Consider the following 55,417-nt stretch of genomic DNA (forward strand, 5'->3'; position numbering starts at 1 on the left):
GCGACGTCGGTCGTGGTCGCCGGCGCCGGTTGGCTGAGATCGCGCGGATCGGCGATCTGGGCCGCGATATTGGACGCCGTCGCACAACCGAAATTGTCATAGGACGTATTCGATGCGGTTTTCGCCAGATTTTCCCAGTGCTGACCGCAGTCATAGGTGCGGGCTCGGTAATAGACCAGGTTGACCGTGATGATGTCGGCAGGCTGTTCCTGCGTGCTGACCTGGCTCAGATTACCAGTGTCGACGTCACGGTTGATGAGATAGCTGCCGACCATGCGGCCGGCGGCGACGGCGCCCGGATCGCCGCTGGTGACGATCTGGACATTGACCGGTTCGCCGCTGATCCAGCTGGCGTGGCTGGCGACCTGGTCCAGCGCGAGGCGCTGATTGTCGGACAGGCCGTTGGGATTGATACGCAGATTGATCGGCCGGTTCATGGTCTGGGCCGTAAGGGCGAATTGCTCAGTCGGCAGGATCGGCGCGGGCTTGACGACCGCCTGGGTGCCGGTTGTGGCGCAGGCGGTAAGCGCACCGCCGAGGAGGGCGAGGGCCAGCAGGGCTGCGGATTTATGTGACAAAGAATGGGTCATGACGCTTCCTATTCGATCACGTAGCCGACGGGGGCGGCGTAGGGGGGCGGCGGAGCGCCCGGGGCGCTGTCGCCACTGGCATCGGCCTTGATGACCTTGTTGAGACGGCCCATGAAGACGGCCGACATGTCGTCCGCTGCCTGCAGGTTGTCGGCCGGGGTCTGCATCTGGTCGGGCGAGGTCGGGTCGACAATATAGGGCGTGACGATGACGACCATTTCGGTCTCGTCATTAAGGAAGTCGCGCGAACGGAACAGGGCGCCCAGGACAGGCAGGCTGGTCAGGCCGGGCATGCTGTCGATCGACGATTTGTATTTCGATTGCAGGAGGCCGGCGATCATCAAGGACGATCCGGACTGCATTTCGACGCTGGTTTCGGCGCGGCGAACCGTCAGGCCGGGAATGCTGAGCGTACCGACGGAGAGGGCGCCGACATTGGTCAGTTCCGATACTTCGGTCGAAATCTTCAATGATATGCGACCCGACGACATGACGATCGGGGTGAAGCCGAGACCGACGCCGAAGGGCTTGAACTCGACCGTGATACGGCCGGTGGTGTCTTGTCCGATCGGCACGGGGAATTCGCCGCCGGCCAGGAACTTGGCCGATTCGCCCGACACGGCGGTCAGGTTGGGTTCGGCCAGGGTGCGCGCCAGGCCGACGCGTTCAAAGGCCTGGAGATTATAGTTGAGGTCCGTGCCGTATTTTAGCGTGCCGGAGTTGGTCACGGTCGTCCCGCCGGATGTCGACGTGGTCGTCCCGTTGTAGATGGCCGTGCCGGCTTGCGAGCCGCCGAGATTGGCCGCGCCGAGGTAGGAACCGTTGGTGCCGTAGGAATTGCCGCGACCGAAGGTATAGGACCGCGTACCGTTATTATAGGTGATGCTGGATGACAGGCCCAACTGCTTGATCGTCGAGCGATTGACTTCGACGATTCGCACTTTCAGAGTCACCTGATCCTTGCCGGCAATGCCCATCAGGTTGAGCACGTCTTCCGGCTTGGCGGCGAACGAGGCGGCGAGGCGTGTGATCTGGTCGGCTTCGGCGTCGTTACGCGCCATGCCTGACAGGATGACGTGGCCGTTGAGGCTTTGGACCTGGACGTGGCTGCCCGGGAACAGGCGTTGCACCGTGTCCGTCAGCTCGTCGGTCGGGGTATCGACGCGGATGCTGAGATTGAGGATTTGGCGGCCCATGGCGTCGAAGAAGATGGCGTCCGATTGTCCGCCGTCGACACCCAGCACGAAGATGCGGCGCGGCGTGCGCAGCACGGCGTCGGCAACCGCCGGATTGGAAACGAAGACATCCGAGGCATCGACCGGCAGGTCGATAACGGCCGACCGGCCCTTGGGCAGGTTGAGAACCTGAACCTTGACGTTCGAGGTCTGGGTCTGCACCTGCATGCCGGAGTCCGGCAGCGATGACGAACTGGTGCAATGGCTGGCGCACATCGGACGGTAGGGCACCGGCTCGGCGGACGCCGTGCCGGGCAGGAAGGCCGGTCCGGCGAGAAGCGCTGTTAAGGTTAACAGCGCGGCGCCTGCGGCGAGATGAGATTTAAAGGGCTGAGAGCTCATCGTGATACCATCACCTCTGAAGCTTGACCGTTACGGAAAACACGAACCGACGTATCGCCGGCGCCGGTGGGGGAGGCATTGACGACGCCCGAAGGTCCGGATGCGTCGGCGTAGGAACGTAGCATCAGGGACAGGGTGCCCGATGCCTTGGCGAGCGTGACGGCCTGGCCGTCTTCTGGCGAGACTTCGAGGGTCGCCGTGGCGCCGATGACGCTTTGCTTGTCCTTGTCCGTCGATACCGCCTGGTCGATGGCGAGAACGCGGATGTTGCGCAGCACGGGCTGGACCGAATCGATGGTGCCGCCGGCGCCGCCGGTACGTTGGGTTTGGTGGGTGACCAGGATGTCGACATGGTCGCCGGGCAGGATGAAGCCGCCGGCAGTGTTGTCGACACTGACCGGGACGGCCAGGGCGCGCATGCCGGGCTGAAGCATGACGGCCATGAAGCCACCTTCGTCGGCGCGGACGATCTTGGCGTCGATGATCGGCTCGTTAGCCAGGATGTCTTCGCGGGCGACGCCGCCGACATAGGCTTCCTTGGAGGCCGAGGGCATGATCTTGTCGGTCACCGCCTGGGCGATGCCGTTGGCGGGTTTGGTGACCGCGGCCGGCACGGCGGGAGCGCCCTCGGCGCCGGCAGGGGCGCCACCGGCCGGAGGGGTTGCGCCATCGGTGATATAGGAAGGGTTGAGCGAATTGACCGGCCAATCCTGCCAGCCCAGGTCGTCCTCGCCGATTCGGGTGCCGGCCTTGATTTCACGTGTGGCAATCAAGACGCGAGCCGTCGGCACGACGGGAGCGGCAGCCTGGATCGACGCCTTGGCGTCATTACCGCTGTGACCGGAGATCATGCCGCGTACCAGAAAAGCCAACAGGATAGCGGCCAAGGCCGCGACTCCCATTACGACGTATCGTGACGTCTTCATGCACCCAATTCCCTTGAAAAGATCTGTACAGCGCTTCTGTGCGGCCAAATCAGTTGGATTCGTAATGGGGGAATCTTGGCTTAAGGTTAGTTAACGTTCGCCTAAGGAAACCCCTCCCTGAGTTAATTTCGCAAATTTGCGTAGTTTTTTTTGAGGCGGTGGCATTTGGGTTGCCCATACTCCCCGCCCGTTTTCACCGGGCCGGTCATGCCGCCCACGCCGTCAGCTGCGGCCAGATATCGCCCTGGACGATGGCGAAGAGGCCACCGACACAAATGGCGATTCCATAAGGAATATCGCCCTTGGGTTCCAGATGCTGCTGCAGCCACGGCGGCGCCTTGTGGGCATACAACCAGAAGGCCTTGCGCACCGCCAGCAGGCCAAGAGTCAGAACCCCGCCCGCGAGGGCCGTGTAGATAAGCAGGGCGAAGAAGCCCGTCTTGTCGAACCACAAGGCTGCCGCGGCGATCAGCTTGGCGTCCCCGCCGCCCATGAAACGCAGGGCGTAACAGATCATGCCCAATACCAGGCCGGCGGCCGCCAGACCGATATGCCAGCCCCAGTCGACGAGGCTCAAATGCACCAGGCAGCCGACCGGTACGAAGGCCGCAGCCAGGATCATGTTCAGCCGGTTGGGGATGGTCATGGTCATGGCGTCCGTCCATGACGCCCATAACAGGCAGACAGGATAGACGAGGGCGAACGCGATAGTGATGAAGGGGATTTGCACGAACCGTACCTGACGTGAAGCTTTTGGGGATGGAGCTTTTTTCCATTCTTATCCGTTACCGCTTAAAAAGTGCTTACAGGTGTTGCTCAAAACAAAGGCCGCGGACAGTGAAACTGTCCGCGGCCACGTCGATCCCGCCGAATCGTGTTCGTCTGGTCTTAGGTGTTGGCGGCGGTCAGCTTGTCCGAAACCTTCTTGAAGGTGTCGCTGAGGCTGCCCGAAAGGGTGCCGAGGATGGCGATCAGGGCGACGGCGATCAAGGCGGCGATAAGGCCGTATTCGATGGCTGTGGCGCCGGATTCATTGGAGGCGAATTGGGTAAGGAATTTCTTCATGGATTGGGTCCTCAGAAATAAGCGGCGGTTTGCCGGATGAAACACTACGATTTCAAATCTACCTTAAGTGCGTAAAGGTCTTGCAAATAAATACAATGAATAAAAGATTTATTTTATCTTCATAAATTGTGTCATTCATGAAATATGTGTGCGTATTGTATTTCACTGTGAAAATTTATAATTGAAAAAGGCCGCGGAACATGTCCGCGGCCTCAAGATGTACTGCTATTTAGTTTCAGTATATTTTATTTAGACTTATATTTAGGTGTTGGCGGCGGTCAGCTTGTCCGAAACCTTCTTGAAGGTGTTGGACAGCGAGCCCGACAGCGTGCCGAGGATCGAGATAAGGGCGACAGCGATCAGGGCGGCGATCAGGCCGTATTCGATGGCCGTGGCGCCGGATTCATCGGAAGCGAATTGGTTGAAGAACTTGGTCATGTAGGTGGTCCTTTGGAACAGGTGATTGGGAAGGAAAGTCGTTAAGCGTCAAGTACAGAAAAGCTGGAGGTGTGTCGGAGCGGAGGGAGCATACGGGTCAGGAGCCCGTATCCACTTTGACGACGGCATTGCGGATCTTGTTGAACATGTCTGACATGCTCTCCCCGTAATTACCGATAGCGGCTACGCAGCCCAGGAATACCAGTGCGGCGATAAGACCGTATTCGATCGCGGTCGCCCCCCTGTCGTCCTGAAGAAATCTGCGTAACATGATGAGTTGCCTGAAAATCTGGAGGCCGAAGGCCTGAAATTCAGGGCCGCGAAGGTTTTCGCGGCCCTGCTTAGGCGTCTTAGGTGTTGGCGGCGGTCAGCTTGTCCGAGACCTTCTTGAAGGTGTTGGACAGCGAGCCCGACAGCGTGCCGAGGATCGAGATAAGAGCGACGGCGATCAGGGCGGCAATCAGACCATATTCAATGGCCGTGGCGCCGGATTCGTCGGAAGCGAATTGATTGAAGAACTTCGTCATGTGGTTTTCTCCTGGGTTTAAGTTAAGCAAGTGATCCATTTAATGTATCGGGTCCCGGATTAAACGGCTCATTTGCTCCCGAACACAGGATGCAGATTAGGAGAGTTTGATTAAAGCGAAGTAAACATATAAGAAAAAGCCATATTTTTCTATAGTTAAAACATGTTTACTGTAAATATCAATTAACCTTAATTCAAATTAATTACGTTTAGCATTGAATTAATGTCGAAAAATATCTGTTAATATTGCGTTTAGCAAATTTAAACATTTGTTATTTAGGTTCTTTCCTAACCGGGCAATCATCCATCGCCCGTTAGGATGACATATTGGACGCCGCCGACCGGCGCCGGATAGCCGCAACCCACAGGATTATGAGCCTCAAGATGATCAATTTCACGAAACTCACGCTGATGGCCGCGCTGGTATCGGTCATGGGCCTGTCCGCCGCAGCCGCCGATGCCGGCCAGAGCGTCATCGTCGCCAAGAACCACACCCTGCGCATCACCCTGGCAGGCGCAGCCGGTTCGGTCATTGTTGGCAATCCTGACATCGCCGATGTCAGCGTCGTCGATTCGCACACCATCTATATCGTCGGCAAGGGCTTCGGCTCCAGCGGCGTGTCGATCACCGGCCGCGACGGCCGCACATTGTTCGACGGTCAGGTCACGGTGACTTCGGCCCAGGTCGGCGCCATCACGGTCTATAAGGGGCTGAAGCCGTCCACCATGGTGTGCTCGAACATCTGTCTGTCGGACGACACGGCCACGGCCCAGGCGTCACCGTCCAGCGGAGTCTCCCTGACGCCGGCCGCGGACGCGGCTCCCGCGGCGCCTGCCGCTATGATGGTACAGTAGACTATATACATAGTCGTCTCCCCGGTACTCGCTTAGCAGGCGTAAATTTACCAGTCACTTTAACGGACTATTGACGCCCGGTGTGTAAGGATGAGCGCAATTCTTTGACGAAGGGCGCAAGCGCACATGTCGGCGAAATCTGGATCTACCCCGCTGAAAGCCGGTTGGCGGCTATTCGCGCGCCATAATAAGGGTGCCGCCGCGGTCGAATTCGCCCTGGTCGCAGCGCCTTTGGTCTTCCTCATCTGCTCTTGTATCGAACTGGCCCTCGTGGTCGTTTTGTCGGTGACGCTGGATAACGCGACCGACCAGGCCGCGCGTCAGATCCGCACCGGCGTTACGACGTCCAGCAATTCGACGGTCGACACTTTCCGACAGAAAATCTGCGACAATATGGGCTGGCTGTCCGGCAGTTGCATGGGCAGCCTCAAGGTGGACGTTCAGACCTACACGAATTTCAGCGACGTCGCGAAGACCGATTTGATCGTTAACGGCAAGTTCGACACGACCAACTTCAAATACACCATCGGTACCGGCTCCAAGATCCAGCTGGTGCGCGCCTATTATGAATGGCCGCTGTTCTCGCCTTTCCTGACCGCCGGTCTGGCGTCGCTGAGCAATAACGACGCCGTCATCTCCTCGAAGGTCGTCTTCAGAAACGAGCCGTTCTAATGTTAAGACGTCTGGCCAGTCTTGTGACGCTGAAAGCCTTTTTCAAGGATAAGCGCGGCGTATCCGCCATCGAATTCGCCTTTGTAGCGCCGATCCTTATCACGGCCTATCTCGGGCTTGCCGAACTGACCCTGGGCATGATGGCATCGCGCCGCACATCCCACCTGGCCGCCACTGTCGGCGATCTGGCGGCGCAGTCCGAGACCTTGAGCGATGCCAATATCAGCGATCTGTTCGCCATCGGCAACAGCATGATGCAGCCGTTCAGCACGTCGGGCACGGTGTTGAAAATCCGCCTGAGCAGCGTCAAGATGGACACGGACAACAAGGCCAAGGTCATCTGGAGTTCCGGTCAGAACGAGTCCGGCTACGCGGCGGGTTATGTCGTCAACGCGATCACGACCGACCAGATCGCGGTCGGGGAAAGCCTGATCATGACTCAGGTCGAATATGCCTATGATTCGCCATTGGCCAATTTCCTGCCGGGCAATACCAAGTTTACCGACACCTTCTATCATCATCCGCGTAATGGCGCGGCCGTGACCAAGAGCTAAGGTTACGGGGTCTGGGGCCTGAGGCCCCAAATGCCTTCTCTTGATCTATCTTTTCCCTCCGCCTTTTAGGCGAAGGGAAAAGAAAGATTAGGAAAGACTTGGGGCCGCGGGCCCCAAACCCCGTAACAATACAGCCTTGATCAAGGACAGCTTGGTCTCCGTTTCCACGCGCTCCGCAACAGGTTCGCTGTCGGCGACAATCCCGCCCCCGGCGGCCGCACGGAAATGCCAGCGCCCGCCATCATCCAACTCAAGCGCCAAGGTCCGGATCAGGACGTTCGAATCCATGCCCCCGCCGGCATCGACATAGAACAACGACCCGCAATAGGGGCCGCGCGCCGCTTCCATCTCGGTGATCACCTTCATCGCCTGGACCTTGGGCGCACCGCTGATTGAGCCGGGCGGAAATGTCGCCAGCAATACATCGGCCGCGCATCTGCCCGCCGCCAGTCGTCCCGTCACCGTCGAGACGAGATGATGGACATTGGGGTAGGACTCCAACACGTGCAACGCCGTCACCTGGACGCTTCCGACCTCGGCCACCTTCGACAGGTCATGGCGCATCAAATCGACGATCATCAGGTTCTCGGCGCGATCCTTGGCGCTGGCCAGCAACTCGACACCCAGGGCCGCATCCTCGTCAGGCGTCCGACCGCGCGGCCGCGTCCCCTTGATCGGCCGGGTCTCCATCATGTCGCCGTTAAGGCGGATAAAGCGCTCCGGACTGTTCGACACCACGGCGCGATCATCAAAGCGCATAAAACCGCCAAATGGCGCCGGTCCGCGTCCATGCAGGGCCGCCATCAGGTCGCCGGGCGTTACATCCGCCCGCAATCGTCCCGTCCAGCCACGCGCCAGATTGGCCTGGAACAGATCGCCGGCGTGGATCTGCCGGACCAGGGCGGCTACCTTGTCCTCATGCACGCCATCCGGCGTCTCCACGTCGATCGCCCCGTCCGCCAGCCCGCCCATAACCGGCGCCGACACCGGGGTCTGTTCATAAAGTGTCACCAGTCGGTCCAGCGCAGCCTGGGCCGCGGCCTCACTGTCGCCTCGGCCAATGGCGACCAAACGCCGGGCTGCATGATCGAAAGCCAACACCGCCGGGAAACGCATCACAACCAGTTCGGGCCACACCTTGCGGCCCTCGATGCGAAACGGCCGACGCTTCATGTTCTCCAGCCGCAGGCCCAGCTCGAACGACGCCATGCCGATCAGACCACCCGAAAACGGCGGTAAGTCATCGCGCCGCTCATCGCCGACGAACGCTGTCGCCGCGCGCAAAAACGTCCCGGGATCTTGCGCATCGTTATGGTCCAGAACCGCTAGGGCATCCGGTTCGGCCATCAAATAGCTGTAACGCCCCAGTACGCCACCATCCGACAACAGGCCGGCCGCGCGGCGGCGATCGGCCCAGCCGGCAAGGCGCGTGCTTACCGCCTCCCAGAGCAGGTCACGGACGGCCACACGATTCAGTGATCCCGAAAAGGGCAACATTCACAGCAACTTGATTTCGATTGCACGGGTAAAGGAGTAGAGTGATATCAGGATTTGGACAGGACCTTCAAGGCGCGAGCTGCGCCTTCCGGAAATGTCCAGAGCCTATGGATGGAGGTCCATTGATCGTACCTAGAGCGGATTGCCTGCAAATTCAGATTTGCGTCGCAACCCGCTCTATTTTTATGTGTTGTCGGTGACGGGCCTTACCTAAACGGCGGCTCATCGAAGGCGCGCAGCTTGCGCGAATGCAGGCGCGAACCGAACTCCCGCAAAATACCCACCGTCTCGATACCGATCTGGATGTGTTCGGCGATCGCCCGCTCATAGAAGTGATTGGCCTGGCCCGGCAGTTTCAGCTCGCCATGCAAAGGCTTGTCCGAGACGCACAACAAGGTGCCGTAAGGCACGCGGAAACGATAGCCCTGGGCCGCCAGGGTCGCCGACTCCATGTCGATGGCGACGGCGCGCGACAGCGAAAAGCGCCGGGCGCTCAAACTATAGCGCAGTTCCCAGTTCCGATCGTCGGTGGTGACCAGGGTCCCTGTGCGCAGGCGCTTCTTCAACTCGTCGCCGTCTTGACCGGTGATCTTGATCGCCGCGGCCTGGAAGGCCAATTGGACTTCGGCGATGGCCGGGATGGGGATTTCGACCGGCAGGACATCGTCCATGACGTGATCGTCGCGCAGATAGGCGTGGGCCAGGACATAGTCGCCGATGCTTTGGCTGGGGCGCAACCCGCCACAATGGCCGATCATCAGCCAGGCGTGCGGCCGCATGACAGCCAGGTGGTCGCAAATATTCTTGGCATTGGACGGGCCGACGCCGATATTGACCAGTGAAATCCCCTGGCGACCCTTGGCCAGCAGGTGATAGGCCGGCATCTGGTGCTTGCGCCACGGCGAATTGGCGATCAGTTCCTCGGCGTTCGGCGTGTCCTTGGTGACGGTGAAGTTGCCACAGCATGACAGGGCGTAATAGGGACTGTCGGGCAACCGAAGTTGCTCCAGGGCGTAGGCGACGAAGACATCGACATAGCGATTATAGTTCGTCATCAGGATATAGCCCTGGGTATGCTCCGCCGGCGTGCCGGTATAGTGCTTCAGGCGTGCCAGCGAGAAATCGGTGCGCAAACCGTCGAAGAGGGCCAGCGGATGGTGCCCGAAAGAGTCGATGAACTCGATGCCGTCGGCGACTTCATTGCCGATCAAGGCCAGCTCGGTCGCGGGAAAATGCCGTGACAGATCCATGGCGGAAACGCTGTTGAGGTCGAGGCCGGCGCCATCGAGCACATAAGGATAGGGGATTTCCTGGTCCGACAACGATACCGAACATTCGGCATTGTAGTCGCGGATCAGCAGGGACAGCTGCTCTTCGATATAGTCGCCGAAGATGTCGGGGCGCGTCACCGAGCTGGAATAGACGCCGGGACGCGAAAAACGGGCATAGGCGCGATTGACTTGCGGATGTCGGTTATTGAGGATCAGGGCCTCGTCCTCGGGATCCAGCACGCCTTTCCACACCACAGTCAGCTTGGGGTAACAATAACGGCCGGCTTCACGCAAGGATCGTGACGGCTTGACCTTCGTTTCAAGATAGGCGTGGAGGTCGTCCTGCAGCGCCTTGACGGCCTTGTCGTGGATGTCTCTCAATTGAGCGACGATATCCGATGCGGAATGGAACGTCGCATCCTTCTTTTTGTCTTTTTTCATGGCCATGTCTATCATGGCCACCCGTTGTTCGCCAAGGGCGCGACCATCACTTTTTGTGGCTTTTCTTGTCCCTTGTCCTTGTCCACGCGGGAACACGGACAGTTTTCTGATGATCCGATCAGAGGATATGAGCGTCAAATGCTCTTTATGAGTTTTTTATATTGTCGACGGGAAATTGACCTGTTACCCCTTGCATTATGCTGGCGGCACTAACGTCGCGGCTCTATTGGGGGAAATCTCATGAAGACCATATTGATCGCTGCGGCGGCTGCCGCAGCCATGCTTACCTTGTCGGGTTGCGCTACGGTGACACGCGGCACCCACGATGCCTTCGTCATTCAGACCGATCCGAGCGGTGCGTCCGTCACCACTTCGAACGGCTTTACCTGTGATGCCACGCCGTGTTCGATCCGCATGCTGCGCAAGTCCGAGTTCGACGTCACCATCACCAAGCCCGGTTATAAGACCTGGACGGGTCATGTCACCAATCACGTCGGTAAGGGTGGCGGCGGTGCCATGGCCGGCAATATTCTGGTCGGCGGCATTATCGGCGCCGCGGTTGACGGCAGCAATGGCTCGATGCTCGATCTGGTGCCCAACCCACTGGTCGTGCACCTGGAAAAGGACGACGGCTCGGCACCGGCCGCCGCTCAGTAACGCTTACCGGGGCTCGGCCATCGGTCTGAGCCCCAAAACCTGCATCAGGTGGGCGTCCGTGCCCGGTTGCGGGTTCGGCGTCGTCAGCAAGGTATCGCCGATAAAGATCGAATTGGCGCCGCTGAGGAAACATAGGGCCTGCAATTCTTCGCTCATCTCATTGCGGCCGGCCGACAAACGCACCATCGACTTCGGACAGACGATCCGTGCCACCGCAATCGTGCGGACGAATTCCAAACCGCTGATCCCGCCTTCGCTCAGGACCTTGTCGCCCAGAGGCGTGCCGGCAATAGCGACCAGATTGTTGACCGGAATACTGTCGGGATGGGCCGGCATGGTGGCCAGCTGATGCAGGAACGACGCGCGATCGGTGCGGCTCTCGCCCATGCCGACAATCCCGCCGCAGCACGTCTTCATGCCGACATTGCTGACCGCCTGCAAGGTATCGAGGCGCTCCTGGTAGGTCCGCGTCGTCACCACGCTGTCGTAATATTCCGGCGAGGTGTCGAGGTTGTGGTTGTAATAGTCGAGCCCGGCGTCCTTCAGGCTTTGCGCCTGGGCCGGCGTCAGCATGCCGAGCGTCGCGCAGGTTTCCAGCCCCAACGCCTTAACCCCGCCGATCATCTCGGCCAGGGCCGGGACGTCGCGGTCCTTCAGATCGCGCCACGCCGCGCCCATGCAGAAGCGCTGGGCACCGCCATCCTTGGCCGCCTTCGCTGCCGACAGCACGGCCTCGACCTGCATCAGGCGCGAGGCTTTCAGGCCTGTATCGAAATGTGCCGATTGGCTGCAATAGCCGCAGTTTTCGGCGCAGCCGCCGGTCTTGACCGACAACAGTTGCGACAACTGGACTTCGGACGGATTGAAAGTCTGGCGATGGATCGTCGCGGCCCGGAAGACCAGTTCCATGAACGGCAGGTCGAACAGGGCCGTGATCTCGTCAAGCGTCCAATCATGGCGGACCGGTGAAAAAGCGTGTGTATCAGCCATGAGCCGTCTCCGTAAGATAAGGTCCTATCTCACGACGCGTGGTATCAAGGCAAGACCGCTTAGCCGATCCCCGGCAGGAAAGCTTGCCCCGCCACCGCCTGCTGCCAGGCGAAAAAGGTCAAGGCCATCCCGCCGGCCATGGCCAGCCCCAGAATCAGCCACCGCAAGCGGAGGCCCAGCGGCGCCAAAACGGCCGCCAGAATCGGCAGAGCCTGCTCGAAATGCATACCGAAGAAATGCGCTACCCGAAGATCCCCGCCGCCGCGATTCCAGCCGAAAATCGGAAAATGGCCACTATTCATCCCCACGGCGTGGCTATGTTGGGCCGCCATATAGCCGCCCAGGCCACCGCCCAGGACAAAGGTCAGCAACAGGCCGGCGACCACGGCGAAACGATAGTCCGGCCGCAACCCGTCCACCGGATGGCGGGCTATCTCCCAGGCCAGCGGCAAGGTCGTTGCCACCAGCAAGACGGCGCCGATCCCCATCAGGGCGTACATGATGATGGTGAAGATCGACACGGTGCTGAAATGCGAGGCCGCGGCATGGGCGGCCTGCCAGGTGATCCAGCCGTTCTCGAAGGTGCCGAAAATCACCGTCGCCCACACGACATAACGTGGGCCGAAGCCCTTACGCCGCTCCGGACGGACATAGCCGAAAAACCACGCCGAGGTCAGGGCGAATACACCGACTGACAGGCAAAATTTGGCGGGCTTGATCCAGACATCGACGCCGTCGAACTGGCGCAGATCAATGGTCTGCATGAAAAGCATGGTGGCCGCGGCGGCGAGCATGAGGAGGCCATAGACCGTCAGCACAGGCTGGCGGCCATAAAGGCTGCGTAACGGGTTCATGGTGATTAGTCCGTCTGTTTTGCGCGGGTCATCAGGCGCACGAGGTTGTAAAGCAGATAGCCGGCCGGTCCGAACAGGAAGGTCAGGATCAGGCAGGGCACGATCAGGAACGCATTGACGCCGCGCCGCGTGCCGTCCTCGACGATCCACGTGCCGACGAACAGGTCGAAGGCGAGATAATGCAGCCACCCTGCCGTCAGCGTATAGTCGTTGGCAAACAGAGCGCGGACCTGGGTAATTGACGAAAAGCCGCCGTCCTTGAAGGCATCAGCCCCCATGACCAGCAGCGCGATATAGGCCAGGCCGAAGATAATCGGGATGACAAAACGCGTGGCAACGATGATCTGTGGCCGTGCCCCGGTAACGAACAGCGCCACCACTAGGCCAAGCCAACCGGCCATGGCCAGCATATTGCCGCAGGAGAAAAGCAGGGTCGCCATTTGAACCTCCGTAAGGCTTGCATCGGCGCATCTAAACAATGTATAGATTGAAAATGACCGATGATCTAAACACTGTCAAGTTAAATGTGAAGAGTACCCAGGCGAAGCGCTATCACCATGGCGATCTGCGCGACGCCCTGATGGCCGCCGGCGAAGATGTCCTGCGTGAACGCGGAGTCGCCGGCTTTTCGTTACGCGAGGCGGCGCGGCGGGCAGGCGTGTCGCCGGCAGCCCCAGCCCATCATTTCGGCGATGCCCGCGGCCTGCTGACCGCCATCGCTACACTGGCCTTTAACAGCCTTTCACAGGCGCTGATCGCCGCCAATCAAGCCGGTGGCGATAACCGCCGAGCGTGCATATTGGCCCAGGGCCACGCCTATGTCCGCTACGCCATGACGCAACCGGCGCGTTTCGACCTGATGTGGCAGCATGATTTGCTGAACGCCGACGATCCCGATTTCCGGGCGGCCGGCTTTCAGGCCTTTTCCCTGCTCCACGAGCTGGTCACCGGCCTGGCGCTCACCCCGGCTGATATGCAGGACAAGCTGCCGTCCGATCCGCGCGTTATCGCTACCTGGTCGGTGGTGCACGGTTTCGCCGGCCTGGCGCGGCAAGGCGGCTTCGATCCCGACACGCCGGGCCTGCTCGACGGCGTTTTAACCAGTCTGCAAATTTAGCTTAAGCCTCAGGCGCGATCAGATAATCGGCCGGCACAGCATCGGTCAGCCACACACCATTGTCGGCGACAAAGAACTTGAAGCCCGCCGTATGCATGCGCCCGGCCTCGACGCGGAAGATGAATGGCTTGCCGTGGCGCTGGCCGACCTTGATGGCGGTGTCTTCATCGCGCGACAGATGGACCTGTTGCCGGCTTTGCGGCTTCAAGCCTTCTGCCAGAATAGCTTCGGCGAAGCGGGTAGCCGTGCCGTGGAAAAGGACATCCGGCGGCGTCACGGGTTTAAGCGCGAGGTCGACCTCGACCGAATGGCCTTGGGCGGCACGTACGCGCAGACCATCCTCGGAAACGGTAAAGCGTTTCTTGTCGCTGTTGGCGGCCACACTCAACACGTCGTCGGCCGTAAACACTTCGCCCGCCGCATGACCCTTGGCGACCAGCTCGGCGATATCGACCCAGCCGTTTTCGCCCAAGGTCAGGCCGATCGCGTCCGGCTTGTGGCGCAGGACGTAACTGAAGAACTTGCTGAGGGCTATCGGATCGCGTGACATGCGGTGTCTTTAATCATTTGGCATTCTCATGTAAATCGCGCCGGGCCATCCAGATTCATATAAAGATATCTTTATATGTTTATTGCATCCGTAACGACATATCGCTATAAGCCGCCCATAACCTCTCTTTGGCGGAATGCACATCATGGCCGACTACATCGTAAAAGACCTCTCCCTGGCCGCCTGGGGCCGCAAGGAAATCGACATCGCCGAGGGCGAAATGCCGGGCCTGATGGCGACCCGCGCCGAGTTCGGCAAGGACAAGCCGCTGAAAGGCGCCCGCATCGCCGGCTCGCTGCACATGACCATCCAGACCGCCGTCCTGATTGAGACCCTGCAGGCCCTGGGCGCCGAAGTGCGCTGGGCGTCGTGCAACATCTTCTCGACCCAGGACCACGCCGCCGCGGCCATCGCCGAAAAGGGCACTCCGGTCTTTGCCATCAAGGGCGAAACTCTGGAAGAATACTGGGACTATGCCCACAAGATCTTCGAATGGCACGATGGCGGTTATCCCAACCTGATCCTCGATGACGGCGGCGACGCCACGCTTCTCTGCGTCCTCGGCCCCAAGGCCGAAAAGGACCTGTCCCTGCTGGCCAACCCGTCGAACGAGGAAGAAGAAGCCCTGTTCAAGGTGATGAAGCGCTATATCGCCGAGAAGCCGGGCTTCTATTCGGCCATTCGCGACGCCATCAAGGGCGTCTCCGAAGAAACCACGACCGGTGTCCACCGCCTCTACGCCATGGCGCAAAAGGGCGACCTGCCTTTCCCCGCCATCAACGTCAATGACAGCGTCACAAAATCGAAGTTCGACAACCTCTATGGCTGCCGCGAAAGCCTGGTCGACGCCATCCGCCGCGCCACCGACGTCATGCTGGCCGGCAAGGTCGCCGTCGTCCTCGGTTATGGCGACGTCGGCAAGGGTTCGGCTGCTTCGCTTCGCAATGGTGGCGCCCGCGTCATCGTCACCGAAGTCGACCCGATCTGCGCCCTCCAGGCTGCCATGGAAGGCTACGAAGTCCGCACCGTCGAAGAGGTCGCGCCGTCTGCCGACATCTTCGTCACCTGCACGGGCAATAAGGACGTCCTGCGCCTCGAACACATGCGCGAGATGAAGCACAACGCCATCGTCTGCAATATCGGCCACTTCGATTCCGAGATCCAGGTCGCGGCCCTGCGCAATTACAAGTGGGACGAAATTAAGCCGCAAGTCCATCACGTCGAATTCCCCGATGGCAAGAAGATCATCGTCCTGTCGGAAGGCCGCCTGGTCAATCTCGGCAACGCCACCGGCCACCCGTCCTTCGTCATGTCAGCCTCCTTCACCAACCAGACCCTGGCCCAACTGGAACTGTGGACCAATGCCGCCAAGTACGAGCACAAGGTCTATACCCTGCCCAAGCACCTCGACGAAAAGGTTGCCATGTTGCACCTGGCCAAGCTTGGCGCCAAGCTGACGGTCCTCAACGCCGAACAGGCCGACTATATCGGCGTATCGGTCGACGGTCCGTTCAAGCCGGACCACTATCGCTATTAATCATTGCAAAGTCCTTTGCTGCGCTCAGTGGCTTTGCGATGTAAAGGTTAAGGCTGTTAAGAAGGCGGCGTCTCGCAGGGGGTGCCGCCTTTTTTCTCCTCCGTCATCGACCGGTTCTTGGGGCGTCGCGATGTTATTTCCCTCACAACAACCTTGCCGTTTCGGCAGCTGGCTGCTCAGCTAGGGCTTTCCAAACAACGCTCACCTCCTTATAAGCCCCCACCATGACCATAGCCTATACCCAAGCCTTCGACGCCTATGTCGTCGCCGCCCTGTTCGACGCCCTCGATGACCCGGTCGTCGCCCTGGCGGACGGCCGTGTCCATTTCCCCGACGCCGATAAGACCTTCGACGCCCACCCGGGTGCCGGCATCCTGGCTGCGGTCCTGCATCCGACCGGCCTCGGCATCATCACCGGCGGCGATGACGGCCGTGTCGTCTGGACATCCAAGGACGCCGGCCCGATCGAGCTGGCCGCCCACAAGGGCGCCTGGATCGACGTTTTGGCCGCGGCGCCCGAAGGCCAGGTCATCGCCTATGTCATCTCCAAAAAAGTCTATGTCCGCGACCTGCTGAAAAAGACCGAGAGCGTCTTTACTCACGACCATTCGGTGTCGGACGTCTGTTTCGATCCCTCCGGCCGCAAGCTCTACTGCGCCACCTATAACGGCGTCGTCGCTTGGTTCTCGCGCATCGCCCAGCAAAAACCGACCAAGCTGTTCTGGGCCGGTTCACACACCAAAATCGCCATGGCGCCGTCGGGCGACTTCGTCATCACCGCCATGCAGGAAAACGCCCTGCACGGTTGGCGGCTGAAGGACAGCAAGGACATGCGCATGGGCGGTTATCCCGCCAAGATCAAGTCGCTCGACTTCTTCGCCAAGGGCAAGCTGCTCGCCACCTCCGGCGCCAATGGTGCGGTGGTGTGGCCCTTCCTGCGCGCCAACGGTCCGATGGGCGAGGACGCTTCCGAGATCAATCCGCTCGAAGGCAGCCTGGTCAGCGTCGTCGCCGGCGCCGCCGAGGAAACCCTGCTGACGGCCGGCACCGAAGACGGCCAGGTTTGGCTGGCCGAGCTGCAGTCGACCAATGTCGAATGGATCAAGCGCGAAAAAGGCGCGGCCATCACAGCGCTCGCTGTCTCCGGCGAGGCCAATCGCATTCTGTTTGGCGATGAAGACGGGACCGTGTATATCTTCGAGAGTGAAGCAGAGGCGTAGGGCTGTGGGGGCCGGCTGATGAGTGACAAAGACGACGAGTTACCGGCAACGCCGTCCGACGACGATGCGCTCGCGCCCGAACTCATCTACGATTCCCAACCAGTCGCCACCGCCACCATAGTCCCGCCAAAGCGCAAATTCCGCCCGCTGCGTTTCCTTGGCCTGTGCATCGCCGGCTTCTTCGCCTTTTCCATCCTGTCGGTCTGTATCCACCGTTTCGTGCCGGTGCCGATCACCATCCTGATGATCGAGCGCGCCATCCAGGGCAAGGGCCTCGACCACCGTTGGGTCGGCGCCAAGGACATCAGCGACAATCTGAAAGTCGCCGTCATCGCTTCCGAGGATGCAAAGTTCTGCATCCACCACGGTTTCGACGTCGAAGCGATCAAAAAAGCCCAGAAATACAACGCCACCCACAAACGGACGCGCGGTGCTTCGACCATCTCGCAACAAACCGCCAAGAACGTCTTCCTGTGGCCAGACCGTTCGTGGGTGCGCAAGGGTTTCGAGGTCTATTACACCTTCCTGATCGAGCACCTGTGGCCTAAGGAACGGATCATGACGGTCTATCTCAACAGCATCGAATGGGCGCCCGGCGTCTATGGCGCTGAGGCCGCATCCCAGCACTGGTTCCACCATTCGGCCAAGACGCTCACCAAGGCCGAAGCCGCCAAGCTGGCCGCCATCCTGCCCAACCCCATCAAGATGAAGGCCAGCGGCGGCAGCCGCTATGTCTCCAGCCGCTCCGGCCATATCCAGGCGGCGGCACGTGCCGTCGACTATCAGGGCATCGATACCTGCGCGGTGGATTAAGATGGATGTGGGCGCCCATTCCGCTGCGGAAGAGGCTATCGCCAATCTCGTCATCGGCATAGGCGCGGTAGCCTTCGGCTATTTGGAACTTACCCGCTCGCGAAGTCGCCAAAAGGCCAGGTTCGCTCGAAAATTCGGCTTGCCACAGGAGGAGGTCGACGCGCTTTTCCGGCCTGTCGAAGGCAATGTTTATCGCGCCTTCGGGAGTTGGCAAGGCGCGGCTATTATTCTCATTGGTGTCAGCCGTTTGTCGGCCTTGCTGTTCGGGCGAATTGATCATGGTTTCAGCGCCTATGTCATGCTGTTTGCCATGGCCAATATTTTCGTCGCGGCGGGATTATCGCTTATCTTCACCGGACGCGCTCTGTATTACACCCGGCGCTTGATGTGGCAGAACTACGCCTCTCCGCGCGATCCGCCAAAACGCTTTGATGGCCATGATTCCTGGTGGGCAACACTCAACATCCTATGGACGCGGCTTTTCGGCGTGACTTTCCTCGGCATCGTTCTCGGCATAATATACCTTGTTAGTAAGTCCTGGTTTGACAAGATTTTGCAGGTGTTCTCATGAAGCCTTTCCTTTTTGCCGCAGCCTTTTTGGTAGCCGGTTCTGCCCACGCCCAAGCCCTGCCGACCGATCTCGCCAAGGCGGTTCACGATTACGACCAGGCCCAAATCCATGGCGATGAGGCCGAGCTCAATCGCTTGCTGGCCGACGATTACGTCCTGGTCAACAGTTCCGGCGCCATGGAAACCAAGCAACAATTCATCGCTGAATCCGTCGGGCCCGGCAACAAGCTCGATCCCTTCACCGTCGAACAGCCGATCGAAAAGGTCTGGGACAATGGCGCCGTCATGGGCGGTGTGGCGACGGTCAGTGGCCTCAGCGGCGGTACACCGTTCAAGGTGACGCTACGCTTTTCCGACATCTGGGCCAAGCGTAACGGCACCTGGCAGGTCATCTATACCCACGCCTCGCGGCAACCGGGATAATCAAAAAAAGGGGGGAACTATGCATAATCTCACAACACTCGCGCAGCAAATGGGGCCGTTCATTCTGATCCCCATCTTGTTTTTTGTGGTCGGCATCGGCGCCGCGTGCAACATCATCTGGGGCCTGCTGAGAGGCGGCCCCAGGGCCTTGACCTTGCCCGGAGCTCCCTACCTTTACGACCGCGTTTATTATTGCCTTCAACTGGTAGCGTTTCTGGGCTGGGCAGGCGCCTTGCTGGCCTTTGTGCCGCTGACGGCGGATAGGGATGACGGCTCCGGCTTCATGATCGGCTGGGGTGTCGGAGCCATTGGCATAGCGGCTCTGTTCCTGACCCGGGCCACCATGATGATCAAAGCAATGAAATACCGGGCCGAACACGGTTTCTGGTTGTCGCGGTTCTTCAACCGCATGCAGGCGGTACAGTTCGAGCGCCAGCCGGCCTGGATGCGTCAATTCATCGCCGTCATCTTTCTCATTGCCGGCACGGGTATATTAATTTTCAATATCCCGCACCTGCCGACCGCACTGGCGCAAATGCAGGCCGGCGCCACGACGATCGTCCATCTTGTAACCAATCCTTGACGGTTCGCCTTAAATAGCCTTCCCTCTCTCCATTAACCTTTGGGAGGGTTGTTATGAAACGTCTGCTTATGTCGGCCGCCTGTGCCGCCCTGTTGTGCGGTTGCGCCACGACCACCACGGCGCCGCCGGTTGCGATTGTCGAACCACCGGTTCCGGCTGTCGAACCGCCCGCGCCACCGATTAACGTGCAAGGTCCGACCGCGGCCGATGCCAAGGCCTATGTCGACGACGCCGAAAAGACCCTGGCCGCCTTGAGCGAATACGACAACCGCGTGCAGTGGGTGCGCGCCACCTTTATCAACTACGACACCGAGTGGCTGCAAACCAAGGCCGACGCGGCCCTGACCGAAACCACGGTCAAGCTGGCCATGGGAGCGGCCAAATTCAACGATGTCGATGCCGACCCGGTCACTCGCCGCAAGCTCAACCTACTGCGTTTGTCCCAGGTTCTGCCGGCGGCCGACGAGCCCGGCGCCGCCGAAGCTCTGGCGACCGTATCGACCCGTTTGGACTCCACCTATTCGACCGGCAAATTCACCTACAAGGGCAAGACCTACAATCTCGACGATGCCTCGAACGTCATGGCCACCAGCCGCGACCCTGTCGAGCTGCGCGCCATGTGGGAAGGCTGGATGTCGGTCGCCGCCCCGATGAAGGACGATTACGCCAAGCTGGCGACGCTCAGCAATGCTGGCGCCCAAGGCCTGGGTTTCAAGGACACCGGAGCGTTGTGGCGGTCGAATTACGATATGGATCCGGACGCCTTTGCTGCCGAAACCGACAAGCTGTGGACCCAGGTCGCGCCCTTCTACAAGAACCTGCACTGCTATGTCCGCCGCAAGCTCAATGAGAAATATGGCGACAGCGTCCAGCCCAAGTTCGGTGCGATCCGCGCCGATTTGCTCGGCAATATGTGGGCCCAGGACTGGTCGAACATCTACGACGTCGTGGCGCCGAAGACGATCCACAGCAGCTATAGCTTGGACAAGGTGTTGGTGGCCAAGAAGTACGACCCGGTGAAGATGGTTCACACCGGTGAGAACTTCTATACCTCGCTGGGTTTCGCGCCCTTGCCGCAGACCTTCTGGGAGCGGTCGCAGATCACCCGTCCGCGCGACCGCGAAGTGGTGTGCCATGCCTCCGCCTGGGACCTCGACAATGCCAGTGATATCCGCATCAAGACCTGTTTGCAGGTCAATGGCGAGGATTTCTACACCATCCACCACGAACTGGGTCACAACTTCTATCAGCGCGCCTATGCCGATCAGCCGTACCTTTTCAAGAACGGCGCCAATGACGGTTTCCACGAGGCGATCGGCGATTTCGTCGGCTTGTCGTCGGTGACGCCGACCTATCTCAACCAGATCGGCGCCTTGGACAAGATCCCGGGCGACAGTGAGGACATTCCGTATCTGCTGAAAATGGCTTTGCAGAAGGTGGCCTTCCTGCCGTTCGGGCTGGAGATCGATCGTTGGCGTTGGGAGGTGTTCTCGGGCCAGATCACCGAGGCGCAGTATAATGAGCGTTGGTGGCAGTTGGTGAACAAGTATCAGGGGATTTCGGCGCCGGGCGTGCGGCCGTCGAACGCTTTCGATCCGGGCGCCAAATATCATGTGGCGGCGTCCGTGCCCTATACGCGCTATTTCCTGGCCGATATCCTCCAGTTCCAGTTCCAGCGCGCGGCGTGCCAGCAGATGGGCTGGCAGGGTCCTTTGTCGCGTTGTTCGGTTTATGGCGAGCGGGCGGTCGGCGACAAGCTGAACCAGATGCTGGCGCTTGGGCAATCCCAGCCTTGGCCGGATACTTTGCAGGTCTTCACCGGTCAACGTGACATGGATGCGACGGCGATCATCGATTATTTCGCGCCGTTGAACACGTGGTTGGAGGAGCAGAATCAAGGGCAGCAGTGCGGTTGGGACAGCTCGATCTAACAAATGGGGTGTGGGGTCCTTGACCCCACATCTTCTCTTGCTTCCTTCTTTGACCTGGCCCGGAGGGCCAAGGATCAAAGAAGGAAATAGGTAAGTCATGGGGCCAGGGGCCCCACACCCCATAAGTTGGAGCGAACATTCCACCATGCCGTCACGCGACTTCGAATTTATCTCCGACGGCGGCTCATTTCAGGGACCCGGTGAGCTTTGGCCGGTGTTCGCGGCTATGGCCGTCGGCCTGGTAATAGTGTTCTGGCTTGTCCGTGGCCGAAATCCGGGAGCTGCTGTCGCCGTTCTCATTGTGGGCGCTGTTCTCCTACCGGCCATCAAATTCGCTGAAGACATCCTCGGCTTTCACCACGATTTCTCAGTCGCAGACTTGCTCGATGGCGCCAAGGGACTGGCCATTGTGATCAATGTCATGTGGCTGCCCCTGGCGCTCGCGGCTTTTGGCTTGGGCTATGTTTTCCGCAAGAAGCCCGCGCCCCTTTGCGAGACGATCTGCGAACTCTAACCCCACGCCCCATAGGTTGGAGATCGGTTCACTGCAGTTCGGCGCATCTCGCCGTCGACACCACGCAAGCGCCGACCTTCCAGATACCTTCACAAACTGCCGGCAGCCAATGCCAGGTATCCCACGCGGATCTGACAACCAGGAATCCGAAACACAAAAGCAGGAAGCCGATGCTTGCCCAGTAAAACCCCGGCGCAGTGTTCCTTTCGATCAGGAAGCCGCCCCTCAACGCCAGCTTTCCGCCCTTCAGGCTTCTGAGTAGCATGAAGAGGCCTATGCAGGCCCCCACCATAACAATCAACGACATCTTCTCCCCCCTTTGGCCGTCTACGAACTCTAACCCCACTTATGGGGCGTGGGACTGGGCGTCCCCGGTCGCGACCCCACATCTTGCGTCTTCTTCCCTTGTCCTTGGCCCTTCGGGCCAGGTCAAAGAAGGAAAACAGGAAAGGCATGGGGCCACAGGCCCCAAACCCCATAGGTTAAGCGAGCTTGATCTCGCGGATGCGCTGCATCAAAAACTCATGCGCCGTAATCGGCTCCGGAAACTGATCCGGACGCTCGGCCGTGACGCAGTTCGGCAAGGTCCTGATCACGTACGGCGATTCAAAATGCAGGAAGAACGGCGTCGAATAACGCGGATAATCCTTGCGCGCCTCTGCCGGATTGATCACCCGATGCTGGGTCGACGGCAAAACCCCATTGGTCAACCGCGACAACATATCCCCGATATTGCACACGATACAGTCGGCCGGCGGCGTGATCGGCAACCACTGCCCGTCACGATCCAGCAATTGCAAACCCGGCTCTTCGGCCCCCAACAATAACGTAATGACATTGATGTCGCCATGCGCCCCGGCCCGTACGCTCTCACCCGGCTGGTTCACCGGCGGATAATGCAATAAGCGCAAGACACTGTTGCCGTCCTTGACGATCGGCGTGAAAAACTCCTTGTCGAGTCCCAGATACACCGCGATCGCCCGCAGCACCTTCTTACCCAAATTATCCAGCGCCACATACAACTCATAGGTCGCGGCATGGAAATCCGCCACCTCGGCCGGCCAGATATTGTCGCCCATGTGATCGCGGAACGGATGGCCCTCCGGCAAGTCCCGCCCGACATGGTAAAACTCTTTCAAATCATGCGCCGTATAACCCTTGGCCGTCTCGACTCCGAACGGCGTATAGCCGCGCGCCCCGCCGGTCCCCGCCTTGTGATACTTCCGCTTGACCTCCTCAGGCAGCGCAAAGAAAGCCTTGGTCGCCGCATCGACACGCGCCAGCAGGGCCGGGTCGATGCCGTGGTTACCCAACACCGCAAAACCGTAACGCTCGAACGCCGCCCCCAGGCGCGCCGAGAAAGCGTCGAAATCGCTGTCGTAAAGCGCCATCGGGACGGGCGGTATGGCGGACGTGACCGGAGCGGTGTCGGGCATGTAGAAAAACCTGATGAGATGATCAATATTTCAGCGGTAAATCTTAAAGGGTGAGGCCCTGGCAAGCAAGAGCACAGTTCGCCACACAGGCCTCAACAACGCGTGACAACCAAAAATGACACACCCGGTTTAATGTACACAGGGTGGGATGATTTATACAAAGAAGTCGGCTATTAACCCTTTAAACAGAAACGCAGCCGTAACAGGGGGCGTCGCACAGTTACAGTTTGAGGTTAAGAGTTGTTTTCGAGGGCTGGTCTTGGTCTGCGGATCGTCAAGGGCGCGTGCATAAGCGCGGCCGTTGCCCTGCTGTGTCTGGGTGTGACCGCCTCGCTGCACGAACCCTCGAAAGCCGCCCCGGCGCCGTCCTCCTCCAATGACGCCCTGGGCGATATCGACCCTGGCCTGCAACCCGTCAACTCCACCAAGGCACTGAAGACCGCCGAACAATCGGTCGTACGCGTCCTCGTCGTCTATCGCGGCTATGGCGGGCAACCGCTCGATACGGTCGGCATGGGCTCCGGCTTCGTCGTCGCCCCCAACTATATCGTCACCAACTATCACGTCGTCGAAGTCCCGCCCGAAGCCTCGAGCGCCGATATCTATATCGTGCCGCAGAAAGATTCCGGCGCCAATTACCAACCAGTCACCCTGGTCAAGCCGTGGGTCGAAGGCGACCTCGCCCTGCTCCAGGCCAAGGGCCTGAAAATCCCGCCGCTGAAGCTGTTCCTGACGCCGTACAAGAATGAGCGCATCGTGACGATGGGCTATCCCGACGTCACCGACCACCTGCTGAACCGCAGCGGCACCGCCCTGCTGGAACCGACCGACGCCTATGTCACCCAAGGCTCGATCGCCCTGATCGCCGGCACCAGCCCCGACGGCAGCCGTGTCGACACCCTGTTCCATACTGCGCCGATCAATCACGGCAATTCCGGCGGACCGTTGCTGAATGAGTGCGGCCAGGTCGTTGGCGTCAACACCTGGACAGCACCATCGACCATGTCGGCCGGCGGCGACCTCGATATCTCGGCCGGGCAATTCGTCGCCACCCACGTTTCGGCGCTCAACACTTTCCTGGCCTCGGCCAATGTTACCCCGATCGTGGTCAATAGCGCCTGCTACGCCAAGAGCGAAGACGAAATCGTCAAGGACGATGCCCTAACACGTGCGCTCACCGCCGCTGCCGATGCCCAGGAACAGCGCCTCGTCGAACAAAAAAAGGCTGAAAGCGATCGCGCCAGCATGGAACGCCTGCAACTGGGCGCCATGGTCATTCTCTCGCTCCTGGTCCTGATCCTGATCGGCCTGATCGTGCGCCGCGAAATGCGCCACCGCGCCGAAATCCACCATAAGGAAAAGGACGCCCCGACGGCCTTCGATACGCCGGTCAAGCCTGATAAGGTGGCGCCGGTCAAACCTGCCAAGGTCGAAAAGCCGAAGGTCGAGCGGATAAAAGGCCCGGCGCCGAAACATCCGATCCCATGGGGCTGGATCCTGCTCGCCTTCATCATCGTCGTCGCCGTCATCGGCTTCCTGATCAAGGATCACGACATTTATAAGCGTCTGCGCCCTGCCAAGGCTGTGGTACCGGCCGCCAGCACGGCCGTGCTGCACATGACCTGCGAAATCGACAAGGCCGCCTCGGCCATGCCTGAGACCGCGGCCGGGCCCATCGATGTCGATTTCGACGGCACCCATGCCTGCGTCAACGGCCGCACACCCTACGAACGCCAAAGCGACGGCACCCTGGTTCGCTTCGACGTAAGCGCGACCGACCCGGTGGCGACGCGCATGGAATTTTCCGCCGACGGCCTGACCTTCAGACGCGCCAATTACCGGCTCGATCCCGCCTTGCACCAATCCTATCTGGCGCAAAAAACCGCGCTCGGTTCCTTCCGCTGCTCTGCCCGCGACGATCAGGGCGCGGTCAACGCCCTGGGTGAAAATCTTGCCAAGGTCCGCGTCCTGTCGCAATCCGTCCTGACCATGGCGCCCGAAACCCAGACGACCTGGCGCTGCCACCGCTCATTGGGCTGACCTTCCGCAATCTTAACCTGGCGCATTGAGCGCCCGCGCCACGTTTGACGCGTAGCCAAGGCCACGCCAGAGTCGTGGGATGTGGCCGCCCGGCGACTGAGGGCGAGAAAAGAACGGGACTATCGCTTCGGCGATGGTCCCGTGAACCTTTGCCCATCTTTGACCTTCATCCTGTGTTCAGTTACAGAGGTCTAAGAGTACGAGTATCGGTGCGGCGGCTACCTGACTCAAAACGTGAATCAGAACAGTGCCTTATCGAAATCTAACAATATCCGGTACAATTCGGATGGAAGTTCTTGCAACACGTATGTCATCGTGAGTCGCTAAGGCTTCTGTCCGGCCAAACAAACCCTCCAACCCGTGCCGGGTGCAGATTGACAAAAAAGGAACAACGCGATGCGTAAGATTTTCGGCGGTAAAACTCTTCTCGTGATGACTGGTGCGGCTTTCATCCTCACCGGTTGCGATACCATCGACACCAGCAACGGTCTCAAGACCCACTCCAACACCAAGACGGGCGCCCTGATCGGCGCGGGGGTCGGCGCTGTCGTCGGCGGTCTGTCGAACAAGAAGGGCAATCAAGCCCGCAAGAACGCCGTCCTCGGCGCGGGTATCGGTGCCCTGGCCGGCGCCGGCGTCGGCGCCTATATGGACCGCCAAAACAAGGACCTGCGCGCCAAGCTTGAAGGCCGCGGCGTCTATGTCACCCAATCGGGCGACAACATCATCCTCAACATGCCGGGCGATGTCACCTTCCAATCGGCCAGCGCCGACCTGTCCTCGGGCTTCATGCCGGTTCTCAATGACGTTGCCGTCATCCTGAACCAGTATCCGTCGACCTATATCGACGTCGTCGGCTATGCCGACAGCCAGGGCGGCGATGCCTATAACCAGGACCTGTCGGAACGCCGCGCCAACGCTGTCGCCGGCTACCTGACCGGCCAACGCGTCAAGTCGGAGCGTATCTATGTCGCTGGCATGGGCGAACAAAACCCGATCGCGACCAACGCCACGCCGGAAGGCCGCGCGCAAAACCGCCGGGTTGAAATCACCCTGCGTCCGGTCGAGCAATAATATCTAACCGCTCATACAGCGGCGGCGTTTGAGCGGAAACGACCTTTTAACCCTGTTTCGTCAGGGAATCTGAACGGCTTTGACGTAAGTTGGGCGGCATGGAATTTCCTTGCCGCCTTTCTTTATTGGGTACCGATGTCGACGCCGTCGATTCGGGCGACGTGTTGGACTTCGTCTCCGAACGCGCCCTGGCCGGCCGACCGGGCCTCGTCACCAATCACAATCTCCACAGCCTCTACCTGTTCCACAAGGAACCGGAGCTGCGTGCCCTCTACGCCCGTGCGGACATCATCGAGATCGATTCGACGCCGATGATCGCCTGGGGTAAGCTGATGGGCCTGCACCTGACGCGCGGCCACCGCTGCACCTATCTCGATTGGCGCGAAGACTTCTGGGCGCGCGCCCAGGCGGAAAAATGGCGGGTCTGCCATGTCGGCGGCCGTCCCGAAGACAGCGAACCGGCCAGGGCCGCCATCCTGGCACGCTATCCCCTGGTCGATCTCGAAGTCCATCACGGCTTTTTCGACATGGACGGGCCCGAAAATGAGGCCCTGCTGCTCGATCTCCACGTCTCCGGCCCCCAGGTTCTGCTGGTCGGTATGGGTATGCCGCGCCAGGAGATCTGGGTCTATAACAATATCGACCGCCTGCCGCCCTGCGTCGTCCTGACCGTCGGCGGCGCCTTCGACTACGAAGCTGGCAGCCAGTACGAGCCGCCGCGCTGGTCCGGACGGTGGGGCGTCGAATGGCTGATGCGCTTCCTGCATGATCCGCAACGCCTGTTCGAACGCTATTTTGTCGAACCCTGGGCCCTGGTCCCCTCTATCCTCGGCGACGTCGCCCGCCGCGCCACTGGCGGCTCCTTCGTCGTGCCGCGCGATTTGAAGCTCGACGTGAAACCGCGTGTCGAAATCCCGACCGCGGCGCCGAAGCCGGCCGTCGCCCTGGCAAAACGCCGCGCCTGATGTCCTAATCCTATCGATTTTTAATGCCCGCTCTTTGAAAATGAGGGCGGGCAGGGGCATCCTCGAACATCAGGTCGCCCGATCATGACACCACTGGACATCAAAGAGGACACGGCTGACGTCGTGACCAGAGACCGCGCGATTCAGGCGCAAGTCGCCCAAGCCGACAAGGCCCACCCCAAAACGGTAACCAAGTCCGCCATGCAGGCCGGCGCGCGCCGCTATCCCGAGCCGCCCCTGCCGCAGCAACACCTGCAGAAACCCGGCAACGAAGCCGATCTCCAACTCCAGCCGATGTACGACGCGCCTTATTATAAAGGCTCAGACAAACTGAAGGACAAGGTCGCCCTGATTACCGGGGGCGATTCCGGCATCGGCCGCTCGGTCGCCGTCCTTTATGCCCGCGAAGGCGCCGACGTCGCCATCGTCTTCCTCGACGAACACGAAGACGCCGAACTGACCCGCGCCATGGTCGAACGCGAAGGCCGCCGCTGCCTGCTGATCGCGGGCGACGTCAGCGATCGCGCCTTCTGTTTCGACGCCGTGCAACAAACCGTCGATCAATTGGGTAAGCTCGATATCCTGGTCAATAACGCCGCCTTCCAGGTCCATACCTACGACTTCGCCGACCTGACCGAAGAGCATTTCGACCAGACCCTGAAAACCAACCTCTATGGCTATTTCCACATGGCCCAGGCCGCTCTGCCGCACCTGAAGGAAGGCAGCGCCATCATCAATACCGGCTCGATCACGGGCATCGAAGGCAATAAGGACCTGCTCGACTATTCAATGACCAAGGGCGGCATCCACGCCTTCACTCGTTCGTTGGCGACGAATCTCATTCCTAGGGGTATCCGCGTCAACGCCGTGGCGCCCGGCCCCGTCTGGACCCCGCTAAATCCTTCCGACAAGGAAGGCCCGGACGTTGCCCAATTCGGCTCGACCACGCCGATGAAACGCCCCGCCCAGCCCGAGGAAATCGCCCCGGCCTATGTCTTTCTGGCCTCGTCGCACTGCTCATCTTACATTACGGGAGAAGTGCTCCCTATCATCGGCGGCTACGGAGGCTAAGCCTACTGTGACGGGCTGCAAACGCGTCATCTTTCTGCGCGGCCTTGCTCGTGTACCAATGTACACGTCGCGGCGGCTGCTCGAAAGCTAACGGTTTTCGCCACGTCACAGCGGTTTAGCGGCGTCGGTGCAATACCGCAAACCTTAAGTTTTATAGTTAACGCCGATTTAACCGGCAGCCGTCACCATGCGCGCAACTCACCCGTTTCGCGTAGGCTCCATGACCGCTTCCCTGTACCGCGACTTCGCGCCGCAAACCGACCCCGTCAAGGGCAAGACCGTGCTGATCACCGGCGGCACCGGCTCGTTCGGCCGCAAGATGACCCAAACCCTGTTACGTGATTTCGACCCGAAAAAGGTCATCATCTTCTCGCGCGACGAGCTCAAGCAATACGATATGCGTTGCGACCTGGAAGACCATTTCACGGCCGACAAACTGGCGAAACTGCGCTTCTTCCTCGGCGACGTCCGCGACCGCCAGCGTTTGCAACTGGCCTTTCGCGGCGTCGATGTCGTCATCCACGCCGCCGCGCTGAAACAGGTGCCGGCGGCCGAATACAACCCGTCGGAATGTATTGCCACCAATATCAACGGCGCCGAAAACGTCGTCTGGGCCTGCCTGCACAACCGCGTCCAGCGCATCGTCGCCCTGTCGACCGACAAGGCCTGTTCGCCGATCAATCTCTACGGCGCCACCAAACTGGCCTCGGACAAGATCTTCGTCGCCGCCAACAACCTGTCCGGTGATATCGGCTCACGCTTCTGCGTCGTCCGTTACGGCAATGTCGTCGGCTCCCGCGGCTCGGTGGTGCCCTTCTTCAAACGCCTGCTCGACAAGGGCGCCAAGGACCTGCCGATCACCGATACCCGCATGACCCGCTTCTGGATTTCGCTGGACCAGGGTGTTGCCTTCGTCCTCTCCTGCATGGAACTGACCCAGGGCGGTGAAATCTTCGTGCCGAAAATCCCCGCCACCCTGGTCACCGACCTGGCGACCGCCATGGCGCCCAAGGCCGGCCACACCGTTATCGGTATCCGCCCCGGCGAAAAGCTGCACGAAATGATGATCTCCGCCGACGACTCGCGCTCGACCTGGGAGCTCGACGATCGCTACGTCATCGAGCCCGAATTCGTCGAATATACCCGCAAGAGCTTCTCCAAGGTTCGCGGCGTCAAGAAGGTCCCCGAAGGCTTCTACTACGCCTCCGACATCAACGAAGAACGCCTCGACGCCGACGGCATTCGCGGCATGATGAAAGCCTATATGGAATAACACCAGCGGCGCTGAGCTTGCTCATCGCCGTTGGCAGCGGGCAAGCGCCCGCCGCCGCCGATGCGGCGAGCCATGCGGCGCTTGAGCTAAAACAGGCGACCGGCTGTTAACTTTTGTCGCCTAACCTGAAAGACGAGTAGGCGAGGCGGAACCCGTCCCGGCGGAAGGGGCCTCGTCTCATGGGACATTGGCTATGACGTTTTTACCTTACGGCCGTCAATCGATCAGCGAAGCCGATATCCAGGCCGTCGTCGATGTTCTGCGTTCGGACTATCTCACGACCGGACCCATGGTCGACCGCTTCGAAGCCGGCCTGGCCGCCGCTGTCGGCGCCAAGGAAGCCGTCGTCGTTGCCAATGGCACGGCCGCCCTCCACGTTGCCATGCTGTCGGAAAACCTGGGACCGAAAGACGTCGTCATCGTCCCGGCCATCACCTTCGCGGCCTCGGCCAATTGCGTCGCCTATTGCGGCGCGCAGGTTGTTTTCGCCGATGTCGACCCCCACACCGGCCTCATCACGGATCAAGCCTTCAACGATGCCCTGGCCCTGATCGCCCGCGACTATCCCGGCTACCGCTTCAAAGGCGTCGTGCCCGTTCACTATGCCGGCCGCCCCGTCGACCTGACCCACATTTCCCATGTCTGCGGCGAACACGGCGCCTTCGTCCTCGAAGACGCCTGCCACGCCATCGGCACGACCGGCCTGCAAGGCAAGGTCGGTTCCTGCCGCACCTCGGATATGGCCTGTTTCTCCTTCCACCCGGTCAAGACCCTGACGACGGGCGAGGGCGGCGCCATCACCACCAATGACCCCGAACGCGCCCGCTACCTGCGCATGATGCGCTCCCACGGCATCGAACGCGATCCAGCCCGCTTCACAGGGCTCGGCATCGACGATGAAAAAGGCCCCTGGGTCTATGAGATGCAGCAACTGGGCTTCAATTACCGTCTGCCGGATCTCAACTGCGCGCTGGGCGTCTCCCAGCTCGAACGCTTGCCCGATTTCGCCGCCAAACGCGCCATGCTCGTCGCCGAATACAGTAAAGCCCTGGCCGGCACCAACATGCCGGTGACCTGGACCCTGCCGTCACCGCATACCGCGCCGGTCTTCCACCTCATGGCTGTTACTATCGACTTCAAGGCCGCCGGCCTTACCCGAGCCCAGGTCATGAAGGGCCTGAAAAACCGCGGCATCGGCTCCCAGGTCCATTACGCCCCGGTGCATCGCCAGCCCTATTGGCAAAAACACGCCCTTGGCCAACGCCATCTTCCGTACGCGGATCAATTCTATCAATCGACCCTGTCCCTGCCGCTCTATGCCGACATGAACCCCGGCGATCCGACGCGCGTAATCCAGGCTCTGCAAGAGGTTCTAGGCCTATGAGCGATTTCGAAATCACCATTGCCGGCCGCAAGATCGGCTCCGCCCACTCGCCCTATGTCATTTGCGAACTGTCCGGCAATCATAACGGCAGCCTCGACCGCGCCCTGACCATGATCGACGCGGCGGCCGAGACCGGCTGCGACGCCATCAAGCTGCAAACCTATACGGCCGACACCATCACCTTGAAATCCGACCGACCGGAATTCCAACTCCATGGCGGCCTGTGGGACGGCTATTCGCTCTACGACCTCTATAACGAAGCCCACACCCCGTGGGACTGGCACCCGGCCCTCTTCGAACGGGCCGCCCAACGTGGCGTCACCATGTTCTCCTCGCCCTTCGACGACACCGCCGTCGACATGCTCGATGCCCTGAACGCCCCGGCCTTCAAGATCGCCTCGTTCGAGCTGGTCGACCTGCCGCTCGTCGCCTATGCCGCCTCAAAGGGCAAGCCGCTGATCATGTCGACCGGCATGGCCAATGACGCCGAAATCAACGCCGCCGTCCAAACCGCGCGCAAATACGGTTCCGGCGAACTGGTCCTGCTGCATTGTGTTTCGGAATATCCCGCCGATATCAATGACGCCAATGTCCGCACCGTGCCCGACCTCGGCCGCAAGTTCGAATGCCCGTCCGGCCTTTCCGACCATACCTTCGGCACGGCGGCCTCGGTCGCGGCCGTCGCTCTGGGTGCCTGCGTTATCGAAAAGCACTTCACCCTGGCCCGCGCCGACGGCGGCCCGGATTCGGGTTTTTCGCTGGAACCGGCCGAGTTCACCGCCCTGGTCCGCGATTGCAAGGACGCCCATAAGGCGCTCGGCCGTGTCCACTACGATACTCTGGGCTCGGAACGCGGCTCGAAAACCTTCCGCCGTTCGCTCTATGTCGTCGCCGATATCAAAAAGGGCGAAGAACTGACCAAGGCCAATGTGCGCTCCATCCGCCCGGGCCTCGGCCTGCCGCCGGTCCGCCTGTGGGACGTGCTTGGCAAAACCGCCTCACGCGACATCGCCCGCGGCGAACCCCTGGCGGATGAAATGATCGCCTGAGTCACCTGCCCATTTTTCAAAGGACGCGCCGAAAATTTCAAGAGCCTCAGGCCTGTCGCCCGAAGCCTTGGCGAAGGGGAGGTCAAGGGTGCTAGCATCCCGGGGGCGCCGACCCTTGACCCGATCATTAAAGGTTCGCCGGCACCTTGCCGCCGCTTTGCGCCAACTGATCCATGACCTCGGCGTGCAGCCAGATATTCATCGCCGCCGAGTCTCTGATATCGCCCTGATAACCCAGCTCCTTGGCCAAGGCCTTGCGGTGCTCCAGGCTCGAATCCAACCCGCATAGCTTCATCAGATCGACGATCGAGGTCCGCCAATTGAGCTTTTCGCCATGCTGCGCCGCCTGGGCGTCTAGAATGGCCGCGACATCGACCGGCTCCATTTCCGCCACGGTCGGTGCCGGCGCCATGGTCGTGGCCGGCGCGATCGCTTCCGATGTTGCCTGAGGCACGGGTATCGCCTGTCCGGCCGGCGCGTGAGCCGCCGGATGCTTGCCGAAGATGAAATCCTTGATGCTGCTGAAGATACCCATGACCGCCTCCTGAAATGACCCCACCCTCGGCGCCACCGTAGCAGCCGTTTGCGATAAAAATGCGATAGGCTTTCGTCGCTGTGGTGGACTGGAAGCTTAAGATTTTGCGATCCACAGATAAGCCAGATAAGGACAGATGTCAGGGCAATCCCCCAACGCCGCAGGCTAATTTCAGGCGCGCAGCGCCATCTGTTCTTATCTGGCTGATCTGTGGATCCCTCCTTCCTCTGTGCGCCGCAAACGCAAACCCTACTTTCCGCCTGTGCAATTCAAGCGGACACGCTATATACGGCAGGACACAGACATCAGAGGCCTTTCATGACCGAGATCAGCGGTATCTGCCCGCCCAAATTCGCCGCCGTCAAGGACGCCTTCGCCGCCAATTTCGCCAATGGCGCCGAACGCGGGGCACGCTTTACCGCCGTCATCGCCGATGAGGTCGTCCTCGACATCTGGGCCGGTACAGCCGACCGCGAAGGCGCCAAACCGTTCGCCGCCGATACCCTGACGCCGGTGTTTTCGACCGGCAAGGCGGTCATGGCGCTGATGGTGGCGCGTCTGGTCGATACGGGCAAGCTCGACTACGAGACGCCGGTGGCGAAAATCTGGCCCGAGTTCGGCCAGAACGGCAAGGCCGCCATCACGGTCGGTCAATTGATCTCGCACCAAGGCGGCCTGTCAGGCTTTTCGCCGCCCCAGGACCCGAGCATCTGGTTTGACGTCCAAGCGACGTTAGACGCCCTCTGCAAACAGGCGCCGTTGTGGCCGGTGGGGGAGGGATCGGGTTATCATCCCGTCGCCGGCGGCTATCTGGTCGGCGAAGTCTTCCGCCGCATCGATGGCCGCAGCTTAGGCACCGCCCTGCGCGACGACCTTGCCAAGCCGTTCAAGCTCGATGTCTTCATCGGCACGCCCGACGAAGAGGCCCCGCGCGTCGCCCAGATGCAGAAGCCGTCCTCGGCGCCGGATCTCGGCACGATCGACGCCATCAAGCAGGCGGCTTTCCTCGATCGCGGTTCGGCCCCGGCCGGTCGCGGTTCGGACGTGTGGCGGCGCATGGAGATACCCTCGGCCAATGCCCACGCCACGGCCTTGGGCCTGGCCAGGCTTTTGGGCGCGGTCGCCAATGGCGGCAAGATCGACGGCCAGAGCGTGATTTCGCCCGACGGCCTGGCCCGCGCCACCCGCGAACGGGTCTATGGCATGGACCGCGTCCTGCCATTCAAGCTGTCCTGGGCCGCCGGCTTCCTGCGCAACAAAGGCCTGAACATCTACGGCACCAACCCCTCCGCCGTCGGCCACAGCGGCTGGGGCGGTTCCTGTGTCATGGCCGACCCCGACAAACGCCTGTCCGCCGGTTACGTCATGACCAAACAATCCGCCTACCTCCTGGGCGACCCACGCCCCGTCGGCCTAATCAACGCCCTCTACGCCGCTTTGTAATGGGGTCGAGGGGGCTGTGCCCCCTCGCCTTAAATCCTTCAATCTTCTCCACGCCCCAAACGCAAATACCAGGGCGCCCAACCAAATAAACGCAAACGACACACCACGCAGCACGGTAAACGGCTCACCCTGGTACAACCCGATCGCAAACGTAATCGTCGGCCCGATAAATTGAATAAAGCCCATGGTCGATAGCGGCAATCGCCGGGCGACATAGGCAAACAAAGCCAGCGGCAACACCGTCACCGGTCCGGTCAGCAGGAACCAGAAGGCGTTGGTGGGATGCAGGAAGAAGTGCCCCTGGCCGGTCGCTTCGAACCACACGATATAGATCAGAGCCGGCAAAAACAGGTAGACGCACTCGACGAACAGCCCGGCCAGAGCATTGACCGGCAATTGCTTGCGCAGGATGCCGTAGCTGCCGAAACTGACGGCCAGGCTGAGCGCGATCCACGGCACATGGCCTATGGCCACGGCCTGAATGATGACGCCGATAACGGCCAGCGCAATGGCGCCCTTGCCCCAATTATCCAGCCGTTCGCGGAACAACAACGCGCCGGCCGCCATGTTGAGCACCGGATTGAGATAGTAGCCCAAGGCGGATTCGACGGTGTGGCCGTTGGTCACCGCCCAGACATAGATGCCCCAATTGGCCGCCACCAGCGCCGAGGTCAGCAGCAGCATCCAGCGCAGGTGCGGCGAGCAGAAGGCCGCGGCAACCTCGGGCCATTGCTTCGTCGCCCAGACCAGACCGCCGGCCCACACCAGGGCCCACACCGAACGATGGGCAATGATTTCGACGGCCCCGCCGCCGAACGCATGGATCGGCATGTAGAATAGCGGCACGAAGCCCCAGATGGCATAGCACATGACGGCCAGGCCGACGGGCGAGAGCAGGGGTGAACTAACGGAACCGGCAGACGACGACATAACGTGCCCCCAAGGCATTTAGAAAATAAAAAAGCTGGCGAAACCTGAGTTCCGCCAGCTTCAAAGCTTGCAAAAATCTCAAGTCCCTCAGGCGTCGGCTTTCGCTGTAATGACGCCGCGTTGGTCGAGCAATTGTGCGATCTGGACGGCATTGAGCGCCGCGCCTTTGCGCAGGTTGTCCGCCGCGACCCACAGATTGATGCCGTAGGGCACAGTGGTGTCGTTGCGGATACGCGATACATAGGCGTCGAACTCGCCGACCACTTCGATCGGGGTCACATAACCACCGGCTTCACGTTTATCGATGACCGAGACGCCCGGCGCTTCACGCAGGATTTCACGGGCCATGGCCTCGTCCATCGGCTCTTCGAACTCGATATTGACCGATTCCGAATGGCCGACGAAGACCGGTACGCGCACGCAGGTGACGGTCAGGTTGATCGTCGGATCGATCATCTTGTGCGTCTCGTTCCACATCTTGGCTTCTTCATCGGTATAGCCGTCTTCCATGAAGCTGCCGATGTGCGGGATGAGGTTAAAGGCGATCTGCTTCGGGAATTTCTTGGGCGTCTTGTCGCCCATGCCGTAGAGGGCCTTGGTTTGATCCCAAAGCTCGTCCATGCCTTCCTTGCCGGCGCCGCTGACCGATTGATAGGTCGAGACGACGACGCGCTTGATCGGGGCGACATCGTGCAACGGCTTCAGGACCAGGACCAGTTGCGCGGTCGAGCAGTTCGGATTGGCGATGATGTTCTTTTTCGTGGCCAGCCAGATATCGTCCGGGTTCACTTCCGGCACGATCAGCGGCACGTCGGGATCCATGCGCCAGACGGACGAATTGTCGATGACGATGGGACCCTGGGCGCCGATTTTCGGCGACCATTCGCGCGACACGGCGCCGCCGGCGCTCATCAGCACAATATCGACCTTGGTGAAGTCGAAGGTTTCGAGATTCTGGCATTTCAGGGTGCGTGTGCCGAAGGAGACTTCCACGCCGAGCGATTTACGCGATGCAACCGCGTAAATTTCCGAGATCGGGAAATTGACCTCTTCGAGGATCGCCATCATTTCGCGACCCACAGCGCCGGTGGCGCCGACAACGGCGACCCGATAACCCATCTTGAGCTCCTGATAAAACTGTGCGCGGCACATTCACGCAAGCGCGCAAATGACGCTTTTCCCGCCATTTTACAAGGGCAAATAACTAATTTGGCAGTTTATGCCTGCTATCTGGCAGCCATCAGCATGCCGTCGAGACCGCTCGGGCGCGTGGTGCGCAGGACGCGATCAAGGGCGCCGATCAGCGATTCGGAGGTAAACGGCTTCACCAGATGGCCATCGCCGCCGGCTTCGCGCGCCTGGTCGATATGCTCATCGTCGGTATTGCCGCTCAGAAAAAGGATCGGTGTATAACCGAGCAGAAAGCCGTCTTCCATCTGACGGATTTCCTTGGCCGCCTGCAAACCCGACTTGACCGGCATTTCCATGTCCATCAGGACGGCATCGTACTCATTCACCTGATACGCTTCCACGGCTTCGGCACCGTTTTCGGCAAAGTCGACATCGATACCCGTCGTTGCCAGCATGAGATCGATCATCTTACGCAGGGTCGAATTGTCTTCAACGCACAACAGTCTCACAACCTTACTCCTTCCCGCGGGGCGCATTACGCTTACTGATTCGGCCCCGTAACAATCTTATACATTATGTGTCTTGTTCAAAGATGAATATCCACATTGCTTTTTTATATCGCCAGTGTGGTTTTTCATTGGCCGAATCCGTGCATAAACCGTGCCCACACAAGGGGTTGTGCGCCAAACCGTACACAATCACGACAAATTGCGATTGTCCGGACTCGGCGAAATCGTAAAGAAATCTGCATGAACATGGACGTGATCATTATCGGCGGCGGTCCGGCAGGCGTGAGTTGCGCCATCTGGCTGCGCAAACTGGGCGTGTCTTGCGTCCTGCTCGAGGCCTCGAATGGGCTGGGCGGCCTGCAAACCCGCAGCCCGTATGAGAATTTGTGGATACCCGGAGTCGAGGGCAAGACGGGTCAGCAGGTCGCGGCCTCACTTGCCCACCATGCCCGCTCCGTAGGCGTCGACCCGCGGCTGAACTGTCGTGCCTTGAGCGTGTCACCGGACGGCCGCGAGGTCACAACAGCCCAAGGCGTGTTCCGTGCACCCCATCTTGTCATCGCCACCGGTTCGACGCCGCGCACCGGCGGTTTCAAAGCGGCACACAATGTCGCCATCGGGCCTGGCGTCGCCATGGAATCCCTGAATGTAACAGGCCGCCGGGTGGCGATCCTGGGCGGCGGCGACAATGCCTTCGACCAGGCGCGTTTCGTCCGCGACCGCGGCGGCGAGGTGACGGTTTTTACGCGTTCGCCGCCGTGCGCCCAGGGCCTGCTGCAGGACCTTATCAAGGACGTCACGGTCCTTGCTGGCCCTTACCGCGCCGAACAGAAATCGATGACAGTCAATAATGACGCCTTTGACGCCTTCGGTGTCATGTACGGTTTCAAGGCGGTGGTGCCCGACGGCTTGGACCTGCGCCAGCGCGACGGCTATATCGAGGTCGACCGCTTCGGCGAAACCAGCATCCCCGGCGTCTTCGCCTGTGGCGAAGTCACCGACTATTGGCACCCCTGCGTCACGACCGCCTGCGCCCACGGCATCCAGGTCGCCAAACAGATATCGCTGCGACTGGAAAAGTAAGAAACCCCACCACCGACGCGCTCTTGCGCGTCGGTGGTGGGGTTTCTTGCTTTCTATGCCAACACTCCGATTGAGGCATAACCGCCAATCACATGGTCCGTTCGGCCCTCAACGGAGTGATCTTGGCTCGGATTGTCGCACCCAAGCCGCTCTCCAACCCATAACGCGCACTCCGAATTCGAAATAAATATCAATAATATCAATTGGATATCTATTCGGAGCGCGGGAATCCCGGCAAAGCCGCCCAGGCTACTCCGAATGGTCCGCCCACCCGCCGTCCCAACAAACCAAGCTGTTCCCCAAATCCCACAGCCCGCCACCTTCTTCACGCATGTGCAGCATTTTTTAACGCGATCTTGAAGCGTTTCCGCTAAGGTGCCCACATAAGGTGGTGGCAGCGCCGGCGGCGCGCAAAGCAAAGATAGATGCCCAAAAACTGATGCCAAGTATCAGATCCGAGTACAGACGGCTGTTAAAGTCCGGGGAATTGAAGGCCGATGTCGCTCAGAAAGCGGCCATCGACGCCTTTTCCATGCTTCATCGCAAGATCCGCCAAAGCCATTCGTGGTGGCGTTTTCTGCTGGGCATGCGGCCGCGTGTCTATGGCCTATATCTCTGGGGACCTCCTGGCCGTGGCAAGTCGATGATGATGGATCTGTTCTTCGACAATGCCCATGTCGAGAAAAAGACCCGCGTCCACTTTCATGCCTTCATGTCCCAGGTCCACCACCTGATCCGCAAATGGCGCGAAAGCGACACCAAGACGCGCAAATCGATCTTCGGCACCCACAAGGGCGACGATCCGATCGCCCCGGTCGCCAAGCTGCTCGCCAAACAATCGCAACTGCTGTGCTTCGACGAGCTCCAGGTCACCGACATCGCCGACGCCGTTATTCTTGGTCGCCTGTTCGAAGCCTTGTTCGCCCAAAAGGTCGTCCTGGTCGCCACCTCCAATCGCCCGCCCGACGATCTCTACAAGGACGGTCCCAATCGCGACCTGTTTGTGCCCTTTATCGAAATGATCAAGGCGCGCTGCGACGTCATCGAGGTCGACGGTCCGAAAGACTTCCGCCTCGATCGCCTGCGCGGCGCCAAGACCTATTTCTTCCCGACCACGGCGCCGGAATCCCTGACTGGTTTCAACGCCCTGTGGGCCGATATGACCAAACTGACCTCAGAACGCGAGGCCATGCTGACAGTCAATGAGCGCAAGTTCAGCTTCAAACGCGCTGCCGGGCCGCTGCTGCGCGCCACCTTCGCCGAACTGTGCGGCGCCGCCAACGGCCCGGCCGATTATCTCGCCATCGCCGAACGTTTCACCACGGTCTTCATCGAAAATGTGCCGCTACTGTCGCCGGCCAATCGCAACGAAGCCCGCCGCTTCGTCACCCTCATCGATGCATTGTATGAGGCCCAGACAAAGACGGTGATCCTGGCCGCGGCCGAGCCGGCCCAGCTTTACCCGACGGGCGACGGCGCCTTTGAGTTCGAACGCACCGTATCGCGCCTCGAAGAAATGCGGTCGGAAGATTACCTGGCGCGCGCTCACGACGCTTCGCGCCACAGCCTGCCGCACACGCCGTCGCCCTATCACTACGACAAGYACGACTATAATGCGACCAATGATGACGGCACCCTGACCTTCCGTCATGTCAGCACCAATCTGTCGGATCTGGCGACCTATAGCCTGGGCGCGCCCGACGACGTCTCACCCTTCATCTTCTTCGGTCAGGAAGACCGCGACGCCCGTAGTTTCTCGGTTGTCTTGCCCGACCAGAACACCTTCGACGTCGCCGGCCAGACCCTGACGCGCGATGCCCTGCAGGCCGAGATCAAGGGCGCGCTCAATGCCTTCGGCCACCGCCACGGCGACCACCACGTGTCGGTCCATGTCGACTATGTCGCCCCGGCCGAATTCGCCCGCCGCTATATGGGTAGCCAACCAGCCTAAGCCTGGCTCAATATCGCTTTCGCCTGCTCCAGATGCAGGCGTTCGATCATCTCGCCATTCACCGGCAAGACGCCGGCGCTCGAACCTTCGAACGCCGCCACAACCGCATGCGCCCAAGTCATCTCCGCTTCCGACGGACTAAACGCCTTTTCGCATGGCGCGACCTGGGACGGGTGGATCAAGGTCTTGCCGTCGAAACCCAAACTGCGGCCCTGCTCGCATTCGGCGGTAAGGCCTGCCTCGTCCGTATACTGATTATAGACACCGTCGAGCACCACCAACCCGTTGGCCCGGCCATAGAGCACAATCTGCGACAAGGCGAACAGGATGTCCTGCCGCCCTGGCATCGGGCGCGTCCGTAGGTTCTTGCGCAGGTCGTTCGGCCCGGCGATCAAGCCTTTCAAAGGCATGCCGGCGATTTCCCACAGATTGGCGGCCCCCTCCGCCGTCTCGATCATCGCCCACAGCGGCACTTTCGGCCATGCCGTCAGTATGCCGCGCACGTCCTCGGTCCCCGTCACCTTGGGCACGACCAAGCCGTCGATGCGCTGGCCGGCCAGGGCGCGGTGAATGGCGCCGAGATATTGCGGATGCACCCGCACCAGCACCGTCCTGGCGACAAACTCACCCGCCAAAACCTCAGCCAAACCCGCCAAGGCGCTGTCGCGCTCGCCATCGCCGACCGCATCTTCGAGATCGAAGATCAGGGCGTCGCAAACCAGCGTCGCCGCCTTGGCCATGGCGCGGGCATTGCCGCAGGGAACGAATAGGACGGAGCGAAACTTCATGTCTTGGGATGCCGGTAGATGAGATCGAAACCGGGCTGCCAGCTAGCGCCATTATCGTCCGAGGTGACGCCCGCCTGCTCGACACTGCCGTCCGGCAGGGGCGTATAGGTCATGCGCGTGATCTGATTGGGTTTGCCGGGCTGCGGCCATGTCCCTTCGATGACCATGGCCGTACCGTTCCATCCGCCCTTGAAATCGGCGAAGGTGCCCGTCGAATCGAGCCAGGTCTGGCGCCATTTGCCTTCTGTCGGGTTCCAGGCATTGAGGCTGCCACCGGCGCCGGGCTGCAGCGGCATCCAGTTCTCACGCACCGCGCAACCGGCATAGAGCTTCTCGATCAGGCTGTCGGCGACCTTGGCGTCGGGCTTCTTGGCGGGGAAGACCTCCCACGTGCCGACCCAGAAGTCGAACTGATGGCTTTCCGGACTGTCGCAACCCGACGGGGCCGGCGGCGGAGCTGTTTGCGCCGATGCGACAGAAGGCACGAGCAACAGGGGCAATAACCAACGCATCTTCATGACATCTCTCCCGGGTTTATCCGACCCTACGCCCACTCAAGCCATCTGTAATCTAAACAAACCTTAATCTCCTCCCTTGTGAGCACGCAGTGCGAAACGGGGGAGGTGGCGCGGCGCTCGTTTGCCCTTGCAAACGAAGTCCGCGACGGAGGGGGCCACTTACGGACACGGATTGGGACGCGACTGATGCAGGGCCAGCACAGCCCTCTCCATCTCATCCGTCCACACCGTATCGAAAGCATCGATATTGGCCTTAAGCTGTTCCATCGTCGTGGCGCCGATAATGGTCGAGGTCACGAACGATCGCGTATCGACGAACTTCAGCGCCAGCGCTTCGGGCTTGATGCCCAACCCTTCGGCCAGGGCGACATATCGATCGACCATCTCGACCCCGCCCGGACCTTCGTAACGTTGCAGCCGGTCGAACAGCGTCTTGCGCGCGCCGGCGGGCAAGGCGCCGCCGCGGTACTTGCCGGTCAAATACCCCTGGGCCAGGGGCGAATAGGCCAGTAACCCGACATCCTCGCGCATTGCCACCTCGGCCAGGCCATAGTCAAAGGCGCGCGACACCAGACTATAGGCGTTTTGAATCGAGGCCAAACGCGGCAAACCGTGCACCTCCGCCTCGTGCAGGAATTTCATCACACCATAGGCCGACTCGTTCGACACGCCGATATGACGGATTTTTCCGGCCTTGACCTGGACATCAAGGCTTTCCAGGATACTGAGAAAGCTCTCATAATCGCTGTCATAATCGTTGAACTGGTGAAAGCCGAAACCCTGCAAGCGGCGATCGGGCCAGTGCAACTGATAGAGGTCGATATGGTCGGTCCGCAGCCGCTTCAACGAGGCATTGACCGCCTCTTCGATCTGGGCGCGGTTGTGCCGGGACCCGCCGCGGAACCAGGTCATGGCGTCGGCGCGGCCGGCCATCTTGGTCGCCAGGATCACCTTGTCACGTCTCGCCCCACCTTGTGCGAACCAGTTGCCGATAATGGTCTCGGTCGATCCCTGGGTTTGGGGTAGGGGCGGTATCGAATAGAGCTCGGCCGTATCGAAGAAGTTGATGCCGCGCTCGAGCGCGTAATCCATCTGGGCAAAACCCTCGGCCTCGGTATTTTGCTGCCCCCACGTCATGGTGCCGAGACAGACGCGCGAAACCTGGAGACCGGTGCGGCCGAGCGGTGAATAGTGCATGCGATTATCCTCACGGCGCCGTGACAACAAAGCCCTTGCCACACTTGCGCCTCAGCCCCATATTACATTCATCTCGGCGGACGCAAGTCCGTAGCCGTTACGTCATTACAGGGGTTCAGTTATGAACGAATTTGTTGGTCAAAATACACGGGTCAAACCGACCGTCCAGGATATGGCGAGGGACCTCGGTCTTAAGCGCTTCCTGCTCGGCATCTATCAGAAAATGGCCCTGGGCCTTCTGGTCACCGGCGGCATGGCTTGGTCGGTCGCTCATACCCAAGTCCTCATCCAGCTTTTGTTTAACGAACGTGGCTATACGCCGCTCGGCTGGGTCTTTGCGATCGCGCCGCTGGGGCTCGTCCTGGCTTCGAACTTGTTCATGCGCACGCTTAACGTCGCGATGATGGCCCTTTTCTATTGGATATTCGTCGCCGTCATGGGCGTGTCCCTGGCATCGATCTTCCTGATCTATACCGGCGGCTCGCTGGCCTCGACCTTCTTCATCACCGCGGGTGCTTTCGGTGCCCTCAGCATCGCCGGCTATACAACCAAGATCAACATGTCCGGCTGGGGTAGCTTCCTGATGATGGCGGTCTTTGGTCTGGTCATTGCGTCGATCGTCAACATCTTCCTCGGAAGCTCGATGCTCAGCTTTGCTGTTGCGGCGCTCGGCGTCCTGATCTTCTCGGCCCTGATTGCTTACAAGACCCAGTGGCTGAAAGAAGTCTATTATCAGATGGAAAACAGCCAGGCCGGTCTGGCCGCCATGACCTATTATGGCGCGCTCAGCCTTTATATCAGCTTCATCAACCTGTTCCTCAGCATCTTGCGTCTGATGGGCGGCCGTCGCTAAAGCGAACTGAAACCTGAAAACAAAAGCCCTTCGGAAGCCATTCCGGAGGGCTTTTTTGTTACAAAACGTCGAATTTCTTTTTATCCAGTACGGCCAGGACCGGCCCCAGTTCGCGACCACGTTTCAGGATCATGCCCGCCTGATTGAACAGAGCAAAGGCGCCTTGCTTGCGCGCCAGGGCCGGGCGCTTTTCGATGCGGTACAAGGGCGCTTCTGATGCTCGGCGGAAGATATTGAAGGCCACCGCGTCGCTCAACGTATCGATGGCATAGTCGCGCGCTTCACTGGCCGCCACCATGCGCCCATATAGCCGTAATATCAGGTCAAGTTCCTTGCGCTCGAAGAAGATCGGCCCGCCTATGGGGCCTGAAGCGCCGCCGGAAGAACCGAACGCGCCGCTGAAATCCTGAACACTCATGAGTCGCATTCCACCAGGGACAGGTGAAGCTTACGCCAGAGCTTAAATCACGCAAGCGTCTTTATGGTTTCGATACATAATGGCCGCGTAATGACCTTAATTTGGCCTTTTGAGCGCCGTTTGTCGCCGTCATATTCGTCTTGTCAGCCAAGGCGATTTTGCTCAGGTGCCTCCCCTGAACAGCCCCCCCAGCCCCCGGGCATCTGGTAAGGTCCCTTGGTTGACAGACGTTTCTTCCCCCTGAGATTAAATTCGCGCTGTCCCTACCCTGGGACGGCGCTTTTTTTACGCCCACAAACCCACCTTGGTCCGCGCCATCTGGACAAAGAACGGCAAGCGCCGGAACCGGCTCAGCCAATCCGTGACATGACCATAGGGCGCCAGGTCGATCCCGCCTTCGGGCGCATGGGCGACATAGGAATAACAGGCCATATCGGCGATGGTGACGCTGTCCCCGACCAGCCATTGCCGCGGCCCGAGATGGCTTTCCAGAATCCCCAGGAAATCATTGGCGATCGCTTGCGCCGCCGCCATATCGGCCGGGCTCTTGAAGATATTGATGCGCCGCGCCGTCGCCAGCCCGTAATTGACCGGCCCGGCCGCCTTGCCCAGCCAGGCGACAATCTCCGCCATCTTTTGCGGATCGCGTGGCATGAACACGCCCTTGAGATCATAGGTCATGCACAGATAGACAAGGATCGCCGCCGAATCCCACACGACCTTGCCGTTGTCGTCGATCACCGGGATCTGGCCGAACGGATTGAGCTTGATGAAATCGGGCTTCTTCTGCTGCTTCCCCGCCAGATCCATGTCGATGCGCTCGAACGAAAGACCCAGCGCACGCAAGAGCAGCTCGACGCGATGGGCATGTCCGGAAACCGGGAAGCTGTAGAACTTGATGGCTGTTTTGGGTGTCGGCATGGCTTTGGACTCACTATGTGGTGTGTGGCAGGATAGCACCTCTCGCACGCGCTGCACGGCAAAATGTCGGCCCGATCGCCCCAAGCCTTGTGCATCGCACCCTGCGCTGTATAAATCGTTGCATGAGTAAGCTTGTCGTCCACGCCACCTGCTTGAGCCTTCTCGTCGGCCCCGAATGGCGCGGCGTTCTGATCCTCGGACCCTCAGGGGTCGGCAAGAGCGACTTCGCCTTGCGCGCCATCGAACACGGCTGGTCCCTGGTCAGCGACGACTATAGCTGCCTGTGGTCGTCCGGCGGTTACCTTTACGCCGCGCCACCCGATACCATTGCCGGCAAATTGGAAATCCGCGGCCAGGGCATTGCCAATGAGCCTATCCGCCGGCTGACGCGCGTCCATCTTTGCGCCTTCGCTCAAAGCGATCCCGTCGAGCGCTTGCCGGAAGCCGAGGTCACCCCCATATTGGGTCATGAGGTCCCGACACTGCGCCTCAACCCGCGCGAGGCGTCGAGCCTGCCGAAACTTGTGACGAAATTGCGGACATTATAACGTCTTGGCGTGGTCAAGAATCGTCGCTAGAGATAACACAGCCCATGAGGGGAGTTTGTGGCCATAACGTCACGCACCAGCCCGGCGCGGCCCTGTTGAAAATCTTTTTTTGCAGTGCGAAGAAATCGGGACTAAGATCAAATCCCTCCCGTCCAGCCTGATCGGCGCCGGGTCGAAGGTATCGAGGATTATGTATTTATGATCGGACTGGTGCTGGTAACTCATGGCAGACTCGCCGACGAGTTCGTATCGGCGATGGAGCATGTGGTCGGCCCGCAGAATCAGGTGAGCGCCATCTGTATCGGCCCCGAAGACGATGTCAGCCAGCGTCGCCAGGATATCCTGGACGCCACCTTCAAGAACGACACCGGCGACGGGGTCATCCTGCTGACCGACATGTTCGGCGGCACGCCGTCGAATCTCGCCATCTCGGTGATGGAACAGACCAAGGCCGAGGTCATTGCCGGCATCAACCTGCCCATGTTGATCAAACTGGCCTCCCTGCGCAAGAACGAGGACCTGCCGGCCTGCGTCGGCCACGCCCAGGAAGCCGGCCGGAAATACGTCACCGTCGCCTCCTACGTCCTGTCCGGCGACAACTGACCGTTACAAATCACTGGACTAAACAGGCGAATTCTCGCATCTTCACACCCCAATGAAACCATGTCCTGCGGGAGGGGCCTTGATGAGTGAGACGGATCTTCCGGTGCGGGCCCAGGTCGAAATCTGCAACAATAAGGGGCTTCACGCCCGCGCCTCGGCCAAATTCGTCAAGCTGGCCTCGTCTTTCGATAATGCCCAGATTTTCGTCATCAAAGACGACAACCGCGTCGACGCCTTGTCGATCATGGGCCTGTTGATGCTGGCCGCCGCCAAGGGCTCCAGCATCGAGATCGAGGCCGAGGGCGAACAAGCGCAAGAAGCCGTCGCCGCCCTGGTCGAATTGGTCAGCAACCGTTTCGACGAAGAGGCATGACGCGTTTGGCCCATCGCACCGCCTGGCTTTTGCTGTCCGCGGCCGTCCTGGCGTCACCCGCCGCGGCCGAAGGTGTCTACAAGGCCGAGGGCGAAGCCACCACTGCGCCGGTCGCCAAGCCCAAGCTCAAGCCACGCCTCGTCGCCAAAAAAGCGGCGCCTACCATCCCGGCCGCCCCGATCCCCTACACGACCTATAAACTGACGCCCGATGTCGCCAAGGCCCTGACCCCGGCTTCGCCTCCGCCCGCTGCGTCCCCGCCGGTAGTGATTACCGACCCGCCGATCGTCATCGCGCCGTCGCCCATCACACCCGTGCAGCCGATCGAAGCTCCGCCACCGCCACCACCTGTTGCCGCAAACCCCGGCGTCACCGAGATCAGCCTGCGTTGCGAAACCCATAAGGTGCGCGGTAAGAAGACCATCGCGTCGGGCACCTTCTATATCGACCTGTTCCCGTCGCCGGTCTTTCCCGACCAACATGCCGATTTCAAGTTCCTATTCGCCGATCCGGCCTATGACTCGCTGATCCGCGGCACCATGTGCCTCGACACGACCTGTTCGGCCGAGGTCAGCGGCACGGCCTATTACCTGGTCAACCGCGTCACCAAGAAGGGCGCGGCCCTGCGCATCACCCTCGATCGGGCCCGCGGCGCCTTCTATGCCGAGGAAATGGGCAAGCACGGTGACGACCATTTCGGCGAGCAAGGCTATTGCACGCCCCAACCCTTGCCGAAGGCGCTTTTCTAACTACTTCGCCACCGCCGCCGTCACGTCCATCCGGGCCTTCCATGCGTCGGGCCCGGCCTTGGCCACTCCGTCGGCGCCGAAGTCCATGATCTGATCGCCCGCCGCATCATAGACCGGCCACGGCGCCAAATCCCCACCGTCCGGCTTGCCGGTCTTGGCGAAATTGACCCAATAGGCATGCATGACCTTGGCCACGGCCTGGTCCTGGGCGGTCGCCGCATCGCCGTAACGCGCCGTGATAGTGTCCATCACAAACGGAACCTCGCTGGCATGAGGCGCGCCCAAGGGCGATTGCGGCCGTTTCGGTGTCGCCGTGTATGAGAAGCGGAATTCATAGCTGGTCACGCCTTGCTGGGCCAGGGTCGCCGCGACAAACCGCGCCGGCTCGACCATCGTCCGGTCCATACCGATCTCGCTATTGATTTGGCGCAGGTCCTTCGTGCCGTCGGGATCGTACGCGGCCTTGGCCTGGGCGGCATGGTCGCCGAAGCTGGCGAAGGCCTCGTCCTTACTGTTGGCCCAGAAGAAGCCGAGGTCGGCGCTGGTGGCGCCGATCATCACCGGCACATGGGCTTCGCGCCCGGCCAGGTAGGTCGCTGCCGGGTCTTCGACGACGATGCGGCCGTCCTGGGTCGGCCCGCCGTCGGTGCGGCCCTCAGGCCCAGTCGCCAAGTTCAGTCCATCGGTCACCGCAGCGGCCGAGAGTGCGCGCAGCTTGGCCAGGGCCTCACCATCCGTCCCGCTCACCCCATTCTTGACGGCGAATTGCACGCCCAAGGTCTCGGACGACGGCCGGCCCGGTTGGTCCTCGCTGAGCCGCCGCGGCCCCAGCAGATTGCCTCGGCCGCCGCCCGATTGGACGATGGCGCGGGCGAATAAGCCCTTGGCTTCCGGCGAGGTCAGCAACATATGCACCGACCCGCCGCCGGCCGATTCACCGAAGACCGTGACATTGGCCGGATCGCCGCCAAAGGCCGCGATATTGGCCTGGACCCACTGCATGGCCTTGATCTGATCCATATAGCCGTAATTGCCGAGCAGGCCATGATCGGCGTCGGCCTTGGTCAGGGCCGGGAAGCCAAAAAAGCCGAAGCGGCCCAGGCGATAATTGAAACTGACGAAGATGACGCCGTCGCGGGCAAAGGCGCTGCCGTCATAGATTTTCGGCGACGAGCCGCCGTTGACGAAACCGCCGCCATAGATCCACACAATGACGGGCAGCTTTTTGGCGGTCGCATCCGCCGGGCGCCAGACATTGAGATAGAGGCAGTCTTCCGAAGGTGTCGTGGTCAGGGGCGCATCGTCGTATTTGAAGGGCTCCTGCATGCAGTCATGACCGAGGGCATCGGCCGTTTTAACACCGGACCACGAAGCCGCCGGCTGCGGCGCCCGCCAGCGCAGATCGCCGACCGGCGGCGCCGCGAACGGTATGCCCTTGAAGCTCTCGACCCCGTCGGTGGTCACGCCGGCGACCTGACCGGTGGCGGTGGTGACTGGCTCTCCGGCGCAGGCGGCGGATGCGGCCAGGGCTAACCCCAGGGTGAGGGCGGTGACGAACTTCATGGCGATCCTCCGTATTTTCCCGCAGCATAGAACCTTATGGCGATAGGGGAAGGAAAAAGGTTTGGAACCGCCGTCACCGGTTTGCTCACCCCCCTGGGCGAGATTCGGAGTAGATGTGGCCCGGATTGGCAAAAACCGGCGCTCCGAATCGGATTTGGCCGACTTTTTACAGTAACATAATACCATTTTTGCGCGAGAACTCAGGCGCGCTAACGCTGTCCAGGGCGGGGAAGCGGCCAGGCGAGCCATCCAAAAAGAGGGATTCGGAGTGTCGGCTTTTTAAGGCCGCCGCCATCACACCTTAACCGCCCTGACAGCCATCCACGGCCTACCTGGCAAGCCTACAAATCGCTTTGGATCGTGAAACGTGTAGGCGTCCTTCTTCATGACGGTAAATGTCCCATCGACCGGTGTCACCGTCATATTCCAGGTGTCCAGAATATCGACCCGGAACGTCTCGCCACCGTTCAACATCTTGGCCGGCAGTTCGAACGCCCAGGATTCGGGCGTCGCCTCGCCGAAATAACGCAGATAATAAACCCCGGCCTGACCGCCGAAATGCCGGTCCCACCACTTGTCGATCGCGTCGAAGCCGGGCTTCGGTCCTTGCTCCATCACGCGCTTCAAAAAAGCCAACCGCGGCGCGCTTTCTCCCAACAACCGYCCGCCGATCCCGGTCCATGACGCATCGGCGCTGATATTGTCCGCCGTCAAGGTCTCGCCGTGCCCGACATAGGTCCCGCCGACAAGGCCATGCCAGAACCGCGACACCATCTCCGGCCCGCTGAGATTACCCCAGCGCAGGTCGATCTTGCCCTCGTAACAGACTTCGTCGAAGACGACCGGCTTTTCCCACACCCCGCGATAGATTTCGGCGCGCGTATCGTCCTTGACCGACATGCCGTTTTGCACGCTGGCATGGGTCACCCACGGCTTTCTGTTGTCGAAGAAGGCCTTGCAGTTATGGATGGAACGCAAACGGTTATGCGGATCATTCGCCGCGACGAAGCCACCCAAATGATCCCAATCGGCCTCCGCTTTCGACAGCACCAGGTCGAACTCATTGGCCATAGACCACCACACATTATCATAGGCCGACAGCCGGGCGATGACGTAGCGCAGATAGCGCTCGTCGTCGGCCCGCGCCATGTCGCACCAACCGTGGGCCTTGTCATAGGGATGATAGAGGATGACATCGGCCTGGATGCCGAGCGCCTGCAACCGCGCCACCCGGTCTTCGAAGCGCTGGAAAAACAGAGGATTGAACCGTGCCGGATCCCAATCGCGGTCACCCGGACCGGTCTTGACGAACGGTTCGACCGGCGCCGCCTTGACGTTCTGGAAGACGCACATGCGGATCTTGTTGAATGGCGCCGTGCTCAGAGTCTGCAATGTCTGGTCGGCCAGGTCGTCCGACTGCTGTGCCCAGGCATAGGCCGTGGTCCCAATCTGGCAAAACGGCGTGCCGTCGGCATGGGCGAAGTGATAACCGTCCGCCGTCACGGACACCGGACCATGGCGCCCAGTGGTTGCCCCAGCCACGTGGAATGATCCCGTCTTGCCGTTCAACGCCGCCACATTGCTGGTGGTTCGCCACGCCCAGGCCCCGGTTTCCAGTGGGCTGAAGCGGACCTTATAGATCCCTTTACCGTCGTAAAATCCCGGCACCCGGATCGTCTTCGCGTTCTGGCTGAACTCGGCGTAAAGTGTCGCGTCGACGAACGGGTTACCGTCGGCGGGACCGTCGAGGCTCAGCTCCATAACCTCCCAAAGCCTTGCAGGCTTGGTGTCCGTCATCGCACCGCTTGCCGCGACCAAGGGCAGGGCGGCCAAAACGCCGCGTCGTGAAACCCGCATCATTTTCTCCCTATTTGTCATTCATCATACAACTATCGAGGCCGAGTTCAAGCCGACTTATAGCTTCTTTATGATGTAACGGTCCTAAGGCGTCGAAACTTTAGATCGGAAAATGGTAAGGTAAAGCTTCACCAAAACCATTGTAGTTTCAGGAGTTTAACATGAACAACGATCGCGCCCAGGGTAGCTGGGAACAGGTCAAGGGTCACGTTCAAAAGGCGTGGGGCAAGCTGACCCATGACGATCTCGACGTCATCGAAGGCGACCGCAAGCTCCTGGCCGGCAAGATTCAGGAACGCTACGGTATCGCCGAGGACGAGGCGCAGAAGCAGGTCGATGAGTGGAATGCCCGCATCGATCACTAAGCTAAAACCGTAACAGCGAGCTTGTTGCTTCTTTCCCGCCGGACTGAAGCAGCAACCGGGCGGGAAGGCGTCTCCTCAGATGCGCCTTCCCGCCTTTTTCATGTGCGCCGTCCATCATGCTCCGACGGGCGAGATATCCTGAAAACGTCATATTTCCTGTAATATGACAACGGCGGATGATTTTGATTCGTCCACCGTTGGCAGCGGGCAAGCGCCGCCGCCGCCGATGCGGCGAGCCCAGCGGCATTTGAGCTTACAAAAAGCGAGTACCAGCGGTCATCCTCGATGACAGAGGTATTAAGCGATTAGAAATCCAACACGTGTAGCATGGGACAAAAGTACCGTTCTCAACGGCCGTGACAGGTTCGTTGTGCGTAACGCAGGAAGTGTTCGTGGAGAGAGGCAAGGGAAGGCCAAGTCGGGACCCGGGCTGTCACGCCGATGACGCCGGAGGTATGGAAAGGTCGTTCGACGTCCTGTTCGAGCAAAACCCGATCCCCATGTGGATTTTCGATATCGCGAACCTGGACTTCGTCGCCGTCAACCCAGCGGCATGCGCGCTTTACGGTTATGCCAGAGGCGACCTTCTCAGTAAGACCATCCTGGAAGTGCATCCAACGGAAGATTGGCCGGCCGTTCGCGACAACGCGACTAATCTGGCGACCTTCGCCGCGCCGAAGCAGTGCTTTACCCACGTCAAGGCCAGTGGCGACAAGATCCAGGTTCTCCTCTTTGCCCAGCGCATCGACTACCTCGGCAAGGACTGCGGCATCGTCTGGAATATCGACGTTACCGAGCGCGAACAGGCCTCGATTGAGCTGAAAGGCACGCAGATATTTCTCGACGCGGTCGTCGAAAGTATTCCCTCCATGGTCTTCGTCAAGGACGCGCGCGACGGGCGCTTTGTCCTGCTGAACAAGGCGGGTGAAGATCTCCTCGAAATCCGGCGCCACGACCTGATCGGCAAAACCGACTTCGATCTCTTCGATGTTGCGGACGCGGAACGGTTCACCGAGGCGGATCGGGCCGTCGTCGCTTCGGGCAAGCTGGTCTGTATCGAAAACGAGCCGCTGTCGACGCCAACGGGCCTGCGATCCTTGCGAACCCAGAAGATCGGTGTGCCGGGTATTGACGGCAAGCCGCGCTATCTGCTCGGTATTTCCGAGGACGTTACGGAAAAGCTCCGGATCGAGGAGCGCAGCCGTCACCTGGCCCTGCACGACGTCCTGACGGATCTACCGAACCGTCTGAAGTTCCAGAACCTGCTCGATCAGCAGATGGAGGACAAGGCGTCCCGCGAAGATTTTGCTCTCCTTCTTTTCGATTTGGATCGCTTCAAGGCCGTCAATGACAGCCGGGGTCACCACGCCGGCGACGAACTTCTGCGCCAGGTCTCAACGCGCATGTTATCGCATATGGGCGACGACGACATCGTCGCGCGACTGGGCGGCGACGAGTTCGGCGTGATCCATCGCGGCCGGATCAGCGAGCACAGTGCCTCGCAACTGGCGCAACGCCTTATCGGCGCGATATGCGAACCGTTTCATCTTGACGGTAATATTATCTCGATCGGCTGCAGTGCCGGCCTCGCCCTCAGGTCCCGACACGGCTGTAACGCCGACGCCCTGATGAAGCGCGCGGACCTTGCCCTTTATGCCGCCAAGGCGACGGGTAAGGGAGATTACGCCTGGTTCGAATTCACCATGGAAGAAAAGGCCGACAGGCAACGGATTCTGCGGGATGAACTTAGCTCCGCCCTGGAAAAAAAAGAGCTCTATATCGATTACCAGCCCATCGTCAGCACGAAATCCGGACGTATCATTTGCTTTGAGGCCTTGCTACGCTGGCGGCATCCGACGCGCGGCCTGATCTCCCCCGTGGACTTCATTCCGGTCGCCGAGTCGTCGCGGCTGATCGAACCGATCGGACGATGGGTGTTGCAACAAGCGTGCTGCGAAGCCGCCAAATGGCCGGCCGATATCGGCGTGGCCGTCAACCTGTCGCCGCACCAATTTACCGGCTTCGGCCTGGCCGCGGATGTCATCAAGGCGCTTGACCAATCGAGGCTGGCGCCCGATCGGCTCGAACTCGAAATTACCGAATCGGTCTTTCTCACCGACAGCCAGGAGAATGTGCGGATTCTCCATCAACTGAAGCAACTCGGCATTCGTATCGCCCTGGACGATTTCGGCACGGGTTATTCAAGCCTGGCCTATCTGCGCTGTTTTCCGTTCGACAAGCTGAAGATCGATCGATCATTCATCACCGACCTGACATCGTCCCCGGAAAATCTGGCCATTGTGCGCGCGGTCATCGGCCTGGGGAAAAGCTTCAACGCCGTCGTTACCGCGGAAGGCGTGGAAACCGACGCCGAATATGCCTGCCTGGCCGAAGAAGGCTGCGATCAGGCCCAGGGCTATCTGCTGGGACGCCCCATGGCCGTGGACGCCGTACAAAAGCTGGTCAATGTGCGCAACGCGCCGCGCAGCCAGGTTGCCCGTTAAGATCGGCCGTAAGAGCTAGAGTCAGGACAGGGGTTGTATCGCACGCTTTTCCTTCGGCTCGCGATACCTCAGGGCCGATACCAGGGCGGAAAGCGCGGACGCCGCGTGCCGCCGATTGGGGTAATATAGATGGTATCCGGCGAACGGCGCACACCAGTCCTCCAGAACGCGGACCAGGCGCCCGGTTTGAATATGTTGCAGCACCTGGTCTTCCGGCACGTAAGCAAGTCCCAGACCGTCCAGTGCCGAATTTATCCGGAGCGTAAGGTTGTTATAGACGAGTTGGCCGTTCACCCGAACGTTCAGTTCGCGTCCCTCCTTCTCAAATTCCCAGGGGAACAGGCCGCCATAGGTCGGCAGCCGCATATTGATGCAGTTGTGGGATGTAAGGTCCTGCGGGGTCTGTGGAGGCGTACGACCCGAGAGATAGGCCGGCGAACCGACAACCGCCATACGCATGTCCGGCCCGATTCGGACGGCCACCATATCCTTGGCCACCTGCTCGCCCAGCCGGACGCCCGCGTCGAAACGCTCGGCGACAATGTCGGTCAAGCCATAGTCAACGATGATCTCGACCGTGATGTCCGGATGCTCGGGAAGGAACCGCGCCAGCGCCGGCTCGAGAACGGACACGGCGGCATGTTCCCCGGCCGTGATCCGCAAGGTTCCGGCAGGACGGTCTCTCAGGGCGGACAAGTCCCTGAGCTCGCTCTCGATCTCCTCGAAACGCGGCGCCAGGGTGCGCAGGAGACGCTCGCCGGCCTCGGTCGGCGATACGCTGCGCGTCGTCCGGGTTAACAATCGCAAACCGAGCCGCCCCTCCAACGCTTTTATGGTCTGGCTGAGGGCCGACTGCGACACACCCAGCTTGGCGGCGGCACGGGTGAAGCTTTGCTCCCGAGCCACATGGGCGAAGGCCGCTAAATCGTCGAAGCTGGGCGTATTCATTAGCTATCCTTATGACGGCATGCCGATTATAGCGGCTAATCGAAATGATCCAAAGGGCATAAAGTGATGTTCATGCGACGCTCGGTCACCAGGCGATGGATGGGTCGCCGGGCGCGGATACGTAAATTTCCGACAGAGAGTGCAGACATGCAAAACGTCATCTTGAACAATGGACTGCTGATGCCGAGCCTCGGCTTCGGGGTGTTTCAGATACCTGATCCCAAGGACTGTGAGCGTTGCGTCATCGATGCGATCGCAACAGGTTATCGCCTGATCGACACGGCCGCCTCCTATCTCAACGAAGCTGCTGTCGGCGCCGGCATCCGCAACAGCGGTGTGCCGCGTAGCGAACTGTTCGTCACGACGAAGCTGTGGGTGCAGGATACCGGTTACGACAAGACCACGCAGGCGATCGGCGACTCGCTGAAGCGCCTGCAACTGGATTATCTCGACCTCTATTTGATCCACCAGCCGTTTGGCGATGTCCACGGCTCATGGCGCGCCATGGAAGAGGCCTACAAGGCCGGTAAGCTGCGTGCCATCGGCGTCAGTAACTTCGAACCCGACCGGCTTATGGATATCAAGGTCTTCAATGAGATCGCGCCGGCCGTCAATCAGATTGAAACCAACCCGTTTCAGCAGCAAGTCGAAAGCGTCGATTTCATGAAGTCGATCGGTGTTCAACCCGAGGCCTGGGCGCCGTTCGCCGAGGGCCGCAACGGCTTGTTCACAAACGAAACCCTTGTCGCCATTGCCGGAAAATACGGAAAATCCGTCGGCCAGGTGGTTTTGCACTGGCTGCTGCAACGCGGCGTCGTCGCCCTGGCAAAGTCCGTTCGCAAGGAACGCATGGCCGAAAACCTGGCGGTGTTCGATTTTCAACTCGACGAACCGGACATGGCGCGCATCGCGGCGCTGGATACCAAGACCAGCAGCTTCTTTTCGCACCGTGACCCCGAAATCGTCAAATGGATGAGCGAGCGCAAGCTCGACATCTGATCGCTTTTCGAAACATTTCGTTTGGAGACCAGACCATGTCCGACACGCTGAATATCACACCGAACCGCTTCGACCGCCGGCAAATCCTGTTGGCCGGCGCCGCGGCCAGCGCCGCGCCCATGCTCATGTCCGGAACGGCACGCGCCGCTGAAGACGCCAAGACAGATA

General features: G+C 60.3%; 59 protein-coding genes and 1 pseudogene (2 of these 60 only partly in view). 32 read left to right on the forward strand and 28 right to left on the reverse strand.

From position 1 onward, the window contains the following. The 8 genes from AC1DX3_RS20115 to AC1DX3_RS20150 all read right to left on the reverse strand — a co-directional run. Positions 1-590: the 5' portion of a CpaD family pilus assembly lipoprotein gene (locus AC1DX3_RS20115; protein ID WP_476991125.1), read on the reverse strand. Its footprint begins 100 nt before the window's first position; only the first 590 of its 690 coding nucleotides appear in the window; it begins with the start codon at positions 588-590; its stop codon lies beyond the left edge, outside the window. An 8-nt stretch (positions 591-598) separates the two neighbouring features. Beyond that, positions 599-2,167, reverse strand: coding sequence for a type II and III secretion system protein family protein (locus AC1DX3_RS20120; protein WP_476991126.1), 1,569 nt, complete (start codon positions 2,165-2,167; stop codon positions 599-601). After that, on the reverse strand, positions 2,164-3,093 hold the full coding sequence (gene cpaB, locus AC1DX3_RS20125) for a Flp pilus assembly protein CpaB (RefSeq protein ID WP_476991127.1): 930 nt from the start codon (positions 3,091-3,093) through the stop codon (positions 2,164-2,166). Before cpaB ends, AC1DX3_RS20120 begins: the two co-directional genes overlap by 4 nt. 205 nt (positions 3,094-3,298) lie before the next feature. After that, positions 3,299-3,823 carry an A24 family peptidase gene (locus AC1DX3_RS20130; RefSeq protein ID WP_476991128.1) on the reverse strand — a complete coding sequence of 175 codons (525 nt, stop codon included), beginning with the start codon at positions 3,821-3,823 and terminating at the stop codon, positions 3,299-3,301. 158 nt (positions 3,824-3,981) lie between these two features. Next, a complete protein-coding gene (locus AC1DX3_RS20135; protein ID WP_476991129.1) occupies positions 3,982-4,158 on the reverse strand; it encodes a Flp family type IVb pilin in 177 nt (58 codons plus the stop codon). Between the two features lie 261 nt (positions 4,159-4,419). Further along, a complete protein-coding gene (locus tag AC1DX3_RS20140; RefSeq protein WP_476991130.1) occupies positions 4,420-4,596 on the reverse strand; it encodes a Flp family type IVb pilin in 177 nt (58 codons plus the stop codon). 97 nt (positions 4,597-4,693) lie between these two features. Then, complete coding sequence (locus tag AC1DX3_RS20145; protein WP_476991131.1) at positions 4,694-4,867, reverse strand: Flp family type IVb pilin; 174 nt, start codon at positions 4,865-4,867, stop codon at positions 4,694-4,696. A 79-nt stretch (positions 4,868-4,946) separates the two neighbouring features. Then, entirely contained in the window at positions 4,947-5,123 is a 177-nt protein-coding gene (locus tag AC1DX3_RS20150) for a Flp family type IVb pilin (protein ID WP_476991130.1), read from the reverse strand. Between the two features lie 383 nt (positions 5,124-5,506). Here AC1DX3_RS20150 and AC1DX3_RS20155 point away from each other — a divergent pair, with 383 nt between their 5' ends. From AC1DX3_RS20155 to AC1DX3_RS20165, 3 genes are all read left to right on the forward strand, one after another. Beyond that, positions 5,507-5,977, forward strand: a complete 471-nt coding sequence (locus AC1DX3_RS20155) for a pilus assembly protein N-terminal domain-containing protein (protein WP_476991132.1) — start codon at positions 5,507-5,509, stop codon at positions 5,975-5,977. A gap of 126 nt (positions 5,978-6,103) precedes the next feature. Continuing rightward, positions 6,104-6,649: a TadE/TadG family type IV pilus assembly protein gene (locus AC1DX3_RS20160; RefSeq protein ID WP_476991133.1), complete on the forward strand. Its 546-nt coding sequence runs from the start codon at positions 6,104-6,106 to the stop codon at positions 6,647-6,649. After that, positions 6,649-7,203, forward strand: coding sequence for a TadE/TadG family type IV pilus assembly protein (locus AC1DX3_RS20165; protein WP_476991134.1), 555 nt, complete (start codon positions 6,649-6,651; stop codon positions 7,201-7,203). The genes AC1DX3_RS20160 and AC1DX3_RS20165 overlap by 1 nt, the downstream gene beginning before the upstream one ends. A gap of 87 nt (positions 7,204-7,290) precedes the next feature. Here AC1DX3_RS20165 and AC1DX3_RS20170 read toward each other — a convergent pair whose 3' ends face one another. Both AC1DX3_RS20170 and AC1DX3_RS20175 read right to left on the reverse strand, forming a co-directional pair. After that, complete coding sequence (locus AC1DX3_RS20170) at positions 7,291-8,700, reverse strand: anthranilate synthase component I family protein (RefSeq protein ID WP_476991135.1); 1,410 nt, start codon at positions 8,698-8,700, stop codon at positions 7,291-7,293. Positions 8,701-8,906: 206 nt separating this feature from the next. Further along, on the reverse strand, positions 8,907-10,412 hold the full coding sequence (locus AC1DX3_RS20175; RefSeq protein WP_476991136.1) for an AMP nucleosidase: 1,506 nt from the start codon (positions 10,410-10,412) through the stop codon (positions 8,907-8,909). A 240-nt stretch (positions 10,413-10,652) separates the two neighbouring features. Here AC1DX3_RS20175 and AC1DX3_RS20180 point away from each other — a divergent pair, with 240 nt between their 5' ends. After that, positions 10,653-11,069 carry a PEGA domain-containing protein gene (locus AC1DX3_RS20180; protein ID WP_476991137.1) on the forward strand — a complete coding sequence of 139 codons (417 nt, stop codon included), beginning with the start codon at positions 10,653-10,655 and terminating at the stop codon, positions 11,067-11,069. A 3-nt stretch (positions 11,070-11,072) separates the two neighbouring features. Here the strand turns inward: AC1DX3_RS20180 and bioB are convergent, their stop codons facing one another. The 3 genes from bioB to AC1DX3_RS20195 are packed head-to-tail and all read right to left on the reverse strand — an operon-like array spanning position 11,073 to position 13,353. Continuing rightward, positions 11,073-12,059, reverse strand: coding sequence for a biotin synthase BioB (gene bioB, locus AC1DX3_RS20185; protein ID WP_476991138.1), 987 nt, complete (start codon positions 12,057-12,059; stop codon positions 11,073-11,075). A 59-nt stretch (positions 12,060-12,118) separates the two neighbouring features. After that, positions 12,119-12,913 carry a hypothetical protein gene (locus tag AC1DX3_RS20190; RefSeq protein WP_476991139.1) on the reverse strand — a complete coding sequence of 265 codons (795 nt, stop codon included), beginning with the start codon at positions 12,911-12,913 and terminating at the stop codon, positions 12,119-12,121. 5 nt (positions 12,914-12,918) lie between these two features. Further along, positions 12,919-13,353: an ABA4-like family protein gene (locus AC1DX3_RS20195; RefSeq protein ID WP_476991140.1), complete on the reverse strand. Its 435-nt coding sequence runs from the start codon at positions 13,351-13,353 to the stop codon at positions 12,919-12,921. Positions 13,354-13,406: 53 nt separating this feature from the next. On the opposite strand from AC1DX3_RS20195, the gene AC1DX3_RS20200 reads away from it, so the two are divergent. Then, on the forward strand, positions 13,407-14,030 hold the full coding sequence (locus AC1DX3_RS20200) for a TetR/AcrR family transcriptional regulator (protein ID WP_476991141.1): 624 nt from the start codon (positions 13,407-13,409) through the stop codon (positions 14,028-14,030). Between the two features lies 1 nt (position 14,031). Here the strand turns inward: AC1DX3_RS20200 and AC1DX3_RS20205 are convergent, their stop codons facing one another. Further along, positions 14,032-14,580, reverse strand: coding sequence for an RNA 2'-phosphotransferase (locus AC1DX3_RS20205; protein WP_476991142.1), 549 nt, complete (start codon positions 14,578-14,580; stop codon positions 14,032-14,034). Between the two features lie 145 nt (positions 14,581-14,725). Between AC1DX3_RS20205 and ahcY the strand changes: the two genes are divergently transcribed. From ahcY to AC1DX3_RS20245, 8 genes are all read left to right on the forward strand, one after another. Beyond that, positions 14,726-16,117: an adenosylhomocysteinase gene (gene ahcY, locus AC1DX3_RS20210; protein ID WP_476991143.1), complete on the forward strand. Its 1,392-nt coding sequence runs from the start codon at positions 14,726-14,728 to the stop codon at positions 16,115-16,117. A gap of 224 nt (positions 16,118-16,341) precedes the next feature. Then, positions 16,342-17,337 (forward strand): WD40 repeat domain-containing protein, encoded by a 996-nt coding sequence (locus tag AC1DX3_RS20215; RefSeq protein ID WP_476991144.1) that lies wholly within the window; start codon positions 16,342-16,344, stop codon positions 17,335-17,337. 18 nt (positions 17,338-17,355) lie between these two features. After that, positions 17,356-18,150: a monofunctional biosynthetic peptidoglycan transglycosylase gene (gene mtgA, locus AC1DX3_RS20220; RefSeq protein ID WP_476991145.1), complete on the forward strand. Its 795-nt coding sequence runs from the start codon at positions 17,356-17,358 to the stop codon at positions 18,148-18,150. A 1-nt stretch (position 18,151) separates the two neighbouring features. Continuing rightward, positions 18,152-18,721 (forward strand): hypothetical protein, encoded by a 570-nt coding sequence (locus AC1DX3_RS20225; protein ID WP_476991146.1) that lies wholly within the window; start codon positions 18,152-18,154, stop codon positions 18,719-18,721. Next, positions 18,718-19,143: a nuclear transport factor 2 family protein gene (locus tag AC1DX3_RS20230; protein ID WP_476991147.1), complete on the forward strand. Its 426-nt coding sequence runs from the start codon at positions 18,718-18,720 to the stop codon at positions 19,141-19,143. The genes AC1DX3_RS20225 and AC1DX3_RS20230 overlap by 4 nt, the downstream gene beginning before the upstream one ends. 19 nt (positions 19,144-19,162) lie before the next feature. Next, a complete protein-coding gene (locus tag AC1DX3_RS20235) occupies positions 19,163-19,726 on the forward strand; it encodes a hypothetical protein (protein WP_476991148.1) in 564 nt (187 codons plus the stop codon). A gap of 53 nt (positions 19,727-19,779) precedes the next feature. Beyond that, entirely contained in the window at positions 19,780-21,657 is a 1,878-nt protein-coding gene (locus tag AC1DX3_RS20240; protein WP_476991149.1) for a M2 family metallopeptidase, read from the forward strand. Between the two features lie 145 nt (positions 21,658-21,802). After that, complete coding sequence (locus tag AC1DX3_RS20245) at positions 21,803-22,171, forward strand: hypothetical protein (RefSeq protein WP_476991150.1); 369 nt, start codon at positions 21,803-21,805, stop codon at positions 22,169-22,171. Between the two features lie 28 nt (positions 22,172-22,199). Here AC1DX3_RS20245 and AC1DX3_RS20250 read toward each other — a convergent pair whose 3' ends face one another. Then, positions 22,200-22,478 (reverse strand): hypothetical protein, encoded by a 279-nt coding sequence (locus tag AC1DX3_RS20250; RefSeq protein ID WP_476991151.1) that lies wholly within the window; start codon positions 22,476-22,478, stop codon positions 22,200-22,202. 175 nt (positions 22,479-22,653) lie between these two features. Continuing rightward, on the reverse strand, positions 22,654-23,607 hold the full coding sequence (locus AC1DX3_RS20255) for an isopenicillin N synthase family dioxygenase (RefSeq protein ID WP_476991152.1): 954 nt from the start codon (positions 23,605-23,607) through the stop codon (positions 22,654-22,656). A 321-nt stretch (positions 23,608-23,928) separates the two neighbouring features. On the opposite strand from AC1DX3_RS20255, the gene AC1DX3_RS20260 reads away from it, so the two are divergent. The 7 genes from AC1DX3_RS20260 (at position 23,929) to pseI (ending at position 32,463) form a co-directional block, all read left to right on the forward strand. Next, positions 23,929-25,647: a S1 family peptidase gene (locus AC1DX3_RS20260; protein WP_476991153.1), complete on the forward strand. Its 1,719-nt coding sequence runs from the start codon at positions 23,929-23,931 to the stop codon at positions 25,645-25,647. Between the two features lie 396 nt (positions 25,648-26,043). After that, the gene (locus tag AC1DX3_RS20265; RefSeq protein ID WP_476991154.1) at positions 26,044-26,721 is read left to right on the forward strand and encodes a YiaD family glycine zipper/OmpA-like lipoprotein; all 678 of its coding nucleotides are present in this window, start codon (positions 26,044-26,046) and stop codon (positions 26,719-26,721) included. A gap of 98 nt (positions 26,722-26,819) precedes the next feature. Next, a complete protein-coding gene (locus AC1DX3_RS20270; RefSeq protein ID WP_476991155.1) occupies positions 26,820-27,686 on the forward strand; it encodes a WecB/TagA/CpsF family glycosyltransferase in 867 nt (288 codons plus the stop codon). Positions 27,687-27,809: 123 nt separating this feature from the next. Further along, positions 27,810-28,757 (forward strand): SDR family oxidoreductase, encoded by a 948-nt coding sequence (locus AC1DX3_RS20275; protein WP_476991156.1) that lies wholly within the window; start codon positions 27,810-27,812, stop codon positions 28,755-28,757. A gap of 220 nt (positions 28,758-28,977) precedes the next feature. Beyond that, positions 28,978-30,030: a UDP-N-acetylglucosamine 4,6-dehydratase (inverting) gene (gene pseB, locus AC1DX3_RS20280; protein ID WP_476991157.1), complete on the forward strand. Its 1,053-nt coding sequence runs from the start codon at positions 28,978-28,980 to the stop codon at positions 30,028-30,030. A gap of 193 nt (positions 30,031-30,223) precedes the next feature. Continuing rightward, positions 30,224-31,414, forward strand: coding sequence for a UDP-4-amino-4,6-dideoxy-N-acetyl-beta-L-altrosamine transaminase (gene pseC / locus AC1DX3_RS20285; protein WP_476991158.1), 1,191 nt, complete (start codon positions 30,224-30,226; stop codon positions 31,412-31,414). Next, complete coding sequence (pseI, locus tag AC1DX3_RS20290; protein ID WP_476991159.1) at positions 31,411-32,463, forward strand: pseudaminic acid synthase; 1,053 nt, start codon at positions 31,411-31,413, stop codon at positions 32,461-32,463. The genes pseC and pseI overlap by 4 nt, the downstream gene beginning before the upstream one ends. A 127-nt stretch (positions 32,464-32,590) precedes the next feature. On the opposite strand, the gene AC1DX3_RS20295 is transcribed toward pseI, so the two are convergent. Next, positions 32,591-32,998: a DUF3597 domain-containing protein gene (locus AC1DX3_RS20295; protein WP_476991160.1), complete on the reverse strand. Its 408-nt coding sequence runs from the start codon at positions 32,996-32,998 to the stop codon at positions 32,591-32,593. A gap of 318 nt (positions 32,999-33,316) precedes the next feature. On the opposite strand from AC1DX3_RS20295, the gene AC1DX3_RS20300 reads away from it, so the two are divergent. Next, the gene (locus AC1DX3_RS20300; RefSeq protein ID WP_476991161.1) at positions 33,317-34,441 is read left to right on the forward strand and encodes a serine hydrolase domain-containing protein; all 1,125 of its coding nucleotides are present in this window, start codon (positions 33,317-33,319) and stop codon (positions 34,439-34,441) included. On the opposite strand, the gene rarD is transcribed toward AC1DX3_RS20300, so the two are convergent. The 3 genes from rarD to AC1DX3_RS20315 form a co-directional block, all read right to left on the reverse strand. Continuing rightward, positions 34,412-35,371, reverse strand: coding sequence for an EamA family transporter RarD (gene rarD / locus AC1DX3_RS20305; protein ID WP_476991162.1), 960 nt, complete (start codon positions 35,369-35,371; stop codon positions 34,412-34,414). The two genes, AC1DX3_RS20300 and rarD, sit on opposite strands and share 30 nt — an antisense overlap. 87 nt (positions 35,372-35,458) lie before the next feature. Further along, positions 35,459-36,490, reverse strand: coding sequence for an aspartate-semialdehyde dehydrogenase (locus tag AC1DX3_RS20310; protein WP_476991163.1), 1,032 nt, complete (start codon positions 36,488-36,490; stop codon positions 35,459-35,461). 107 nt (positions 36,491-36,597) lie between these two features. Then, a complete protein-coding gene (locus AC1DX3_RS20315; protein ID WP_476991164.1) occupies positions 36,598-37,011 on the reverse strand; it encodes a response regulator in 414 nt (137 codons plus the stop codon). 240 nt (positions 37,012-37,251) lie between these two features. Here AC1DX3_RS20315 and AC1DX3_RS20320 point away from each other — a divergent pair, with 240 nt between their 5' ends. Both AC1DX3_RS20320 and zapE read left to right on the forward strand, forming a co-directional pair. Next, on the forward strand, positions 37,252-38,094 hold the full coding sequence (locus tag AC1DX3_RS20320; protein WP_476991165.1) for an NAD(P)/FAD-dependent oxidoreductase: 843 nt from the start codon (positions 37,252-37,254) through the stop codon (positions 38,092-38,094). A 439-nt stretch (positions 38,095-38,533) separates the two neighbouring features. Further along, positions 38,534-39,646: pseudogene (gene zapE / locus AC1DX3_RS20325) on the forward strand (cell division protein ZapE); the annotation flags it as partial. Between the two features lie 395 nt (positions 39,647-40,041). On the opposite strand, the gene AC1DX3_RS20330 reads toward zapE, so the two are convergent. The 3 genes from AC1DX3_RS20330 to AC1DX3_RS20340 all read right to left on the reverse strand — a co-directional run bounded on the left by AC1DX3_RS20330 (position 40,042) and on the right by AC1DX3_RS20340 (position 42,548). Then, on the reverse strand, positions 40,042-40,833 hold the full coding sequence (locus AC1DX3_RS20330) for an HpcH/HpaI aldolase/citrate lyase family protein (protein WP_476991166.1): 792 nt from the start codon (positions 40,831-40,833) through the stop codon (positions 40,042-40,044). Further along, positions 40,830-41,351, reverse strand: coding sequence for a hypothetical protein (locus AC1DX3_RS20335; RefSeq protein WP_476991167.1), 522 nt, complete (start codon positions 41,349-41,351; stop codon positions 40,830-40,832). Before AC1DX3_RS20335 ends, AC1DX3_RS20330 begins: the two co-directional genes overlap by 4 nt. 159 nt (positions 41,352-41,510) lie before the next feature. Beyond that, positions 41,511-42,548, reverse strand: coding sequence for an aldo/keto reductase (locus AC1DX3_RS20340; protein ID WP_476991168.1), 1,038 nt, complete (start codon positions 42,546-42,548; stop codon positions 41,511-41,513). 121 nt (positions 42,549-42,669) lie between these two features. On the opposite strand from AC1DX3_RS20340, the gene AC1DX3_RS20345 reads away from it, so the two are divergent. Next, positions 42,670-43,401 (forward strand): Bax inhibitor-1/YccA family protein, encoded by a 732-nt coding sequence (locus tag AC1DX3_RS20345; RefSeq protein WP_476991169.1) that lies wholly within the window; start codon positions 42,670-42,672, stop codon positions 43,399-43,401. A gap of 58 nt (positions 43,402-43,459) precedes the next feature. On the opposite strand, the gene AC1DX3_RS20350 is transcribed toward AC1DX3_RS20345, so the two are convergent. Together AC1DX3_RS20350 and AC1DX3_RS20355 are read right to left on the reverse strand one after the other, a co-directional pair. After that, the gene (locus AC1DX3_RS20350; RefSeq protein ID WP_476991170.1) at positions 43,460-43,819 is read right to left on the reverse strand and encodes a DUF2794 domain-containing protein; all 360 of its coding nucleotides are present in this window, start codon (positions 43,817-43,819) and stop codon (positions 43,460-43,462) included. A 285-nt stretch (positions 43,820-44,104) separates the two neighbouring features. Then, the gene (locus tag AC1DX3_RS20355) at positions 44,105-44,740 is read right to left on the reverse strand and encodes a glutathione S-transferase family protein (protein ID WP_476991171.1); all 636 of its coding nucleotides are present in this window, start codon (positions 44,738-44,740) and stop codon (positions 44,105-44,107) included. 122 nt (positions 44,741-44,862) lie between these two features. On the opposite strand from AC1DX3_RS20355, the gene AC1DX3_RS20360 reads away from it, so the two are divergent. The 4 genes from AC1DX3_RS20360 to AC1DX3_RS20375 all read left to right on the forward strand — a co-directional run bounded on the left by AC1DX3_RS20360 (position 44,863) and on the right by AC1DX3_RS20375 (position 47,013). Further along, the gene (locus tag AC1DX3_RS20360; protein WP_476991172.1) at positions 44,863-45,288 is read left to right on the forward strand and encodes an HPr kinase/phosphorylase; all 426 of its coding nucleotides are present in this window, start codon (positions 44,863-44,865) and stop codon (positions 45,286-45,288) included. Positions 45,289-45,486: 198 nt separating this feature from the next. Continuing rightward, complete coding sequence (locus AC1DX3_RS20365; protein ID WP_476991173.1) at positions 45,487-45,891, forward strand: PTS sugar transporter subunit IIA; 405 nt, start codon at positions 45,487-45,489, stop codon at positions 45,889-45,891. A gap of 82 nt (positions 45,892-45,973) precedes the next feature. Beyond that, positions 45,974-46,264, forward strand: a complete 291-nt coding sequence (locus AC1DX3_RS20370; protein WP_476991174.1) for an HPr family phosphocarrier protein — start codon at positions 45,974-45,976, stop codon at positions 46,262-46,264. Further along, a complete protein-coding gene (locus tag AC1DX3_RS20375) occupies positions 46,261-47,013 on the forward strand; it encodes a hypothetical protein (RefSeq protein WP_476991175.1) in 753 nt (250 codons plus the stop codon). Before AC1DX3_RS20370 ends, AC1DX3_RS20375 begins: the two co-directional genes overlap by 4 nt. On the opposite strand, the gene AC1DX3_RS20380 is transcribed toward AC1DX3_RS20375, so the two are convergent. Together AC1DX3_RS20380 and AC1DX3_RS20385 are read right to left on the reverse strand one after the other, a co-directional pair. Next, positions 47,014-48,576 carry a carboxylesterase/lipase family protein gene (locus tag AC1DX3_RS20380; protein ID WP_476991176.1) on the reverse strand — a complete coding sequence of 521 codons (1,563 nt, stop codon included), beginning with the start codon at positions 48,574-48,576 and terminating at the stop codon, positions 47,014-47,016. A 294-nt stretch (positions 48,577-48,870) separates the two neighbouring features. Further along, complete coding sequence (locus AC1DX3_RS20385) at positions 48,871-50,433, reverse strand: DUF5060 domain-containing protein (RefSeq protein ID WP_476991177.1); 1,563 nt, start codon at positions 50,431-50,433, stop codon at positions 48,871-48,873. 161 nt (positions 50,434-50,594) lie between these two features. Between AC1DX3_RS20385 and AC1DX3_RS20390 the strand changes: the two genes are divergently transcribed. Both AC1DX3_RS20390 and AC1DX3_RS20395 read left to right on the forward strand, forming a co-directional pair. Continuing rightward, positions 50,595-50,798 (forward strand): CsbD family protein, encoded by a 204-nt coding sequence (locus AC1DX3_RS20390; protein ID WP_476991178.1) that lies wholly within the window; start codon positions 50,595-50,597, stop codon positions 50,796-50,798. 455 nt (positions 50,799-51,253) lie between these two features. Further along, positions 51,254-53,302, forward strand: a complete 2,049-nt coding sequence (locus AC1DX3_RS20395) for a sensor domain-containing protein (protein WP_476991179.1) — start codon at positions 51,254-51,256, stop codon at positions 53,300-53,302. 21 nt (positions 53,303-53,323) lie between these two features. Here the strand turns inward: AC1DX3_RS20395 and AC1DX3_RS20400 are convergent, their stop codons facing one another. Further along, positions 53,324-54,250 (reverse strand): LysR substrate-binding domain-containing protein, encoded by a 927-nt coding sequence (locus tag AC1DX3_RS20400; RefSeq protein WP_476991180.1) that lies wholly within the window; start codon positions 54,248-54,250, stop codon positions 53,324-53,326. A gap of 147 nt (positions 54,251-54,397) precedes the next feature. Here AC1DX3_RS20400 and AC1DX3_RS20405 point away from each other — a divergent pair, with 147 nt between their 5' ends. After that, on the forward strand, positions 54,398-55,249 hold the full coding sequence (locus tag AC1DX3_RS20405; RefSeq protein WP_476991181.1) for an aldo/keto reductase: 852 nt from the start codon (positions 54,398-54,400) through the stop codon (positions 55,247-55,249). A 35-nt stretch (positions 55,250-55,284) separates the two neighbouring features. Beyond that, on the forward strand, positions 55,285-55,417 hold the start of the coding sequence (locus AC1DX3_RS20410; RefSeq protein ID WP_476991182.1) for an aldo/keto reductase. Its footprint extends 1,037 nt past the window's final position; the window shows 133 of its 1,170 coding nt (coding positions 1-133); it begins with the start codon at positions 55,285-55,287; the stop codon falls past the right edge of the window.

The organism is Asticcacaulis sp. P2_B1, from assembly GCF_056404915.1.

Bases quoted from the DNA above. Each gene is read 5' to 3' on its own strand.
- AC1DX3_RS20120 (WP_476991126.1), bottom strand. From the start codon at position 2,167: ATGAGCTCTCAGCCCTTTAAATCTCATCTCGCCGCAGGCGCCGCGCTG.
- cpaB (WP_476991127.1), bottom strand. From the start codon at position 3,093: ATGAAGACGTCACGATACGTCGTAATGGGAGTCGCGGCCTTGGCCGCT.
- AC1DX3_RS20135 (WP_476991129.1), bottom strand. From the start codon at position 4,158: ATGAAGAAATTCCTTACCCAATTCGCCTCCAATGAATCCGGCGCCACA.
- AC1DX3_RS20140 (WP_476991130.1), bottom strand. From the start codon at position 4,596: ATGACCAAGTTCTTCAACCAATTCGCTTCCGATGAATCCGGCGCCACG.
- AC1DX3_RS20145 (WP_476991131.1), bottom strand. From the start codon at position 4,867: ATGTTACGCAGATTTCTTCAGGACGACAGGGGGGCGACCGCGATCGAA.
- AC1DX3_RS20150 (WP_476991130.1), bottom strand. From the start codon at position 5,123: ATGACGAAGTTCTTCAATCAATTCGCTTCCGACGAATCCGGCGCCACG.
- AC1DX3_RS20155 (WP_476991132.1), top strand. From the start codon at position 5,507: ATGATCAATTTCACGAAACTCACGCTGATGGCCGCGCTGGTATCGGTC.
- AC1DX3_RS20160 (WP_476991133.1), top strand. From the start codon at position 6,104: ATGTCGGCGAAATCTGGATCTACCCCGCTGAAAGCCGGTTGGCGGCTA.
- AC1DX3_RS20165 (WP_476991134.1), top strand. From the start codon at position 6,649: ATGTTAAGACGTCTGGCCAGTCTTGTGACGCTGAAAGCCTTTTTCAAG.
- AC1DX3_RS20170 (WP_476991135.1), bottom strand. From the start codon at position 8,700: ATGTTGCCCTTTTCGGGATCACTGAATCGTGTGGCCGTCCGTGACCTG.
- AC1DX3_RS20175 (WP_476991136.1), bottom strand. From the start codon at position 10,412: ATGAAAAAAGACAAAAAGAAGGATGCGACGTTCCATTCCGCATCGGAT.
- AC1DX3_RS20180 (WP_476991137.1), top strand. From the start codon at position 10,653: ATGAAGACCATATTGATCGCTGCGGCGGCTGCCGCAGCCATGCTTACC.
- bioB (WP_476991138.1), bottom strand. From the start codon at position 12,059: ATGGCTGATACACACGCTTTTTCACCGGTCCGCCATGATTGGACGCTT.
- AC1DX3_RS20190 (WP_476991139.1), bottom strand. From the start codon at position 12,913: ATGAACCCGTTACGCAGCCTTTATGGCCGCCAGCCTGTGCTGACGGTC.
- AC1DX3_RS20195 (WP_476991140.1), bottom strand. From the start codon at position 13,353: ATGGCGACCCTGCTTTTCTCCTGCGGCAATATGCTGGCCATGGCCGGT.
- AC1DX3_RS20200 (WP_476991141.1), top strand. From the start codon at position 13,407: ATGACCGATGATCTAAACACTGTCAAGTTAAATGTGAAGAGTACCCAG.
- AC1DX3_RS20205 (WP_476991142.1), bottom strand. From the start codon at position 14,580: ATGTCACGCGATCCGATAGCCCTCAGCAAGTTCTTCAGTTACGTCCTG.
- ahcY (WP_476991143.1), top strand. From the start codon at position 14,726: ATGGCCGACTACATCGTAAAAGACCTCTCCCTGGCCGCCTGGGGCCGC.
- AC1DX3_RS20215 (WP_476991144.1), top strand. From the start codon at position 16,342: ATGACCATAGCCTATACCCAAGCCTTCGACGCCTATGTCGTCGCCGCC.
- mtgA (WP_476991145.1), top strand. From the start codon at position 17,356: ATGAGTGACAAAGACGACGAGTTACCGGCAACGCCGTCCGACGACGAT.
- AC1DX3_RS20225 (WP_476991146.1), top strand. From the start codon at position 18,152: ATGGATGTGGGCGCCCATTCCGCTGCGGAAGAGGCTATCGCCAATCTC.
- AC1DX3_RS20230 (WP_476991147.1), top strand. From the start codon at position 18,718: ATGAAGCCTTTCCTTTTTGCCGCAGCCTTTTTGGTAGCCGGTTCTGCC.
- AC1DX3_RS20235 (WP_476991148.1), top strand. From the start codon at position 19,163: ATGCATAATCTCACAACACTCGCGCAGCAAATGGGGCCGTTCATTCTG.
- AC1DX3_RS20240 (WP_476991149.1), top strand. From the start codon at position 19,780: ATGAAACGTCTGCTTATGTCGGCCGCCTGTGCCGCCCTGTTGTGCGGT.
- AC1DX3_RS20245 (WP_476991150.1), top strand. From the start codon at position 21,803: ATGCCGTCACGCGACTTCGAATTTATCTCCGACGGCGGCTCATTTCAG.
- AC1DX3_RS20250 (WP_476991151.1), bottom strand. From the start codon at position 22,478: ATGTCGTTGATTGTTATGGTGGGGGCCTGCATAGGCCTCTTCATGCTA.
- AC1DX3_RS20255 (WP_476991152.1), bottom strand. From the start codon at position 23,607: ATGCCCGACACCGCTCCGGTCACGTCCGCCATACCGCCCGTCCCGATG.
- AC1DX3_RS20265 (WP_476991154.1), top strand. From the start codon at position 26,044: ATGCGTAAGATTTTCGGCGGTAAAACTCTTCTCGTGATGACTGGTGCG.
- AC1DX3_RS20270 (WP_476991155.1), top strand. From the start codon at position 26,820: ATGGAATTTCCTTGCCGCCTTTCTTTATTGGGTACCGATGTCGACGCC.
- pseB (WP_476991157.1), top strand. From the start codon at position 28,978: ATGACCGCTTCCCTGTACCGCGACTTCGCGCCGCAAACCGACCCCGTC.
- pseC (WP_476991158.1), top strand. From the start codon at position 30,224: ATGACGTTTTTACCTTACGGCCGTCAATCGATCAGCGAAGCCGATATC.
- pseI (WP_476991159.1), top strand. From the start codon at position 31,411: ATGAGCGATTTCGAAATCACCATTGCCGGCCGCAAGATCGGCTCCGCC.
- AC1DX3_RS20295 (WP_476991160.1), bottom strand. From the start codon at position 32,998: ATGGGTATCTTCAGCAGCATCAAGGATTTCATCTTCGGCAAGCATCCG.
- AC1DX3_RS20300 (WP_476991161.1), top strand. From the start codon at position 33,317: ATGACCGAGATCAGCGGTATCTGCCCGCCCAAATTCGCCGCCGTCAAG.
- rarD (WP_476991162.1), bottom strand. From the start codon at position 35,371: ATGTCGTCGTCTGCCGGTTCCGTTAGTTCACCCCTGCTCTCGCCCGTC.
- AC1DX3_RS20310 (WP_476991163.1), bottom strand. From the start codon at position 36,490: ATGGGTTATCGGGTCGCCGTTGTCGGCGCCACCGGCGCTGTGGGTCGC.
- AC1DX3_RS20320 (WP_476991165.1), top strand. From the start codon at position 37,252: ATGAACATGGACGTGATCATTATCGGCGGCGGTCCGGCAGGCGTGAGT.
- AC1DX3_RS20330 (WP_476991166.1), bottom strand. From the start codon at position 40,833: ATGAAGTTTCGCTCCGTCCTATTCGTTCCCTGCGGCAATGCCCGCGCC.
- AC1DX3_RS20335 (WP_476991167.1), bottom strand. From the start codon at position 41,351: ATGAAGATGCGTTGGTTATTGCCCCTGTTGCTCGTGCCTTCTGTCGCA.
- AC1DX3_RS20340 (WP_476991168.1), bottom strand. From the start codon at position 42,548: ATGCACTATTCACCGCTCGGCCGCACCGGTCTCCAGGTTTCGCGCGTC.
- AC1DX3_RS20345 (WP_476991169.1), top strand. From the start codon at position 42,670: ATGAACGAATTTGTTGGTCAAAATACACGGGTCAAACCGACCGTCCAG.
- AC1DX3_RS20350 (WP_476991170.1), bottom strand. From the start codon at position 43,819: ATGAGTGTTCAGGATTTCAGCGGCGCGTTCGGTTCTTCCGGCGGCGCT.
- AC1DX3_RS20355 (WP_476991171.1), bottom strand. From the start codon at position 44,740: ATGCCGACACCCAAAACAGCCATCAAGTTCTACAGCTTCCCGGTTTCC.
- AC1DX3_RS20360 (WP_476991172.1), top strand. From the start codon at position 44,863: ATGAGTAAGCTTGTCGTCCACGCCACCTGCTTGAGCCTTCTCGTCGGC.
- AC1DX3_RS20365 (WP_476991173.1), top strand. From the start codon at position 45,487: ATGATCGGACTGGTGCTGGTAACTCATGGCAGACTCGCCGACGAGTTC.
- AC1DX3_RS20370 (WP_476991174.1), top strand. From the start codon at position 45,974: ATGAGTGAGACGGATCTTCCGGTGCGGGCCCAGGTCGAAATCTGCAAC.
- AC1DX3_RS20375 (WP_476991175.1), top strand. From the start codon at position 46,261: ATGACGCGTTTGGCCCATCGCACCGCCTGGCTTTTGCTGTCCGCGGCC.
- AC1DX3_RS20380 (WP_476991176.1), bottom strand. From the start codon at position 48,576: ATGAAGTTCGTCACCGCCCTCACCCTGGGGTTAGCCCTGGCCGCATCC.
- AC1DX3_RS20390 (WP_476991178.1), top strand. From the start codon at position 50,595: ATGAACAACGATCGCGCCCAGGGTAGCTGGGAACAGGTCAAGGGTCAC.
- AC1DX3_RS20395 (WP_476991179.1), top strand. From the start codon at position 51,254: ATGGAAAGGTCGTTCGACGTCCTGTTCGAGCAAAACCCGATCCCCATG.
- AC1DX3_RS20400 (WP_476991180.1), bottom strand. From the start codon at position 54,250: ATGAATACGCCCAGCTTCGACGATTTAGCGGCCTTCGCCCATGTGGCT.
- AC1DX3_RS20405 (WP_476991181.1), top strand. From the start codon at position 54,398: ATGCAAAACGTCATCTTGAACAATGGACTGCTGATGCCGAGCCTCGGC.